Here is a 56,564-nt window from a genome sequence, read left to right as displayed (position 1 = left end):
GCCGTACTGCTGGAAGTTCGGCGTGGTAATCGGGCTCGAACCCTTGAAGGTGTAAGGGTTGAGCGTGTCGAAGGTACCGAATGCCATGGCCCGCAAGGTGCCGCCTTTGGGCGCTTGCGGGTTGACCCAGTCGAAGTGGGTGAATGTGGCTGGGTACTTGAGCATGCCGAACTGCGCGTATCCGTGGCTTTCGCTCACCATCGCGACGGCGGGAAAGCTCAAGGCCAGGCTGAGTGACAGCAGGAGGGGACGTATCAAGTCGGCATCCGATCCAGAGGCGTTGGGCTTTGATCGAGTACAGTAACAGCTTGGTGGGGTTGGAAAAAGAGAGGTTTTGAAGGCGGTTGATCGTTTGAGGAAAGCTAAACCTGCAGGAGCGGCCTTGCGTCGCGAAAGGGCCGCAAAGCGGCCCCTGGCATTACATCAGTGAGAGAGGTAAACGGTCAGCGTCTGCCCTGGCTTGAGCGCATGCCCGCTGCGCGGGTTCCAACGCTTGAGGTGTTTCATTTCGACATTGAAACGCTTGGCCACCAGGTACAGCGAGTCACCCTTGCGTACTTTGTACTGGGTCGAGCGTTTCGAGGACGCCGCCACCCGGTTACCGGCGGCACTCGGCGCATTGCCGCCGCGCAGAGCCAGTACCTGGCCGGCCCGGAGGCTGTTGCCGGACATACGGTTCCAGCGCTTGATGTCCCTGACCGATACGCGGTTCGCCTTGGCAATGCTGCCCAGGTTGTCGCCACGCTTGACCCGGTAGCTGCGCGCTGCCACTGGGGCCTTGGCTTCGGCCACGGCGCGGGCGAACACGGCCTTGTTCGGCTGCAGGCTGATCAACTGCTCAGGCTTGAGGTTGGACAGGCTGGCGGACAGCAGTTGCGCCTTGGCGGTGGGCACCAGCAATTGCTGGGGGCCGTCTACAGTCATGCGCTTCTTGAAGGCCGGGTTGAGCTGGATCAGCTCGTCTTCGTCGATGTCGGCGAACGCCGCAACGCGCGAAAGGTCGAGGCGATCATTGATGGCGACCGCCTCGAAGTAGGGTTCGTTGGCAATCGGGTTCAAGTTGACGCCATAGGCATCCGGAGTGGACACCACCTGCGACAGGGCCAGCAGTTTAGGCACGTAGTCGCGGGTTTCCTGCGGCAGGGGCAGGTTCCAGTAATCGGTTGGCAGGCCGAGCTTTTCGTTGCGTTCGATGGCGCGGCTGACCGTGCCTTCACCGGCATTGTAGGCGGCCAGGGCCAGCAACCAGTCGCCGTTGAACATGTCGTGCAGGCGGCTCAGGTAGTCCAGCGCGGCGTTGGTCGAGGCGGTCACGTCGCGACGGCCGTCATAGAAGTTGGTTTGGCGCAGGTTGAAGTGGCGGCCGGTGGACGGGATGAACTGCCACATGCCTGCCGCATGGGCGCGCGAGTAGGCCATCGGGTTGTAGGCGCTTTCGATGGCTGGCAGCAGCGCCAGCTCCAGCGGCATATCGCGTTCTTCGAGGCGCTCGACGATGTAGTGCAGGTAGAGGCTGCCGCGCTCGCCGGCGCTTTCGATGAAGCGCGGGTTGCTGGCGAACCACAGGCGCTGCTGCTCGATGCGCGGGTTTACGTCGATGCTGTCCTGCAGGGTGAAGCCCTGGCGCATGCGCTCCCACACGTCCTGCGGCACCTGCTCGGCCGGCTTGATCAGTAGCGGGGCCGGCTTGTGCTTGATCCGCGCCTGATAGTTGTGCGCGCGAACGCTATCGGATTCGTCGAGCTGACGGGTGCTCTGGCAGCCCACCAACGTGGCGGCCAGGGCCAGCGCACTGATTTGGGCCAGACGCGTCAGGGCGACGGAATGAGAGGTTCTGCGGCTACGGGAAGACATCGGCTGGGACAGGTATCCGGGCGAAAAATTTCGGCGATTCTAGAAACCGCTACCGGCCTGGTCAACCTTTGACCCTCACATGCGATATATCTTGAGGTTATCAGAAGGTGTCCTTCCAAGACCTCAAGGCAGCAAAAACAGCGACATGCGTGGTGTTTGAATGTCCCTTCCATTCGTCTGCTTTTTGTTTAACGGATGTTTCAGTCGTGCGAATAAAGGGGTTGGTAAGCCGTTCCAGGCCAATCGTTGATGGCAATGTGATGCGATTGTCGGCGCGTAGCCGGGTAACCTCGTCGAAGCGCTGCAGAACGTGCGGGTTTTGTGGCTCCACTGCCTTGGCAAAGCGCAGGTTGCTCAGCGTGTATTCGTGGGCGCAATACACCTCGGTGTGCGCCGGCAGGGCGGCCAGGCGCTGCAGGGAAGGGTGCATCTGTTCGGCAGTGCCTTCGAACATGCGCCCGCAACCGGCGGCGAACAGCGTGTCGCCACTGAACAGCAAGGGTGTGGCTGGTTGCGCTGAGTAAAAGGCGATATGCCCCAGTGTATGGCCAGGTACGCCGATGACCTGGAACGCCAAGCCCAGCACGCTGATTTCATCGCCGTCTGCCAGTGCGGCGTCGCGGGCGGGAATCTGCTCGTTGGCCGGGCCGTAGACCTTGGCGCCGGTCAATTGCTTGAGCCGTTCGACACCGCCGACATGGTCGTTGTGATGGTGGGTCACGAGGATGTCGCTCAATATCCAGTCGGGGTTGGCCGCCAGCCAACGTTCCACTGGGCCGGCGTCGCCGGGGTCGACCACCGCGCAACGGCGTTTGGCAGTATCCTGTAACAACCAGATGTAGTTGTCGGAGAAAGCGGGGAGAGCATCGATCTGTATCATGGTGCGGATCCGTATCGCCAAGCGTGGGACATGAGGGCATCTTAGCCGCGATGGCGTGGCACGAGAACCTTCGAGGGAGAACGCAATGACCGACCAAGCCTTTGCCCAGGCCGACCCCGATTGGGTCGAGCTGATCAGCCTGGCCCGTGAGTGGTTCAATGGCCCGCTCGGCCAGTTGATGCTCAAAGAAGAGGAAAAACTGCTGGAAGAAGAGCTGGGGCGCTTCTTTGGCGGTTACCTGGTGCACTATGGGCCTTGTGCCGAAGCGCCGCCCAGCGCGCCCCAGGTGCAGCGCAACGTGCGCCTCGGGGCACCCTTGCCGGGCGTGGAAATCGTCTGTGAAGAGCAGGCCTGGCCATTGAGCGAGCATGCTGCCGACGTGGTGGTGCTGCAGCATGGCCTGGACTTCAGCCTCACCCCCCATGGCTTGTTGCGCGAGGCCGCCAGCGCCGTTCGCCCGGGTGGGCACCTGCTGATTGTCGGCATCAACCCCTGGAGCAGTTGGGGCATGCGCCACCTGTTCAGCCATGGCGCCTTGCGCAAGGCCCGCTGCATCTCGCCTTCGCGGGTTGGCGACTGGCTCAACCTGCTCGGCTTCGCGCTGGAGAAACGCCGCTTCGGGTGCTATCGTCCGCCGCTTGCCTCGCCGGCCTGGCAGCAACGCCTGGCAGGCTGGGAGCGGGTGGCGGGCGGCTGGCAAATTTCCGGCGGCGGCGTGTACCTGCTGGTGGCGCGCAAGATGGTGGTCGGCCTGCGGCCGTTGCGCCTGGAACGCCGCGAGCCCATGGGCAAACTGCTGCCGCTGCCGCTGGCCAAGGTCAACCGTACGGTGGCCAATCCTGATACTGAAAAGCACTGAACAAGAGTGGTACATGAGCGATAGCGTCGAAATGTTTACCGATGGCGCCTGCAAGGGCAACCCTGGCCCTGGCGGCTGGGGCGTGCTGATGATCTACAAGGGCGTCGAGAAGGAACTGTGGGGCGGCGAACGCGAGACCACCAACAACCGCATGGAGCTGATGGCCGCGATCCAGGGCCTGATGTCGCTCAAACGTGAATGCGAGGTAGTGCTGACCACCGACTCGCAGTACGTGATGAAAGGCATCAACGAATGGATGGTCAACTGGAAGAAACGGGGCTGGAAGACTGCAGCCAAGGAGCCGGTGAAAAACGCCGACCTCTGGCAGTTGCTCGACGAACAGGTCAACCGGCACAAGGTGAGCTGGAAGTGGGTGCGCGGCCACATCGGCCACCCGGGCAACGAACGGGCCGACCAGCTGGCCAACCGCGGGGTCGATGAGGTGCGCGCCCAGCGTTGAGCTGGGGTACAATCGCGTCCTTTGTAACTGATGCAAGTTGGAGCCCCCCGCGTGGAGCAGCAGCAAGATAAACGCCTGGTCATTCTCGATACCGAAACCACCGGCATGCCGGTCAGCGAAGGCCATCGCATCATCGAGATCGGCTGTGTCGAGGTCATGGGCCGTCGCCTGACCGGGCGGCATTTCCACGTCTACCTGCAACCGGATCGCGAGAGTGACGAGGGCGCCATCGGCGTTCACGGCATCACCGACAGCTTCCTGATCGGCAAGCCGCGCTTCGCCGAGGTTGCGGATGAATTCTTCGAGTTCATCCAGGGCGCCACGCTGGTCATCCACAACGCGGCGTTCGACGTTGGCTTCATCAACAACGAGTTCGCCCTGCTGGGCCAGCACGACCGCGCCGACCTTGCGCAGCATTGCACCATCCTCGATACCCTGTTGCTGGCGCGTTCCCGTCACCCGGGGCAGCGCAACAGCCTCGACGCGTTGTGCAAACGCTACGACATCGACAACTCGGGCCGTGAGCTGCACGGCGCACTGCTCGACTCGGAACTGCTGGCCGACGTTTACCTGGCAATGACCGGCGGCCAGACCAGCTTGTCGCTGGCCGGGCAAGGTGCTGACGGCGACAGTGACGGGCAGGGCGGTGGCGGCAGCGAGATCCGCCGTATTACCGGCCGTGCACCTGGGCGGGTGATCATGGCCAGTGCCGAAGAGCTGGAAGCGCATGCCGAACGGCTGGCGGCGATCGCCAAATCGGCGGGGGCGCCGGCGATGTGGCAGGCGTTGAGCGAAGCCCCTGCACCTTGACCATGCGCCCTTTGTAGGAGCGGCCTTGCCGGGGCGCCGGACCGGTCGGAAAGGGGCGCGTAGCGGCCCCGGCAATCTCTGCAGCGACACAGAACCTGGGGCCGCTACGCGACCCTTTCGCGACACAAGGCCGCTCCTACAACTACCCTGAAAAGGACACCCCGTCCTGCAGAGGTAGCTGCCTGATGTACAAGGACCTCAAGTTCCCCATCCTCATCGTCCACCGTGCGATCAAGGCCGACAGTGTTGCCGGTGACCGCATCCGGGGTATCGCCGAGGAGTTGCGCCAGGACGGCTTTGCCATCCTGGCCGCAGCGGACCACGCCGAAGCGCGCCTGGTCGCGGCCACCCACCACGGCCTGGCCTGCATGCTGATCGCCGCCGAGGGCGTGGGCGAGAACACTCACCTGCTACAGAACATGGCCGAGCTGATTCGCCTGGCCCGTTTGCGCGCACCTGACCTGCCGATTTTTGCGTTGGGCGAACAGGTCACCCTGGAGAACGCCCCCGCCGAGGTCATGAGCGAGCTGAACCAGTTGCGCGGCATTCTCTATCTGTTCGAAGACACCGTGCCGTTTCTTGCGCGCCAGGTGGCACGCGCCGCCCACAGCTACCTTGACGGCCTGCTGCCGCCGTTTTTCAAAGCCTTGGTGCAACACACCGCGCAATCCAACTACTCCTGGCACACACCGGGGCACGGCGGCGGTGTGGCCTACCACAAGAGCCCGGTGGGCCAGGCCTTTCACCAGTTTTTTGGCGAAAACACCCTGCGTTCGGACTTGTCCGTTTCAGTGCCGGAGCTGGGTTCGCTGCTCGACCACACCGGCCCCTTGGCCCAGGCAGAGGCCAGGGCTGCACGCAACTTCGGCGCCGACCACACGTTTTTCGTGATCAACGGCACCTCCACTGCCAACAAGATCGTCTGGCACGCCATGGTCGGCCGTGATGACCTGGTGCTGGTGGACCGCAACTGCCACAAATCGGTGGTCCACGCGATCATCATGACCGGGGCCATTCCCATTTACCTGTGCCCCGAGCGCAACGAGCTGGGCATCATCGGCCCGATACCCCTCAGTGAGTTCAGCCCTGCATCGATCCAGGCGAAGGTCCAGGCCAACCCCCTGGCGCGTGATCGCGGGCAGCGGATCAAGCTGGCAGTGGTCACCAATTCCACCTACGACGGCCTGTGCTACCACGCCGGGATGATCAAGCAGACGCTGGGGGCCAGTGTCGAGGTGCTGCACTTTGACGAGGCCTGGTTCGCCTACGCGGCGTTTCACGAGTTCTTCGAAGGGCGCTATGCCATGGGCACGGCCTGCGCTGCTGACAGCCCGCTGGTGTTCAGCACCCACTCCACGCACAAGCTGTTGGCGGCCTTCAGCCAGGCGTCGATGATCCATGTGCAGGAGGGTGCCAGCCGCCAGCTGGACCGTGACCGCTTCAACGAAGCGTTCATGATGCACATCTCGACGTCGCCGCAGTACAGCATCCTAGCGTCACTGGACGTGGCCTCGACCATGATGGAGGGGCCGGCCGGGCGCTCGCTGTTGCAGGAAATGTTCGACGAGGCGTTGAGCTTTCGCCGGGCGCTGGCCAACCTGCGCAAGCATATTGCCGCTGCCGACTGGTGGTTCAGCATCTGGCAACCGCCAGCGGCAGAGGGCATACAGCACCTTGCCGCGCAGGACTGGCAGCTTCAGCCGGGGGCTGAGTGGCATGGTTTTGGTGAAGTGGCGGGCAACTACGTGTTGCTCGACCCGCTGAAGGTGACCTTGGTCATGCCCGGCTTGAGCGCAGGGGGTGTGTTGGGCGAGCAGGGTATTCCGGCGGCGGTGGTCAGCAAGTTTCTATGGGAGCGCGGCCTGGTGGTGGAAAAAACCGGCCTGTACAGCTTCCTGGTGCTGTTCTCCATGGGCATCACCAAGGGCAAGTGGAGCACCTTGCTGACAGAGCTACTGGAGTTCAAACGCCACTATGACGGCAATACCCGGTTGAGCGCTTGCCTGCCGAGTGTGGTGGCAGCGGACACTTCACGTTATCAAGGCATGGGGTTGCGCGAGCTGTGTGACCAGCTTCACGATTGCTACCGCGCCAATGCCACGGCCAAGCAGCTCAAACGGTTGTTCACAAGCTTGCCGGAGGTTGCCGTCAGCCCGGCACGGGCCTATGACCAGATGGTACGCGGCGAAGTGGAGGCGGTGCCGATCGAAGCCCTGCTTGGCCGTGTCGCAGCGGTGATGCTGGTGCCGTATCCGCCCGGCATTCCATTGATAATGCCGGGAGAGCGGTTCACCGAAGCGACCCGCTCGATACTCGACTACCTGGCGTTTGCCCGAGCTTTCAACGATGGCTTCCCGGGTTTCGTTGCCGACGTGCATGGCCTGCAGAACGAAAGCGGTCGCTACACCGTGGACTGCATCAAGGAATGCGAATGATCTCGACGCCGGTCTGTGCCAGCTCGAAACGGTTTTCGCCCAGGTGGTTGACGCGGTCGCCGATTGCCAGGCGGTAGGTGGTGATCGGTGCGCCCAGCGCGCTGCCGTCGACCTGGAGGGTGGACTCCTGGAACTCGTGGACGGGGTAGATGCGGCCTTCGGCGTCACGGGCGTGGAATTGGCCGACCATTACTGCTGCCATTTGGGTGAAAACCTCTGAATTACGTAGGAAATATCTGCAAACATAGACCGTACAAGATACCCGGAAGTTTTCCCCTCGTGGAAAAAAAACCAAAGCGGCGAGAAACGGTCATCTATAACTACAACGTCTCTTAGCCAGCAAAGGTTGGAAATCGCCATGAGCCAGGTGTATTCGGTAGCGGTCGTCGTCGGCAGCTTGCGCAAGGATTCCTACAACCGCAAGGTAGCCCGCGCACTTTCGGAGCTGGCGCCGTCCAGCCTTGCCTTGAAGATCGTCGAGATTGGTGACCTGCCCCTGTATAACGAGGACGTCGAGGCCAACGCACCTGAGCCCTGGCAGCGCTTTCGCGAGCAGATCCGCGGCAGTGATGCGGTGCTGTTCGTCACGCCGGAGTACAACCGTTCGGTGCCGGGTTGCTTGAAAAATGCCATCGACGTCGGCTCGCGGCCCTATGGTCAAAGCGCCTGGAGCGGCAAACCGGCTGCGGTGGTGAGTGTGTCGCCGGGGGCGATTGGCGGTTTTGGCGCCAACCATGCCGTGCGCCAGTCGCTGGTGTTTCTCGACATGCCCTGCATGCAGATGCCTGAGGCGTACCTCGGTGGCGCGGCCAACCTGTTCGAGGATTCGGGCAAGCTCAACGACAAGACCCGGCCGTTTCTGCAGGCCTTTATCGACAAGTTCGCCTCGTGGGTGAAGTTGAACAGGGCGGTTTGAGGGTGACGGCAATGGGCCGCGCAGCGGCCCCGGCCGTTTATCGAAAGCTGTAGGACACCCCTGCATAGACCGCAAACCCTTCGCCCGGCGTCGACCGGGCGATGTCCTGCCCGCCATCGTTGTAGCCCGGCGTCACTGTCGCGGCATAGCGCTTGTTGGTCAGGTTGCGCAGGTCCAGCCAGGTCTGCCAGTCCTGTTTCGGTGAGTCCCAACCCAGGCGTGCCCCCAGCAAGGCATAGGCATCGGCGTGGTAACTGTTGGCATAGTCGACCTGCACCTTGGAGGCCATCTGCGTATTGACCCCGGCATAGAACCCGCTCGGCCAGTCGTAGCGCAACTCGGCCTGGTAGTAATGCATGGGGATGCCAGGCAAGCGATTGTCAGCGAAGGTGTCATCGTCACGGTAGTGGAAGTCACTGAAGGTGTAGGCCTGGCGCAGGCTCAGCTTGCCCCTGCCGGCTTGCTCCCACAAGGTGCTGTCCAGGCCCGCCTCGACACCTTGGTGTACGGTGGCGCTGGCATTGTATTCTTTGGCCGGCAGGCCCTGCACGATTTCCACGGCCAGCAGTTCGTGGCGCACTTGCGAGTAATACCACGCCAGGTCCCAGCGCCCCAGCGCAGAGTCGCCGCGTGCGCCCAGTTCAAGCGTGGTGGCTGTCTGGTTCTGCATTTCGACAGGTTGTGTCGCCGCCGTGGCGCTCCAGATCAGCGACCACGGGTGCGGTGGCTCGACGGACCGGCTCAGGTTGCCATAGACCTGCAGGTGCGGGTTGATGTCATAGCGCAGGCCCAGGCGCGGCGCGTAGTCCCAGTCGTGCTGGCTGACCTTGCCGCCGGTGGCAGGGTAGCTGACGTCACTTTCACGTCGGGTATAGATCATCGCCAGGCCCGTGGTCAGCCACAAATCAGGGATCAGCTCCAGATCGTTGCCGACATGCAGCACGGTATCCGAGCCCTGGTAACTGAAGTCGCGGCTGCGCGCGCCGAAGTTGTCGCCGCTGGTGCGGGCAAATTGCGAGGCACCGCTGTTGGGCAGGTGTTTGGTGGTCCGCCAGCCCACGGTGGTCTTGCTCTCGTGGCCCAGCAGGGTATCGCGGCGCAGGTAGTTCAGGGTGCCGCTGACATCGGTGTAGGCGACCTTGAGGCGCATCGGGCCTTCGCGCAGGTCCATCGGGAAGTCGTGATAGACCAGCCCGGCTTCTACCCGGGCATCGTCCTCAAGGTAGAAGGTGGTCTTGTTGGCCACCCAGGTGCTGCCCGGTTGCGGCCGGCTGTCGTCGCGGGCCAGGTACGCCGCGTTGGCGGCACGCGTGTCGTGCTTGATCTGGTCCTTGGTCAGGCGCCCGGCCAGGTCGTTCTCGGTTTCGCGATAACGCAGGTAAAAACGTGTTTCAAGGTTCGGGTTGAACCGGTAGCCGACATTGGCGGCGATACCCTTGGCGCTGCCACTGCTGTGCGCCTGATAGCCGTCGTATTCCGAGTCGGTCAGCGCCACGTAGTAATCGAGGTTGCCCAGCACCTGGCCAGAACTGATGTGCCGATGTTGGTAGCCGCGGCTACCAACCTCGTAGCGCGCCTGCAGTGGCGCGGCATCGTAACCGGTGTGGGTGACATAGTTGATGGCACCCCCCAGGGCCAGGGCGCCCTGATCGAAACCGTTGGCCCCGCGCAATACCTCGGCGCGGCTCAGCCATAGCGGCTCGAACAGTTCATAAGGGGTGCCGCCGGGGCCGGTCAGCGGCAAGCCGTCGAACATCGTGTAGACCCCGGAGCCGTGCGCCCCCGGAGCGCGGTTGATGCCCGAACCACGGATCGACAGCTTGATGCCATCATTGCCCGCCGACTGGGCGAACACCCCAGGCTGGTAGGCCAGCACATCCTGATTGCTGGCGACCCGGCCTTGCCCCACGCGGTTCATGTCCACCAGATTGCTGGCGCCAGGGATTTCCCGCAGGTGCTCGGCGGCGGCCTCCAGCTCGGTCTGTTGCTGATCTTCGATCAACACTTGGTCGAGTTCGACGCGGCCTGTGGCCTGGGTGGCGCTGGAGGCCAACAGGGCCAGCAAGGAGAGGGGGAGGGTAGGGCGCATGGCAAGGGCTTCCAGATCGATAAGCGGGAATCTGACGCTGCAAGTGTCAGACGAAGCACAGCTTTCGTTCTGTAGCCCTGAAAAAGAACAACCCCGCCGAGGCGGGGTTGTTCAGGATCGCCGGAGGTCAGCCGATCAGTTGCAGGCCCGCCTGCTGAACCATTTCCAGCAGCGGTTGCGGGTACACACCGAGCACGAAGGCCAGGATCGCGATAGCCAGCAGCATGACGCCGCCAGTGCGCTGTTCCCACTTCAGCGGGGCGTCGTGGCGACGCAGGTTCGGCTCGACCAGGTACAGGGTGACCATGACGCGCAGGTAGTAGTAAACGCCGATGGCGCTACCGATCACCAGGGCGCCGACCAGCCACCACAGGTGCGACTCGACGCCGGTGGCGATGATGTAGAACTTGCCGATGAAGCCCGCAGTCAGCGGGATACCGGCCAGCGACAGCATCATCACGGTCAGTACCGCAGTCAGGTACGGGCGGCGCCAGAACAGGCCGCGGTACTCGTACAGGGCATCGGCGTCACGGCCGCCGTAAGGCGAAGACATCAGCGTGATGACGCCGAAGGCGCCAAGGCTGGTGATCACGTAGGTGACCAGGTACACGCCCATGGCTTCCAGGGCCAGGCCCTTGCTGGCGACCAGGGCGATGACCAGGTAGCCGAAGTGGGCGATGGACGAGTAACCGAGCAGGCGCTTGAGGTTGCTCTGGGTCAGTGCCAGCAGGTTACCGACCAGGATCGAGGCAACCGCGATCACCGCCAGTACGGTGCTCAGCACGCCGCTGCTGGCAGCAGGGGAGAGCATGAACAGGCGCACGACCACGGCGAACACCGCCACCTTGCTCGCGGTGGCCAGGAACGCGGCAACCGGCGCCGGGGCGCCTTCGTACACGTCCGGGGTCCACAGGTGGAAGGGGACCAGCGACAGCTTGAAGGCCAGGCCGACCAGCATCATGCCCAGGCCCAGTTGTGCAACCAGGCTTGGCATGTTGGTGGCTGCCAGGGCTTTGCCGATCTGGTCGAAGCTCAGGCTGCCTGCATCGGCGTACAGCAGTGCCATGCCGAACAGCAGGAAGGCCGAACCTGCGGCCGACAGCACCATGTACTTGATGCCGGCTTCCAGCGAGCGCTTGTTGAAGAAGGCGTACGCCACCAGGCCGTAGACCGGTACCGACAGCAGCTCCAGGCCGATGAACAGGCCGGCCAGGTGGTTGGCGCTGACCAGCACCAGGCCACCGAGGGCCGACATCAGCAGCAGCAGGTACAGCTCTTCGCGGTTGCCCGGGAAGCCCTTGGAGCCTTCGCCAAGGTAGGCGTGGGCGAGGGTGACGCAGGCCAGCGTGGCCACCAGGATGATCGCCATGTACAGGCAGGCGAACTTGTCGATGGTGATCAGCGAGGTGACCGCCAGCGGTGCAACCTTGAGGGCCGGCAGGATCGACAGCAGGGCCAGGTTAAGGCCCACGGTGGACAGCAGGAAGGTCTGCGAGTGGTTGCGCTTCCAGGCGATCGCCAGCATCACCACCACCGTGGTGATGGTGGTGATCAGCATCGGCGCCAATGCGATGAAGTGTTGAGTGGTGAATTCCATAGCGCTCTTACCGGGCCGAAGCGAGTTGAGTGAAAGCGGAGCCAAGCCACTGCTGCACACCGCTCATGGTGGCGGCAGAAGTGTCGAGGAACGGCTGCGGGTACACACCAAGCACGATCAGCAGCACCGCCAGGCCCAGCACCATGATCAGCTCGCGGCCGTCCATGCCGGCCAGCACGGTGTCGCTCTTGCTTGGGCCGAAGTAGGCACGGTGGATCATGATCAGCGAGTAGACCGAGCCGAAGACCAGGCCGGTGGTGGCGATCACGGTGATCCATGGCACGCTGGCAAAGCTGCCGATCAGGATCAGGAACTCGCCGACGAAGTTGCCGGTGCCTGGTAGGCCCAGCGATGCGGCGGCGAAGAACAGGCTGATTGCAGGCAGGTAGGCGATGCGGTGCCACAGGCCACCCATTTGACGCATGTCACGGGTGTGCAGGCGCTCGTACAGCTGGCCGGACAGGATGAACAGTGCGGCGGCCGACAGGCCGTGGGCCAGCATCTGGATCACCGCGCCTTGCAGGGCTTGCTGGCTGCCGGAGTAGATACCGATCAGCACGAAGCCCATGTGCGAGACGCTGGAGAAGGCGATCAAGCGCTTGATGTCGGTTTGCGCGAAGGCCAGGAAGGCACCGTAGAAGATACCGATAAGGCCCAGGGTCATGGCGATCGGCGCAAACTCTGCCGAAGCGTTCGGGAACAGCGGCAGGGCGAAGCGCAGCAGGCCGTAGGCCGCAGTCTTCAACAAGATGCCCGCCAGGTCCACGGAACCTGCGGTTGGCGCCTGGGCGTGCGCATCAGGCAGCCAGGAGTGGAAGGGCACCACTGGCAGCTTGACCGCGAAGGCGATGAAGAAGCCCAGCATCAGCACGTACTCGACGCCAGGCGGCAGCTCGGCCTTGAGCAGGTCGCTGTAGTTGAAGGTGAGCACGCCGGTGGTGTTGTAGTTGACCAGCACCAGGCCAAGGATCGCGACCAGCATGATCAGGCCGCTGGCCTGAGTGAAGATGAAGAACTTGGTTGCGGCATAGATCCGGGTCTTCTTGCCGTCCGCCGAGCTGTGACCCCAGAGCGCGATGAGGAAATACATCGGCACCAGCATCATTTCCCAGAAGAAGAAGAACAGGAACAGGTCCAGGGCCAGGAATACACCGACCACGCCGCCGAGGATCCACATCAGGTTGAGGTGGAAGAAGCCGACGTGGCGCTGGATCTCTTTCCAGGAGCACAGTACCGACAGCACACCGAGCAGGCCGGTGAGCAGGATCATCAGCAGCGACAGGCCATCGAGGGCCAGGTGGATGCTGATGCCGAAGCGCTTGATCCACTCGACTTTGTATTCGAGTGCCCAGGCAGGTTCGGCCCCCGGCGCAGGCGCCAGGGTGTAGTCGCCGGTGCCCCACAGGTACAGGCCGATGCCGAGCAACAGGGACATGGTCAGCAGCGCGATCCAGCGCGGCAGGGTGGCGCCGAAGCGCTCACCCAGCCAGCACAGGAAGCCGCCGATGAAGGGGATCAGGATCAGCCAAGGCAAAATCATGACGGGTTGGTTTCCTTTGGCAAAGTCGCAAGATTCATAGTCATACCGCAGCCACTACCACAGCACCGAGCACCAGCACGGCGCCGACGGCGATCGAGGCGGTGTACCAGCGCAGCTGGCCGGTCTCGGTCTTGCTCATGGCGACGTGGCCGCCACGCGCCATCCGAGGGATCAGGCCGATGCTGCGGTCTACCGGGTCCTTGCGCAGGATGTGGCAGATCAGCAGGTAGGGTTTGACGAAGAGCTTGTCGTAGATCCAGTCGAAGCCCCAGGCGGCGAACCACCAGGCCGACAGGACGCGGCCGATGCCGCTGTTGGCGATCGCGCTGACGAAGCGGCGCTTGCCCAGGAACAGCAGGGCTGACAGCAGGATACCGGCGATGGCGATGGCGCCCGAGGCGATCTCCAGCGAGTGCTTGGCGTCACCACCGGCGTGGCCGGCGCTTTCAGGCAGCACGCCTGCCAGCGGTGGGGTGATCCAGGCGCCGACGAAGGTCGACAGCACGATCAGCACGCCCAGTGGCAGCCAGTGGCTGATGCCGTGGCCGGCGTGGGCTTCGGTCTTGGCTTCGCCGTGGAAGGCGATGAAGATCAGGCGGAAGGTGTACAGCGAGGTCATGAACGCACCGACCAGGCCGGCGTACAGCAGGCCGGTATTGCCGCTGGCGAAGGCTTCCCAGAGGATCTCGTCCTTGGAGTAGAAGCCCACGGTCACGATCGGCAGGGCCGCCAGGGCGGCGCCACCGACCACGAAGCTGGCGTAGGCCAGCGGCAGCTTCTTCCACAGGCCGCCCATCTTGAAGATGTTCTGCTCGTGGTGGCAGGCAACGATCACCGCACCGGACGCAAGGAACAGCAGGGCCTTGAAGAAGGCGTGGGTCATCAGGTGGAAGATCGCCGCGTCCCAGGCACCCACGCCCAGGGCCAGGAACATGTAGCCGATCTGGCTCATGGTCGAGTAGGCGAGGATACGCTTGATGTCGGTCTGTACCAGCGCGGCGAAGCCGGCCAGCACCAGGGTCACACCACCGACCACACCCACCAGGTGCAGGATGTCCGGGGCCAGCAGGAACAGGCCGTTGGTACGGGCGATTAGGTACACGCCCGCAGTCACCATGGTTGCCGCGTGGATCAGTGCCGAAACCGGGGTAGGGCCTGCCATCGCGTCGGCCAGCCAGGTCTGCAAGGGCAACTGGGCCGATTTACCGACCGCGCCACCCAACAGCATCAGGGTCGCCAGCACCATCCAGGTGTCACCCGCCTGGAACTTCTGCGGTGCCAGTACCAGCAGTTCCTGCACGTTCAAGGTACCCAGCTGGGCGAACAGGATGAACAGGCCGATGGCCATGAACACGTCGCCGATACGGGTGACGATGAAGGCCTTGAGTGCCGCGTTACCGTTGTTGCGGTTGCTGTAGTAGAAACCGATCAACAGGTACGAACACAGGCCCACGCCTTCCCAGCCGAAGTAGATGAACAGCAGGTTATCGCCCAGGATCAGGAACAGCATGCTGGCGATGAACAGGTTGGTGTACGAGAAGAAGCGCGAGTAACCGGCTTCGCCACGCATGTACCAGGACGCGAACAGGTGGATCAGGAAGCCCACGCCAGTGACCACGCCGAGCATGGTGACCGACAGGCCGTCCAGGTGCAGGGTGAAGGTCGGCGCGAAGCCGTCCACCGACATCCACTGCCACAGCAGCTGGCTGTACGCGCCGCCTTCAGGCGGTGCGACGTTGAATTGCCAGATAACGTAGGCGGCTGTCGCGGCCGAGAGGCCGACCGAGCCGACGCCGATCAGGGCGGACAGGTTCTCCGAGAACCGCCCGCGCGAGAACGACAGCAGCAGGAAGCCGATCAGGGGGAAGACGAAAGTCAGGAAGAGAAGGTTCATCCGCGCATCTCACTGGCAGCATCGATGTCGAGAGTGTGGAAGCGGCGATACAGCTGCAGCAGGATGGCCAGGCCAATGCTGGCCTCGGCGGCTGCCAGGCTGATCACCAGAATGAACATCACCTGACCGTCGGGCTGGACCCAACGGGCACCGGCGACGACGAACGCCAGGGCAGAGGCGTTCATCATGACTTCCAGGCTCATGAGCACGAAGAGGATGTTGCGGCGGACCATCAGGCCAACCAGACCTAAGCAGAACAGGATGCCGGCGACCGCCAGACCATGCTCGAGAGGGATAGCACCCATGATTTACTCCTTCGCCTCGTTGCGGCCCAGGTGGAAGGCGGTGACGGCTGCGGCGAGCAGCAGCATCGAAGCCAGTTCGACCACCAGCAGGTACGGGCCGAACAGGCTGATGCCCACTTCTTTCGGGCCCACGGTGGTGCCGCTGATGCCGGCACCGCTCGGGGTGACGAACAGCACGTACAGCAGTTCCAGCAGCAGCAGGGTGCCCAGTATCACCGGCCCCGCCCATATGCCGGGCTTGAGCCAGCCGCGTTCCTGGGCGACCGAGGCCGGCCCCAGGTTGAGCATCATCACCACGAACACGAACAGCACCATGATGGCGCCAGCGTAGGCGATCACTTCCAGGGCGCCGGCAAACGGCGCACCGAGGGCGAAGAAGATCATTGCCACGGAAATCAGCGAAATGATCAGGTAGAGCAGGGCGTGCACGGGGTTGGTGCCGGTTACCACCCGAAGGGTGGAGACCACGGCGATCCCGGATGCGAAGTAGAAAGCGAATTCCATCTTTCTGTCCTTATGGGAGCAAGCTCTTCACGTTGATCGGCTCGGCCTCGTTCTGCGCAGAGCCCTTCGGCTTGCCAGCGATCGCCATACCCGCAACACGGTAGAAGTTGTAGTCAGGGTTCTTGCCGGGGCCGGAGATCAGCAGATCTTCTTTCTCGTACACCAGGTCCTGACGCTTGAACTCGGCCATTTCGAAATCCGGAGTCAGCTGGATCGCGGTGGTCGGGCACGCTTCCTCGCACAGGCCGCAGAAGATGCAACGCGAGAAGTTGATGCGGAAGAACTCAGGGTACCAACGGCCGTCCTCGGTCTCGGCCTTCTGCAGCGAGATGCAGCCGACCGGGCAGGCCACCGCGCAGAGGTTGCACGCCACGCAGCGCTCCTCGCCGTCGGGGTCGCGGGTGAGGACGATGCGGCCGCGATAGCGCGGCGGCAGGTACACAGCTTCTTCGGGGTACTGCAGGGTGTCGCGCTTGCGGAACCCGTGGGAGAACACCATTGCCAGGCTGCGCAGCTGAGTGCCGGTGCCTTTAACGATGTCGCCGATATATTTGAACATGGGTCAAATCCTCACTGGGCCGCGACGGCTGGCGTGTTGTAAAGCACGATCGCAGCGGTCACCAGCAAATTGATCAGGGTCAGCGGCAGGCAGAACTTCCAGCTGAAGTCCATCACCTGGTCATAGCGTGGGCGCGGGATCGAGGCGCGCAGCAGGATGAACAGCATGATGAAGAACGCGGTTTTCAGCGCGAACCACAGGAACGGCACCTGCGGCAGGATGCCGAACGGGCCGTGCCAGCCGCCGAAGAACAGGGTCACCAGCAGCGCCGAGATGAGGATGATGCCGATGTACTCACCGACGAAGAACATGCCCCATTTCATGCCGGCATACTCGATGTGGTAGCCGTCGGCCAGTTCCTGTTCCGCTTCTGGCTGGTCGAACGGGTGACGGTGAGTCACGGCCACGCCAGCGATGAAGAAGGTGCAGAAGCCGAAGAACTGCGGAATGATGAACCACAGGTTCTGGGCCTGGTATTCAACGATGTCGCGCATGTTGAACGAACCCACCTGCACCACCACGCCCATCAGCGCCAGGCCCAGGAACACCTCGTACGAAACGGTCTGTGCCGACGCCCGCAGGCTGCCCAGCAAGGCGTACTTGTTGTTCGACGACCAACCGGCGAACAGTACGGCGTATACCGACAGGCCAGCCATGGCGAAGAAGAACAGCAGGCCGATGTTCAGGTCGGCAACGCCCCAGCCGGGTGTGATCGGGATGATCGAGAAGCCGATCAGCAGCGCGCTCATGGCCACGACCGGCGCCAGGGTGAAAATCATCTTGTCGACGAAGGGCGGGTTCCAGTCTTCCTTGAAGAACATCTTCAGCATGTCGGCGGCGATCTGGAACATGCCGAACGGGCCGACACGGTTAGGACCGTAGCGATCCTGCCACCAGCCCAGCAGGCGGCGCTCGACGAAGCTGAGCAGGGCGCCGCAGACCACTACGGCCAGCAGCACCACGATAGCCTTGACGACCTGGATGATCACATCGATCACTTCGGGGGTGAACCAGCTCATTGTGCTGCCTCCTGCAGGCCTTCTACGGGTGCACCGAAGATGGCAGGCGGAATGCCAGCCAGGCCTTTCGGCAGCGCGACCAGGCCTGCGCCCAGTTCTTCATTGATACGCAGCGGCAGGCGCAGTGCCACGCCACCCACGTTCAGGCTCAGCAGCGCTCCTTCGTTGACACCCAGGCGGTCGGCTTCGGACTTGGCCAGGCCGACGTAGGCGGCCGGAATACGCGTTTGCACCGGGGCGGCGCGCGAGGAGCTTTCTTCGCTGCCGAACAGGTGGAAGAACGGTACTGCAGTCCAGGTGCCGCGGGCCGGGTTGAAGGCGCCCGGGATGGCGTTGAACCAGTTCAGGCGATCGCCTTGCGATTCGATCAGGCGCACGCCCGGGTCACCGGCACGCAGGTGGCCGCCGACCTCATCCTGGAACTTGTTCCAGGCTTGCGGCGAGTTCCAGCCCGGCGACCAGGCGAACGGCACTTGCTGGCGCGGTTCGGCGGAGCCCGAGTAGCCTTCCATCGAGAAGGCGAACGCGGTGTCCTTGTCTTGCGGGGTGCGTGGCTCGTGCACGCTGATGTTGGCGCGCATGGCGGTACGGCCGGAGTAGCGCAGCGGCTCACGGGCAAGCTTCATGCCCTTGATGCGGAAGGCGGCGCTTGGCGCAGCGTTGACGATGCCGGCCAGTTGCGGGGCGGCTTCGGCGCAGGCGCTGGTGACGTGGTCCAGCTGGGTCCAGTCGACCGGCTTGTTCAGCAGGGTGGCACGCAGGGCGTGCATCCAGCGCCAGCCTTCGTGGACCAGGATGCTGCTGTCCAGGTACTGCGGGTCGAACACCTGGAAGAAGCGCTGGGCACGGCCTTCCTGGCTGACCAGGGTACCGTCGCCTTCGGCGAACGACGCCGCCGGCAGCACCAGGTGGGCACGTTCCAGGGTCGCGGTGTGGGAGTGATCGGCGACGATCACCACCTTGGCTGCGGCCAGGGCAGCATCGACCTTGGCGGCCGCTACGCGGGTGTACAGGTCGTTTTCTACGATCACAATGGCGTCGGCCTTGCCGCTGATGACCGCATCCAGCGCGGCATCGACGGACTCACCGCCAAGCATGGCCAGGCCGAGGCTGTTGGCCTCAGGCACAACCAGGCTCAGCGAACCGTTCTTGTCGCGCAGCTTCAGGGCCTTGGCGATGTTGGCGGCGGCTTCGATCAGGGCAGGGTCGGCCAGCGAAGTACCGGCAACCACCAGCGGGCGCTTGGCCGCGACCAGGGCGTCGGCGATGCGCTGGGCCAGGGCCTTGGCTTCGTCGTCCAGGCCAGCAACGGCCGGAGCGCTCGGGTCGATGGCGTGGGCCACGGCGAAACCGATGCGGGCCAGGTCGGCCGGGGCTGCGTGCACGCATTCTTCGGCAACGTCGTCCAGCTTGGTTTCAGCCAGGGACGCGATGAACAGCGGGTACAGCGCGTGCTGGCCGATGTTCTTCACCGCAGCGTCCAGCCAAGGCTGCACTTTCATCGCCTCGGCCATGGCTTCGGCCTTGCCTTTGGTGGCCTGGCGTACGGCCAGGGCAACGCGGGCGGCGGTCTGGGTCAGGTCTTCACCGAGCACGAACACCGCGTCGTGGTCTTCGATGTCGCGCAGGGTCGGCACGGGCAGCGGGCTGTTGTTCAGCACGTTCAGGGCCAGGCGCACGCGGGCCAGTTCGCCTGCTTCCATGCCGGAGTAGAAGTACTCGGCACCGACCAGCTCGCGCAGGCCGTAGTTGCTTTCGAGGCTGGCGCGCGGCGAGCCGATGCCGACGATGGTGCGGCCGCGCAGCAGGTCGGCGGCCTTGTCCAGGGCGGCGTCCAGGCTCAGCTTGGTGCCATCGGCCAGGCGTGGCTGGCGTGGGCGGTCGGTGCGGTTGACGTAGCCATAGCCGAAGCGGCCACGGTCGCACAGGAAGTACTGGTTGACCGAGCCGTTGAAGCGGTTCTCGATCCGACGCAGTTCACCGTAGCGCTCGCCCGGGCTGATGTTGCAGCCGCTGGAGCAACCGTGGCAGATGCTTGGGGCAAACTGCATGTCCCACTTGCGGTTGTAGCGCTCGGAGTGGGTCTTGTCGGTGAACACACCGGTCGGGCAGACCTCGGTCAGGTTGCCGGAGAATTCGCTCTCCAGCACGCCGTCTTCAACGCGGCCGAAGTACACGTTGTCGTGGGCGCCGTAGACACCCAGGTCGGTGCCGCCTGCGTAGTCCTTGTAGTAACGCACGCAGCGGTAGCAGGCGATGCAGCGGTTCATCTCGTGGGCGATGAACGGGCCGAGGTCCTGGTTCTGGTGGGTACGCTTGGTGAAACGGTAACGGCGCTCGTTGTGGCCGGTCATTACCGTCATGTCCTGCAGGTGGCAGTGACCGCCCTCCTCGCACACGGGGCAGTCGTGCGGGTGGTTGGTCATCAGCCACTCGACGACGCTGGCGCGAAACGCCTTGGACTCGTCATCTTCGATGGAGATCCAGGTGCCGTCGGAGGCAGGGGTCATGCAGGACATGACGATACGACCACGGGTGTCGTTCTCGTCGGTGTACTGCTTGACCGCACATTGCCGGCAGGCGCCAACGCTACCAAGCGCCGGGTGCCAGCAGAAATAAGGGATGTCGAGGCCGAGCGACAGACACGCCTGTAACAGGTTGTCTGCACCGTTGACTTCGAGCGCTTTGCCGTCTACGTGGATAGTGGCCATTGTTCAAAGTTCTTCGTTGGCCCGCGTGAGCGGGCGTGGCTAATGGAAATCTGTATGCCTGCGGCCCGCCTCGAATCGTTCGGGCCGGCCTGCAGGCTGGCGGGTGGCACGGACCACCCGCAGCTCATCTTGTTATGCGCCGACCACGATCGGCCCGCTCGGCACTGGCTTGGCCAGGTTCGGGCGCAGGGTGTCGGCAGCACTGGCTGGGGCGACACCGGCCTCGAATTCGGAGCGGAAGTATTTGATGGCACTGCCCAAGGGCTCGACGGCACCCGGTGCGTGAGCACAGAAGGTGCGGCCTGGGCCGAGGAAGTTGACCAGACCCAGCAGGGTCTCGATGTCTTCGGCGCGGCCCTGGCCGTTTTCCAGCGCGCGCAGCATCTTCACGCTCCACGGCAGGCCGTCACGGCAAGGGGTGCACCAGCCGCACGATTCGCGGGCGAAGAACTCTTCCATGTTGCGCAGCAGCGAGACCATGTTGACGCTGTCGTCGACCGCCATGGCCAGGCCCGTACCCATACGGGTGCCGACCTTGGCGATGCCGCCGGCGTACATCTGGGCGTCGAGGTGCTCGGGCAGCAGGAAGCCGGTACCGGCGCCGCCTGGCTGCCAGCACTTGAGCTTGAAGCCGTCGCGCATGCCACCGGCGTAGTCTTCGAACAGCTCGCGGGCGGTGACGCCGAACGGCAGTTCCCACAGGCCCGGGTTCTTCACCTTGCCGGAGAAGCCCATCAGCTTGGTGCCGTGGTCCTCGCTGCCTTCGCGGGCCAGCGACTTGTACCAGTCGTTGCCGTTGGCGACGATGGCCGGGACGTTGCACAGGGTCTCGACGTTGTTCACGCAGGTCGGCTTGCCCCACACGCCAACGGCGGCAGGGAAGGGTGGCTTGGAGCGTGGGTTGGCGCGGCGGCCTTCGAGCGAGTTGATCAGTGCGGTTTCTTCACCGCAGATGTAGCGACCGGCGCCGGTGTGCACGAACAGCTCGAAGTCGAAGCCCGAACCGAGGATGTTCTTGCCCAACAGGCCTGCGGCCTTGGCTTCGTCGATGGCGCGGTTGAGGTTCTTCGCTGCGGTGGTGTATTCGCCACGCAGGAAGATGTAACCGCGGTAGGCCTTCAGGGCGCGGGCGCTGATCAGCATGCCCTCGACCAGCAGATGGGGCTGTTGCTCCATCAGCATGCGGTCCTTCCAGGTGTTCGGCTCCATTTCATCCGCGTTGCACAGCAGGTAGCGGATGTTCATGGATTCGTCTTTGGGCATCAGGCCCCACTTCACGCCAGTGGGGAAGCCCGCACCGCCACGGCCCTTGAGGCCGGAGTCTTTGACCGCCTGGACGATGTCGTCCTGCGACATCTGCGCCAGTGCCTTGCGGGCAGCGGCGTAGCCGTTCTTGGATTCGTACTCGGCAAGCCATACCGGCTCGCCGTCGTCACGCAGGCGCCAGGTCAGTGGGTGGGTTTCGGCCGAACGCGCGATGCGGTTGGCCGGGCCGAAGGAAGTAATGGTCATACGTAACCCTCCAGCAGTTTGGAAACACCAGTCGGCTGCACGTCGCCAAAGGTGTCGTCGTCGATCATCAGCGCCGGGGCCTTGTCGCAGTTGCCCAGGCAGCACACCGGCAGCAGGGTGAAACGCCCGTCTGCGGTGGTCTGGCCGAGGCCGATGCCCAGTTCGCTCTGGATCTGGCTGACCACGGACTCGTGGCCACCGATGTAGCAGACCATGCTGTCGCACACGCGGATGATGTGGCGGCCGACCGGCTGGCGGAAGATCTGGCTGTAGAAGGTGGCCACGCCTTCGACGTCACTGGCAGGGATGCCCAGCACTTCGCCGATCGCGTGAATGGCGCCGTCCGGCACCCAACCACGTTCCTTCTGGACGATCTTCAAGGCTTCGATGGACGCCGCGCGCGGGTCCTCGTAGTGATGCATCTCGTGCTCGATGGCCGAGCGCTCGGTTTCGCTGAGGGCGAAACGGTCTGTCTGGATAAGCGTGCTGTTCATGCTTAGCGGTCCACGTCAGCCATAACGAAGTCGATACTGCCCAGGTACGCAATGAGGTCGGCGACCATGCTGCCTTTGATCACCGAAGGGATCTGCTGCAGGTGCGGGTAGCTCGGGGTACGGATCCGGGTGCGGTAGCTCATGGTGCCGCCATCGCTCGTCAGGTAGTAACTGTTGATGCCCTTGGTCGCTTCGATCATCTGGAACGACTCGTTGGCCGGCATGACCGGGCCCCACGAGACTTGCAGGAAGTGCGTGATCAAGGTTTCGATGTGCTGCAGGGTGCGCTCTTTCGGCGGCGGCGTGGTCAGCGGGTGATCCGCCTTGTACGGGCCTTCCGGCATGTTGCGCAGGCACTGGTCGATGATGCGGATACTCTGGCGCATCTCTTCGACACGGACCATGCAGCGATCGTAGGCATCGCCATTGTGGGCCAGCGGCACTTCGAACTCGAAGTTCTCGTAGCCGGAGTAAGGGCGCGCTTTACGCAGGTCGAAGTCGCAACCGGTGGAACGCAGGCCGGCACCGGTAGTGCCCCATTCCAGCGCTTCCTTGGTGTTGTACGCGGCAACGCCGACGGTACGGCCCTTGAGGATGCTGTTCTGCAGGGCCGCCTTGGTGTACTCGTCGAGGCGCTTGGGCAGCCAGTCGACGAAGTCCTTGACCAGCTTGTCCCAGCCGCGCGGCAGGTCGTGGGCGACGCCACCGATGCGGTACCAGGCCGGGTGCAGGCGGAAACCGGTGATCGCTTCGATCACGGTGTAGGCGCGCTGGCGGTCGGTGAAGGTGAAGAACACCGGGGTCATGGCGCCGACGTCCTGGATGTAGGTACCCAGGAACAGCAGGTGGCTGGTGATGCGGAAGAACTCGGCGAGCATGATGCGAATCACGTCGACCTTCTGTGGCACCTTGATGCCGGCCAGTTTTTCCACTGCCAGTACGTACGGCAGGTTGTTCATCACCCCGCCGAGGTAGTCGATACGGTCGGTGTAGGGGATGAAGCTGTGCCAGGACTGGCGCTCGGCCATCTTTTCGGCACCACGGTGGTGGTAGCCGATGTCCGGCACGCAGTCGACGATCTCTTCACCGTCCAGCTGCAGCACGATACGGAACGCACCGTGGGCAGACGGGTGGTTGGGGCCCAGGTTGAGGAACATGTAGTCCTCGTTGGCGCCCTGACGCTTCATGCCCCAGGCTTCCGGGTTGAAACGTGCCGATTCCTCTTCAAGCTGCTGCTTGGCCAGGGTCAGGCTGTAGGGGTCGAACTCGGTGGCACGGGCTGGGTAGTCCTTGCGCAGCGGGTGACCTTCCCAGGTGGGCGGCATCATGATGCGGCTCAGGTGTGGGTGGCCGGCAAAGTCGATGCCGAACATGTCCCAGACTTCGCGCTCGTACCAGTTGGCGTTTGGCCAGATGCCGGTCACGGTCGGCAGGTTCAGGTCGCCTTCGCTGAGCGACACCTTGATCATCACGTCGCTGTTACGTTCGACCGACAGCAGGTGGTAGAACACGCTGAAATCGGCGGCGGGCAGGCCACGGCGCTGGGTGCGCAGGCGCTCGTCGACACCGTGCAGGTCGTACAGCATGCTGTAGGGCTTGGCTACGCCGCGCAGGAAGCTGAGCACCTCTTTGAGCTGCGCACGCTTGACCCACAGCACGGGCATGCCGGTGCGGGTCTCCTGGGCGACGAATGCTTCGGCGCCAAAACGGTTGTTCAGTTCGACGACCACATCCTGGTCGTCAGCCTTGTAGGGCGGAATGAAAATAGCGTTGTCCGCTGTCATGGTCTCGGTCGCTTTGGGTCAACGTTAAGAATGAAGCCAGGCCGCCGGCTCCTTGGGGAGCGGGCGGCAGGTCGCTGGATCAGACTTCGTCGGGGCTGCGCAGGTTGGTTACTGCAATGCGCTGCTCACGACGCAGGTCTTTCTGGGCTGGCATCTCGGCACGGTAAATACCTTGATCACCAACAACCCAGGAAAGCGGGCGTCGTTCTTGGCCGATCGACTCCTGCAGCAGCATCAAGCCTTGCAGGAAAGCCTCAGGGCGTGGCGGGCAGCCAGGCACATAGACATCCACGGGGAGGAACTTGTCGACCCCCTGAACGACCGAGTAGATGTCGTACATGCCACCGGAGTTGGCACACGAACCCATGGAGATGACCCACTTCGGCTCGAGCATCTGCTCGTACAGGCGCTGAATGATCGGCGCCATCTTGATGAAGCAGGTACCGGCGATGACCATGAAGTCGGCCTGACGCGGCGAGGCCCGGATGACTTCGGCGCCGAAGCGGGCGATGTCGTGGGGCGCCGTGAAGGCCGTGGTCATTTCCACGTAGCAGCAGGACAGGCCGAAGTTGTACGGCCACAGAGAGTTCTTGCGACCCCAGTTGACCGCGCCACGCAGCACATCTTCGAGTTTCCCCATGTAGATGTTCTTGTGGACCTGGTCCTCTAGCAGCTGATCGGTGACGGTTTCCCGTTCACCGACCGGGTACTGCTCGTTGGGCGCATCCGGATCGATTCTGGTGAGATTGTATTGCATTGCCAAAGCCTCATTGTTTCAGCTTCGCTTGCCGCTTGCGGCGACCTTCGGGAGCCCAATCAAGTGCCCCGACGCGCCAAAGGTAGACAAGACCTGCCAACAGAATTGCTATGAAAACGAGCGCTTCGACGAACCCGGTCCAGCCGCTTTCGCGGACGGACACAGACCATGCAAAGAGAAAGAGGGCTTCGATATCGAAGATCACGAACAGCATCGCGACCAGATAGAATTTGGCGGACAGGCGCAGGCGGGCGCTGCCGACGGGCAGCATGCCGGATTCGAAGGGTTCGTTCTTGGCGCGGCCCCAGGCCTTGCTACCTAGCAGGCTGGACAGGCCGAGCATGAAGGCGCACAGGCCGACGACACCCAAAAGGAAGATGGCAAAGCCCCAGTTGTGGGCGATGAGTCCTGCCGAATCGGACATGCTAGAGATCCTTATACAGAGACCCAGCTCTGCAGTCTGAAATAAGTAGAGCGGCGACTTGGTGTCGCACATGCAGTGACCAAATGTCGCAGCTGAATCAATCGCGCTGATTTTATGGGTAAACCCGGTGCAAGTAAAATTTCTGTGGCAAATTTATTCGTAGGATTAAGAACAAAACTCTTTCGTAACTGGCTGAAAGCCTTGAAATTCGGGCATTGCGTGCGCTTTTGTTAATTATGTTTCTTGCGCGGCGTAACGAATTGGTAAGTTCGTAATGATAATTAATCGCATTAAATTTGATGCGTTGAAATTCTCCTTTAGTGAGCCTTGCAAGTTCATCGGGCTGCCGCGCTACTTGCAAATGAGAAAAACTCTCGTTCTAGCAGCTTCCAAACCCTCGCGCACCGCTCTGGGTCAATACTTTATCGGTTGAGCCATTGTGGGCTGACGAAGTGATTGAGAGGGCATGGGGGTGGCGGGTGGCGGCTGCTACTGGGCTGCCCCAAGCATAGTCCGGATTCTGGGTTTTGCTTTTACCTGCCTTGGCGAAGGGGGTGGGGTTGGCAGGTGCTTGGCGTGAGGGGGTGGTGGCTATGAGATCGAGCGCCGCGCGGGCGGCGCTCGATCTCATAGGCGCTGAAAATGTCGTGGCAAGCCCTTCTACAATAAAAAGCCCGGGGTCCTCACGAACCCCGGGCCTCGCTTCACCAGCCCACTGCTATCAGTGGAACTGCTCTTCCTCGGTCGAACCAGTCAGTGCAGTCACCGACGAAGCCCCACCCTGAATCACGGTGGTCATGTCATCGAAGTAGCCAGTGCCCACTTCCTGCTGGTGCGCCACGAAGGTGTAGCCCTTGCTGGCATCGGCGAATTCCTGCTCCTGCAGCTTCACATAGGCGGTCATGTCGTTGCGGGCGTAGTCGTGCGCCAGGTTGAACATGCCGTGCCACATGTTGTGGATGCCGGCCAGGGTGATGAACTGGTGCTTGTAGCCCATGGCCGACAGCTCGCGCTGGAACTTGGCAATGGTGGCGTCGTCCAGGTTCTTCTTCCAGTTGAAGGAAGGCGAGCAGTTGTACGACAGGATCTGGTCCGGGTACTCCTTCTTGATCGCTTCGGCGAAGCGGCGGGCTTCGTCCAGGTCAGGCTTGGCGGTTTCGCACCAGATCAGGTCGGCGTACGGAGCGTAGGCCAAGCCGCGGGAGATCGCCTGGTCGAGGCCGGCGCGGACCTTGTAGAAGCCTTCACGGGTACGCTCGCCGATCACGAACGGTTGGTCGTACGGGTCGCAGTCGCTGGTCAGCAGGTCGGCGGCGTTGGCGTCGGTACGGGCCAGAATGATGGTCGGCACGCCCGAGACGTCAGCTGCCAGGCGCGCGGCAACCAGCTTCTGTACGGCTTCCTGGGTCGGTACCAGTACCTTGCCACCCATGTGGCCACATTTTTTAACCGAGGCCAGCTGGTCTTCGAAGTGCACGCCGGCGGCGCCCGCTTCGATCATGTTCTTCATCAGCTCGTAGGCGTTCAGTACGCCGCCGAAACCGGCTTCGGCGTCAGCCACGATGGGCGCAAAGTAGTCGATGTAACCGTCGTCGCCTGGGTTCTTGCCGGCTTTCCACTGGATCTGGTCAGCGCGGCGGAACGAGTTGTTGATGCGCTTGACCACGGTCGGTACCGAGTCGACCGGGTACAGCGACTGGTCGGGGTACATGGACTCGGCCGAGTTGTTGTCGGCGGCAACCTGCCAGCCAGACAGATAGATGGCCTGGATGCCGGCCTTGACCTGCTGCACTGCCTGGCCGCCGGTCAGGGCGCCCATGCAGTTGACGAAATCTTTTTCTGGGCGGAAGGACGGGTGGGCACCTTGGGTGACCAGCTTCCACAGTTTTTCTGCGCCCTGGCGAGCCAGGGTGTGCTCCGGCTGCAGGGAGCCACGCAGGCGAACGACATCAGCGGCGGTGTAGGTACGGGTCACGCCTTTCCAGCGCGGGTTCTCGGCCCAGTCTTTCTCGAGGGCTGCAATTTGCTGTTCGCGTGTCAGTGCCATGGAAATAAACCTCGTCGCATCGATCTTGGGGTAATTGTGCTGATGCTCGGGTGCAGATCAGAGGCCTGACGGCTGTCCTGTCCGGGGGGAGTGCGGCGGCGAACGCGAAGGCTCGAAGGGGAAGGAGGGGCAGGCCAGGCGAAGGTGTGCCCTGCAGGTCGGCTCGTGGTTGCCTTGCTGCGGTGCGACGCGATTGCCAGAACTGCGGTGATGCGCTTCCGTCCCTCGGGACAACTTCTTCGTTGCAGTCGCAATCCCGTCGAACCGCCTTGTGGGCCGTATAGACACGAGGCGCCTCCAAGGGTAGGAGGAGCACGCCTCGAAGGCCCTTGCCAGGGCCCCTGATTAGCGGGAGCGAGGCCATCATGCCCTTGGGAAAAAGTGCCTGTCAAATGTTTTGTAGTGACTTTTTTAAGTTACTACATCTTTGGTCTAATACGACTCGGCAGTCAGTTTCAAGGCCTTTGGTCGAGGCCTTGAATTGCCTGGGATCAGTCCAGAAGGTCGACTTTTACCCGTAAAGTCATGTTTTCGCCGCGCTGTGTGCTGTAGGTGTGGCTGGATGCGCTTCGATCGGCTTGGCTCTGCTGATTGAACCCCGCCAGGGTAATCCACTCGCCGAGCTTGCCGGTGACGGTCGTGTCGGTGCTTTGTACTTTCACTACATCGGCACGTTCCTGGCTGATGCGGTCATTATTGGTGCTTATTTGCAGACGAACCGTCTCGCCGCTCAAGCTTGGGGTGACGTAGAAACCTTGGGTCACATTGCGGTATTCGGTGTTGCTCTGGATGCGCCCGTAACCGTCGGTGCTGGTACTGGTCACCGGTATGCTCTGGCCCACCTGGATCAGCGCCGCCTGGCCTTCGCTGGCCTGCACCTGTTGCAGGCCGCCTTCACGGTTGCTGGTGCCGTAGCGGATGACATGGGCATTGCCGCGGTTGTCCTGGAAGTTGCTGTCGTTGTTGTCGACGCTGATCAGCAGGCGCTTGGGCGCGGTGTCCAGCTGTTGCAGCAGGCTGCGCAGGTCGTCGATGCGCTCGGGGCTGGCATTGACGATCAGCTTGTTCTCGAAGGCGCTGACGGTGCCGTCCTTGCCGATGAACGATTGCGCGGCGGGCAGCAACTCGGCACTGCTGCGGTACTGCAGCGGCATGACTTCGGTGGCGGCTTGAGCGCTCAGGCTCGCCGCCAGCAGCAGCGAGGCGAAAAAGGGGCGTAGCGGCATGTCCATGATCTCCGCAGGGGGAATCAACATGATGGCAAATTTGCTCAGGTTGTGCAGGCTGCGCATCAACGACTGACATCGGGCTGCGGCTGAACCTTTGATTTGCCCCGGCAGTCGCAACCTCAGACGCCGTCGGGAGTGACCGCATGAAGCACTGTGCCACGTTGTTGTTGTGCCTGTTCGCCAGCGTTGCCGGTGCGGCCGGGGACACGCTGCGCATCAAGCAACTTCAGCGTTGCGGTGACCTGCCTGATGCCAGGCGCCCGCAATGGTGCTTGCGCAGCGAAGGGCTGGGGCCGCAGATGCCTGCGGTCTGGCTCGGCGACGCGCAATTGCCGCAGGCCGATATCGAGCGGCAAGGCGATAACCTCAAGCTGACCTTGCACAGTACCGCCCAGCGCAGCGCGCCGCTGTGGATCGAGGCCGCTGGGCGCAAGAGCAACCCCGTCTGGCTCAGCCGCCAGGGCAGCCATGTGCTCGCCGCTGGCCCCGGGGAAGTGGCGAAGAACATGGATGGGCTGACCACGTACCTCGACCTGGTAAGCCTGTTGATCGAAGAAAAACACGACGGCCGCAAAGAAGCACAGCGTATCGCCGACAAGTTTGGCGCCAAGGTGGTCGGCGCCATCCCACCACTCAATGTCTATCAACTGCGCTTGCCGGTGCACGACCTGGTGCAGCGCGACGCGATGATCCTGCGCATGGGCAGTGAAGTCAGCGTCGATGCCGTGATTGTCGAAGAGTCCGCCCCCGAACGTGCAGAGGAAGGTGACGGTCTCAGCCGCCAGGCCATGGACCAGGCGGACGAGTGGGCGGCCAACCGCTTCATGGATGCGCTGTATTTCTACCAGCGGCGCATCCCTGCTTCCAAGGTGGCGGTACAGAGCATTCGCGTCGGGGTGATCGAGCGCGATGTGGATTTCGACGCACCGGGATTCATCGGCTATCGCGGTGCCTGTGCGAAGGGCAATACCTGCCTGTATGGCCGGGATGGCAACCGTGCCGACAGCCACGGCAGCCATGTCGCCGGCATTCTCGCGGCTCAGGGCAAAGGCGTGGAAGGCGGGTTTCTGCCGGGGTTGGGCAATTCCAGCCCGGGCTTCGAGGTCATTGTCGAACGCAATTCGGATGCCGGTATCACCGCCAACATCGCGGCTTCGGTCAACCTTGTCGAAGACGGCGTGCGCGTTCTGAACTGGAGCTGGGGCATCCATCGGGTGGGCGCGAAGAATGTCGCGGGTGATGAAGTCGATTCGTTGGTCCGCTCGGGCCTGGCGATGAGCGGGTATGAGGAGCTGCTGGAAGAATTCTTCCTCTGGTTGCGGGCCGAGCACCCAGACGTGGTGGTCATCAACTCGGCGGGCAACGGCGCCTCGTGGTCCGGCACTGACGAATACCGTTTGCCATCGTCGTTCATTACCGAGCAATTGCTGGTGGTGGGCGGCCACCAGCGCAGCGACAAGGCGGTGCCGGTCGAGGACCCGCAGCATGTGCGCAAGCGCCGCAGCTCGAACATCGACATGCGCGTCGATGTCAGCGCCGCGGCCTGCATCCGCCCCGCGGGTGCCAAGAAGCCACACTGCGGCACCTCGTATGCCACGCCGCTGGTGAGCGCGACGGTGGCGGCGATGTTGTCGATCAACCCGGCACTGACACCCGAGCAGGTCCGCATGTTGTTGCGGCGCAGTGCATTGACCTTAGGTACCGAGCAGGACTTCGAAGCCATGGATGCCGAAGACCTGACTGCGCCGATTTTGCCGTCTGAGCGGGGCGGCCGGCTGAACCACCCGGACCTGGGCCGCTCGGCGCGCCTGGACATGCAGCGTGCGCTGGACCTGGCGGTACAGAGCCTTGACCGGGTGCGTTGAGCGGTGGCCGCTGTTAGACAAATTCCGTAACATTGCGCCCCTTGCTTGCCAGCCCGTCCGCCTGGACCGCCTCACAGGAACGCCATGAAACCCGCCCGACTCCGCGCCGACGTGCTCGCCGGCCTCACCACTTCGTTCGCCTTGGTGCCCGAGTGCATCGCCTTTGCCCTGGTGGCGCACCTCAACCCGTTGATGGGCCTGTATGGCGCCTTCATCATCTGCACCCTGACCGCGCTGTTTGGCGGCCGCCCCGGCATGATCTCTGGCGCTGCCGGCTCGATGGCGGTGGTGATCGTCGCGCTGGTGGTGCAACACGGCGTGCAGTACTTGCTGGCAACGGTGCTGCTGGGCGGGGTGGTGATGATTCTGTTTGGCGTGCTGCGCCTGGGCAAACTGGTGCGCCTGGTGCCGTACCCGGTGATGCTCGGCTTCGTCAACGGCCTGGCGATCGTCATCGCCCTGGCCCAGCTGGAGCACTTCAAGCAGGGCGATCACTGGCTCAGTGGTGCACCGCTGTACCTGATGATCGGCCTGGTGGCGTTGACCATGCTGGTGGTCTACGTACTGCCTAAGCTGACCCGCGCCGTGCCGCCCGCGCTGGTGGCCATCCTCGGGGTAGGCCTGCTGGTGTACCTGCTCGGTTTACCGACCCGTACCCTCGGCGACATGGCGCATATCGCCGGCGGCTTGCCGGAACTGGCACTGCCGAGTGTGCCATGGAACCTTGAAACGCTTCAGATCATTGCCCCGTACGCAGTGCTGATGGCCATGGTCGGCTTGCTGGAAACCCTGCTGACACTCAACCTCACCGACGAGATCACCGAGAGCCGTGGCTTCCCGGACCGCGAGTGCGTGGCCCTGGGGGCGGCCAACATGGTCTCCGGGCTATGTGGCGGCATGGGCGGCTGCGCGATGATCGGGCAGACGGTGATCAACCTCAGCTCCAACGGCCGTGGTCGGCTGTCTGGGGTGGTCGCTGGGGTGATGATCTTGCTGTTCGTGCTGTTCCTGTCGCCGCTGATCGAGCGCATCCCGCTGGCGGCCCTGGTAGGGGTGATGTTCGTGGTTGCCCAGCAGACCTTTGCCTGGGCCTCGTTGCGCGTGTTGCACAAGGTGCCGGTCAGCGATGTGTTGGCGATCATTGCGGTGACCGTCGTCACGGTGTTCACCGACCTGGCCATGGCCGTGCTGTTCGGTATCGTCATCGCGGCGGTGAACTTTGCCTGGCAGCATGCCCGGGAGTTGTATGCCGACAGCTATGAGGACGGCGAGGGGGGCAAGCGCTACCAGGTGCATGGCACGCTGTTCTTTGCCTCGGTCACGCCGTTTCTCAACCAGTTCGATGCGGCGGGCGACCCGGCCAAGGTCACCCTGGATTGTCAGCACCTGAGCTTTGTCGACTACTCGGCAATTGCGGCGTTGAAGACCTTGCGCGAGCGCTATGCCAAGGCGGGCAAGCAGTTGCGGGTGGTGCACCTGTCCGAGCGCTGCAAGAAGCTGCTGAAACGGGCCGGCGAACAGCACTGAGCGTTGTCATGATCCCTGGTGGGAGCGGGCTCGCCCCGCGAACACCGGCGAAGCCGGTGCCAGGCAGTGGCAGTGTCTGGGCCGGCCTCTTCGCGGGGCAAGCCCGCTCCCACTGAGATCACGCCGGCTTTGGGCATATGAGCCAGGCAGTTGCTGGCACTGGGCGCACGATCATTCGCCGCGGTTTTTCTTCACAATGCCATCGGCGATGCTGGCCGGCGCCTCGGCATAGCGGGTGAACTCCATCGAATAGCTGGCCCGCCCCTGGGTCATCGAGCGCATCGACGTGGCATAGCCGAACATCTCACCCAGCGGCACCTCGGCACGAATCACCTTGCCGGCTGGCGTCTCGTCGCCATCCTGAATCATCCCACGGCGTCGGCTCAGGTCGCCCATGATGTCGCCCTGGTATTCCTCCGGCGTCACCACCTCAACCTTCATGACCGGCTCCAGCAGCACCGCCCCGCCTTTTTGCGAGAGTTGCTTGGTGGCCATGGAGGCGGCGATCTTGTAGGCCATCTCATTGGAATCGACGTCGTGGTAGGAGCCGTCGAACACCGCCGCCTTCAGGCTGATCAGCGGATAACCGGCGAGCACGCCGTTCTTCATCTGCTCCTCGATGCCCTTCTGGATGGCCGGGATGTACTCGCGTGGCACCACGCCGCCGACGATCTCGTTGATAAACTCCAAGCCCTCCTGGCCTTCGTCGCCAGGGGCGAAGCGGATCCAGCAGTGGCCATACTGGCCGCGCCCGCCGGACTGGCGGACGAAGCGGCCTTCGATCTCGCAGGTGTTGCGGATCTTCTCGCGGTACGCCACCTGCGGCTTGCCGATGTTGGCCTCGACGTTGAACTCGCGGCGCATGCGGTCGACGATGATGTCCAGGTGCAACTCACCCATGCCAGAGATGATCGTCTGGCCGGTCTCTTCGTCGGTGCGTACCCGGAATGACGGGTCTTCCTGGGCCAGCTTGCCCAGGGCAACGCCCATTTTCTCCTGGTCGGCCTTGGTCTTGGGCTCTACCGCCACGGAGATGACCGGGTCGGGGAAGTCCATGCGTTCGAGGATGATCGGCTTGTCCATGTCACACAAGGTGTCGCCGGTGGTCACGTCCTTCATGCCGATCAGCGCGGCGATGTCGCCGGCGCAGACGTCCTTGATCTCGGCGCGTTGGTTGGCATGCATCTGCACCATGCGGCCGATGCGCTCCTTCTTGCCCTTGACCGAATTGAGCACTGCATGGCCAGAACTGAGTACGCCGGAGTACACCCGGGCGAAGGTCAGGGTGCCGACGAACGGGTCGGTGGCAATCTTGAAGGCCAGGGCCGAGAACGGCTCGTTGTCGTCGGCGTGGCGTTCCAGGTGTTTTTCTTCATCGTCTGGGTCGGTGCCCTTGATGGCAGGGATCTCGGAGGGCGCGGGCAGGTAGTCGATCACCGCATCGAGCATCAGCGGCACGCCCTTGTTCTTGAACGAGGAGCCCAGAATGGTCGGCACGATCTGGTTGGCGATGGTGCGTTGACGCAAGGCGGCCTTGATCTCGTCGATGGTCAGTTCTTCGCCGTCGAGATATTTCTGGGTCAGTTCATCATTGGCATCGGCGGCCGCCTCGACCAGGTGTGCGCGCCATTCGTCGGCAAGCGGCCGAAGCTCGGCAGGGATCTCTTCTTCCCGATAGGTGGTGCCCTGGTCGGCGTCGTTCCAGTAGATGGCCTTCATCTTCACCAAGTCGATCTGGCCGATAAAGTGCTCTTCGCTGCCGATCGCCAGCTGGATCGGTACCGGGTGATGCCCCAGGCGCTGGTCGATCTGCTTGACCACGCGCAGGAAGTCGGCGCCCTGGCGGTCCATCTTGTTGATGTAGGCCAGGCGCGGTACATGGTACTTGTTGGCCTGGCGCCAGACGGTTTCCGATTGCGGCTCGACCCCGTCGGCACCGCTGAACACCACCACGGCGCCATCGAGCACGCGCAGCGAGCGCTCCACTTCAATGGTGAAGTCGACGTGGCCTGGGGTATCGATGATGTTGAAGCGGTACTTGTCGGCAAACTGCTTGGTCGAGCCTTGCCAGAAGGCTGTGGTCGCCGCCGAGGTGATGGTGATGCCGCGCTCCTGTTCCTGGGCCATCCAGTCCATGGTCGCGGCACCATCGTGCACCTCGCCCATCTTGTGGTTGACCCCGGTGTAGAACAGGATGCGTTCGGTGGTGGTGGTCTTGCCGGCATCCACGTGGGCGACGATGCCGATATTGCGATACAGCTCGATGGGCGTTGTACGGGCCATGGCGGACTACCTGCGGGGATGCGGATTCTCCCAAGGTAGCAGACCGGAAGAATCCTGCTTTACCGCCGGGCCGTCAGTCGGCCTGGGCTTGCAGCAACCATTGGCCGTCCACTTCGCGGGCCAGGCCGCTGGCGGGCAGCAGGGCCAGCAGGCGCTCGTGCAGGGCGGCGTCGGTGAAGGTCTTGAGCTTGGCCAGGTCCAGTGCGCCGACCAGGTTCAGGTCTTCCTTGTGGTACGACAACCAGGCTTTTTTCAGCACCAGCAGCACGTCGCTGCCTGCGGTGGTGGCGAAGCGGCGGTTGAGCGCTCGGCCTTCGAGGGTGAAGTTGTGCTGATGGCTGTAGCTATTCTGGTCGCCACCGTCACGGCAGCGGTGGCACTGGCACGGGCCTTCGGCGAACGCGTTGCGCAGGTAGTTGTTGAAGTCCACGACGGGCTTGAGGGACAGGCGTTTGTCGACCTCGAACAGGTCGGCGATCAGGGGTTCTTCGGCGCTCACTCGGGATCCTCGTGTGGTGTGGCGTGCATCGGCGGGCACCCTAACAGATCGGGGCATTCAGATCACCTGTTGGCGGCGGTGCGGCGATCCGAGTTGCCCGCGATCAGGCCAGTAGAGACAACAACGAAAGGCTGCCGTACTCTACGCGCCCACACGCCTACCTATCCTATTGAGGTAACCCGCTTGAGCAGCAAGTACCCGTACATCGCCACCGTGACCGTCAGCACCGAAGACCGTGGGGGCGATGTCGAGGCATCGGAGAACGCCAACATCCGTGTTGGCCTTGAAGCGGTGACTGAAACCCTGAAAAAGGTGCATTTCGTCGGCGCGCTCGCGGCCCCCGAAAAGCCCGCCACGCACATCTGCGTCACCCTGGAAAACGGCCTGACCTACTACGGCCCGATCGTCAACGGCCACGCCGAACTCGAAGGCGGCTGGATCGCCTTCGAGTCCGACATGCTCACCCCCGAAGAACTGGGCCTGTAACCCTCAGTTCAGCTCGGCCAGGCATTGCTCGAGGATATCCAGCCCTTCTTCGAGCACATTGGCTTCGATGGTCAGTGGTGCCAGCAGGCGAATGATGTGCCGCGCCTTGCCGCTGGGCATCAGCAGCAAACCCTTGGCCCGCGCCGCTTCCATCACCTTGGCCAGTTGCGCGGGGGCTGGGCTGCCGTCGGCATTGACGAACTCGATGCCGCGCATTGCTCCGACGCCGGTCAGGCGGCCGATGAAGGGGTGCTGTTTTTTCCAGCGCTCCACGCGGCTGACGATGGCCTGCTCCTGGCGCTCGCCCCAGGTGGCGACGTTTTCGTCGGTCATCTGCGCCAAGCTTGCCAGCGCCGCCGCGCAGGCAATCGGGTTGCCCGAGTAAGTGCCGCCCAGGCCGCCCTTGGGCAGCGCCGCCATCAAGGGCTGACGCCCGACTACCGCACCCAGTGGCATGCCGCCAGCGATACTTTTGGCCAGCAGCAGCAGGTCTGGCTCGATACCCAGGCGAGGGAAGGCGAAACGCTGGCCGGTACGGCCAAAGCCCGACTGGATCTCGTCGATGATGATCAAAATCCCGTGTTGGTCGCAGAAGCGGCGCAGTGCCTGGGCGAATGCCGGGTCGAGGGCGAGGAAGCCACCTTCGCCTTGCACCGGTTCAAGGATGAACGCTGCCACGTCTTCGACCGCCAGCTCGACGCTGAACAGCCGGTCCATGGCCTTGAGCGCCTGCTCGCAGGTGACGCCGGTGTCGGCGCTGGGGTAAGGCAGGTGGTAGACCGGGCCGGGTAGCTCGCCGACCCGTTGTTTGTAGGGGGCGACCTTGCCGTTGAGGTTCAGGGTGGCCAGGGTGCGGCCATGGAACCCCCCGTCGAAGGCAATGATGGCGCGTTTGCCGGTGGCACCGCGGGCTACTTTCAGGGCGTTTTCCGCCGCTTCCGCGCCGCTGTTGGTCAGCATGCCGGCCAGCGGGTAGCTGACGGGGACGAACTGGCTGAGGCGTTCCATCAGCTCAAGGTACGGGCCATGGGGCGCGGCGTTGAAGGCATAGTGGGTCAGGCGGGTGGCCTGGGTTTGGATCGCCTCGACCACGGCAGGGTTGCAATGCCCCAGGTTGAGTACGCCGATGCCGCCGACGAAGTCGATATAACGTTTACCGTCGGTGTCCCAGACTTCCGCATTCTTGCCATGGGAAAGTGTGATGGGGTGAACGATGGCAATGGACTGGCTGATACTTTCCTGATTCATGGGGCACGCGGACCTTGTTCGAGTTTCTTATTATCCAAGCGTGCCGGCGGGTTATTCCGCAAACGAATTATTCGATTGCGGTCATTCCCTGGATTCATGATCTGGCCAGTTTTTAGGGTTTGGACGGGCAACCTCAATCGCCCTCGGCCACCCGCTCGCGAATCCACTGCACGAACGCTCTGATCTTCGGCACCTCGGCCGCATGTTCGGCATGGGCAATGAAGTGCCGGCCGTTGCTCGGCACCGGGTGGTCCCAGGCCACCACCAGCTTGCCTTCGCTCAGCTCTTCGGCCACCAGGTAGCGAGGGATCAGGGCAATGCCGCAACCGGCGATGGCGGCGCGGATACACAGGTAGAACGTGTCAAAGCGCGGCCCGTGGTAGCTGTTCTGGCTGTGCAGCCCCAGCCCCAGAAACCATTCATGCCAGGCCTCCGGGCGGGACACGCACTGCAGCAGGCGGTGTTCGGTCAGCGCCTCGGCGCTGCTGAAGTGGTGGCTGGCCAGTAGCTCCGGGGCGCACACCGGCAGCACTTCTTCGCTGAACAGTTCGATGCAGGTCGCCCCGGGCCAAGTGCCCTGGCCGAAGAAAAAGGCGATGTCGGCCTTGGCCTGCACCAGGTCGAAGGGTTCCAGTTCGTTGCGAATATCCAGGTGGATGCGCGGGTGGCGATCGCCAAAACCCTTGAGCCTGGGCACCAGCCAGCGGGCGCCGAAGGTCGGCTGGGTGGCGATGCGCAGCACTTCGGTCTCGTCGCCATAGCTGAGGATGTAGCGGCTGGAAATGTCGATCTGGGTGAGAATCTTGTTCACCTCGGTCAGGTACAGCGCACCGGCCGGGGTCAGGTGCAGGCGCCGGCGAATGCGCTGGAACAACGAGTGCGACAGCATCTCTTCAAGTTGCGCGACCTGTTTGCTGACCGCGCTTTGGGTCAGGTGCAGCTCTTGCGCCGCGCGGGTGAAGCTGAGGTGGCGGGCAGCCGCTTCGAAGCACTGGAGGGCGGTGGTCGAGGGCATCAGGCGTTTGGACATGACAGGCGCGTACCGAGCAAAAAAAGGATGAAGTTCATTCCAAATCGGAATCATGTGCTTCGAAAAGGTCGTTTGTTGACCCAGACCTATAGATTAATACTGACCTGGATCAACGATTACAACCGGTCGTGCGAAGAGGAGGGAAGTAGCCAGTACCGGCATCTTCAGAACAACAAAAAAACCAACATCAGAAATTGATAAGAATTCTGCTCCAATTTTTAGCCGCCCCCGCGCGGCGACCCATTCGAGGGTTCTCCATGGCTTCGCTAGACAACAAGAAACAGCGTTCCTTGCAGCACGGCCTGACGTCCCGTCAGGTGTCCATGATCTCCATCGCCGGCATCATCGGTGCCGGCCTGTTCATCGGCTCCTCCAACGCGATTGCCACCGCGGGCCCGGCCATTCTCATTTCCTATGCCATGACCGGCCTGCTGGTGCTGCTGGTGATGCGCATGCTGGGCGAAATGGCCATCGCCAACCCCAACAGCGGGTCGTTCTCCACCTACGCCTCCGAGGCCATCGGCCCATGGGCAGGCTTCACCATCGGGTGGTTGTACTGGTGGTTCTGGGTACTGATCATCCCGGTCGAGGCCATCGCTGGCGCAGACATCCTGCATACCTACTTCCCCGCTGTGCCATCGTGGCTGTTCGCCTTCCTGATCATGGTCTTGCTGTCGGGTACCAACCTGATCAGCGTGAAGAACTTCGGTGCCTTCGAGTACTGGTTCGCACTGGTCAAGGTGATTGCCATCATTGCTTTCATCGTTGTCTGCAGCCTGGCCGTATTCGGCTTCTGGCCGCTGGCCGAGGTGTCGGGTGTGAGCCGGCTGTGGGACAACGGCGGCTTCATGCCCAATGGCTTCGGCACCGTGCTGGGCGGCGTGCTGATCACCATCTTCTCGTTCTTCGGCGCCGAGATCGTCACCATTGCCGCTGACGAAACGGCAAACCCGAAAGACAAGATCCGCCGCGCCACCAACCTGGTGGTGTACCGCATCGCCATCTTCTACCTGGCCTCGATCTTCCTGGTGGTGTCGCTGGTGGCCTGGAACGACCCGGCCCTGAAAGCCGTGGGCTCGTTCCAGCGGGTACTGGAAGTACTGAACGTGCCGGGCGCCAAGCTGCTGGTCGACCTGGTGGTGCTGGTGGCGGTGACCAGTTGCATGAACTCCGGCCTCTACACCGCGTCGCGGATGCTCTACTCCCTGGGTGCCCGTGGCCAGGCGCTGAACATGACCAAGCGTATCTCCGGTGCAGGCGTGCCGACGGTCGCGGTCATCTTCTCGACCCTGGCAGGCTTTGCCGGTTGCCTGGTCAACTATGTGTTCCCTGGCAAGGTGTTCGGGTTCCTGCTGTCCACCACCGGTGCCATCGCCTTGCTGGTGTACCTGGTGATCGCCGTGTCCCAGCTGCGCATGCGGGCACGTGCCGAACGTGAAGGCACACCGCTGGAGCTGAAGATGTGGCTGTTCCCCTGGCTGACCTGGCTGGTGATCGGCACCATCGTCATGGTGTTGGGCTACATGCTGTTCAGCGATGCCTACCGTTACGAGACGCTGATGACGGCGGGGGTGACGCTGTTCATCCTGCTGGTGTCGCTGACCCAGCGGCGCGGCAAGGTGGTTGCGCAGACTGCGTGATCCTTGGGGGCGCTTTGCGCCCCATTCGCGGCACAAGGCCGCTCCCACAGGTACTGTGCTGTCGTGTACAGACTGCTGGGAGCGGCCTTATGCCGCGATGGGCTGCAACGCAGCCCCGGCATTCTCATTGGCGCTGACAAAATGCGGCGCTACCATCGACGCTTGCATCCCTTCCCATTCCAACAAGCACAGGAAGCGTATGAACGAGCAAATCCTTTCCCTCCAGCAACTCGCCGCGCCAGAAGGCAGCTGCTACGGCTGTGGCTGTGCCCACCCCAGCGGCCTGCACCTGCAAAGCCACTGGGATGCCGATGGCATCCACCTGTTGTGCCGACACTCGCCCGACAGCAGCTTCATTGGCTGGCCCGGCCTGGTCTACGGCGGCTTGCTGGCGATGCTGGTCGACTGCCATTCCAACTGGACCGCCATGGCCTACCACTACCGCAACGAAGGCCGCGAAGCGGGTAGCCTGCCGCGCATCGATTGCGTCACCGGCACGCTCAACCTCAGCTACCTGAAACCGACGCCCATGGGGGTCGAGCTGCTGCTCAAGGCGCACGTAGAAGGCGAAGTAGGGCGCAAGAGCCGGGTCATCTGCGAGGTCTGGGCGGACGATGTGCTGACGGTGACCGCCGACTCGGTATTCGTGCGGGTCGACACCGAAAAGCTCAAGCTCAAGGCCCATGGCCAGGCGTGATCGGCCAGTGCCGATGAGTGGTCGGTGATGGTCAGCGGGCGGGGATGTCACTAGAGTGACAAGCCCATCCCGCAGGCAAGGTAGACCATGACCGATCTGAGTGCATTCCCCATCACCCGCAAATGGCCCGCCCAACACCCCGAGCGCCTGCAGCTGTATTCGCTGCCCACGCCCAACGGCGTCAAGGTGTCGATCATGCTGGAAGAGATCGGCCTGGCGTACGAGCCGCACAAGGTTAGCTTCGATACCGATGACCAGATGAGCCCTGAGTTCATCTCCCTCAGCGCCAACAACAAGATCCCCGCCATCCTCGACCCGAACGGCCCCGGCGGCCAGCCGCTGGGGCTGTTCGAGTCGGGCGCGATCCTGCAGTACCTGGCCGAGAAAAGTGGCCAGTTGCTCAGCCAGGACCCTGCCGTCCGTTACCAGACCCTGCAGTGGTTGATGTTCCAGATGGGCGGCATCGGCCCGATGTTTGGCCAGGTCGGGTTCTTCCACTTCTTTGCAGGCAAGGAATACGAAGACAAGCGCCCGCGCGATCGCTATGTCAACGAATCGAAGCGCCTGCTGGGCGTGCTGGATCGGCACCTTCAAGGGCGGGAGTGGATGGTCGACACGTACAGCATCGCCGATATCGCCATCTTCCCCTGGGTGCGCAACCTGGTGGAACGCTACAACGCCCGTGAGCTGGTTGGCTTCGATGCGTTCAAGGAAGTGCAACGGGGGCTGGCCAACTTCCTCGAACGCCCTGCCGTTCAACGGGGCCTGAAGATCCCGGGCTGAACGCCAGGTACTTAACCTGTGGGGCTTGTTCCCACAGGCTCATCTTGCAGCCTAGAAAACCTGATTCAGCACCCAGTACAGGCTACCCGCCAGCAGCATCGCCGCCGGCAAAGTCAGCACCCACGCCATCAGCAGATTGATCAGCGTGCGCTTCTGGATCCCCGAGCCATTGGCGACCATGGTCCCGGCCACACCAGAGCTCAGCACATGGGTGGTCGACACAGGCAGCCCGAACATGTCCGCCGCGCCGATGGTGCACATCGCCACCACCTCGGCCGAGGCGCCCTGGGCGTAGCTCAGGTGGGTCTTGCCAATCTTCTCGCCCACCGTCACCACGATGCGCCGCCAGCCGACCAGGGTGCCCAGCCCCAGGGCGATGGCCACGGCCACCTTGACCCATAGCGGGATGTAGCGCGTGGCGTCGTCCAATTGGGTCTTGAACAGTTGCACATGGCTGCGGGTGTCGGCATCAAAGGTTACCAGCTGGTTTTTCTCGATCAGGCGGATGGCTTCGCTGGTCAGGTACATGTCGTTGCGCACATTGGCCATGGCCTCGGCCGGCACGCGCTTGAGCGAGCCATAGCCTTTGACTTCTTCGCCGATCATGCCGGTCAGTGCGGCGAGTGCGGGCACCAGTTGCGGGGTGGGCTTGGGCTCGGTGATGAACAGGGTCAGCACCTGGCGAGGGTCTGCCGGCACCGGTTGCGGATCGCTGCGCACCAGCGCCTGGCGCGTCACCTCGGCAACGGCCGAAAACTGCAAGGACTGTTCGCTGGGCATGGTCTTGTTCAGGGCATACGCCATCGGCAGCGTGCCGACCAGAATCAGCATGATCAGCCCCATGCCTTTCTGGCCATCGTTGGACCCATGGGCAAAGGACACCCCGGTGCAGGTCAGGATCAGCACGCCGCGGATCCACCACGGCGGCGGTGTCTGGCCTTCGGGTGCCTGGTACAGCGCCTTGCGCTTGACCAGTGCGCGCAGGGCTAGCAGCAACAGGGCGGCGCAGGCAAAGCCGATCAGCGGCGAAAACAGCAGGGCATAGCCCACCTTGCTGGCCTGGCCCCAGTCCACTCCGCTGGTGCCGTCGCGCCCGTGCATCAGCGCATTGGCCACCCCTACGCCGATGATCGAGCCGATCAGCGTGTGCGAAGACGAGGCCGGCAGGCCCAGCCACCAGGTGCCCAGGTTCCAGATGATCGCGGCTAGCAGCAGGGCAAAGACCATGGCGAAACCGGCCGAAGAGCCGACTTGCAAAATCAGCTCTACCGGCAGCAAGGCGATGATGCCGAACGCCACTGCACCGCTGGAGAACAGCACGCCGAGGAAGTTGCACAAACCCGACCAGACCACGGCAACCGGTGCCGGCAACGAGTGGGTATAGATGACTGTGGCCACGGCGTTGGCGGTGTCGTGGAAGCCGTTGACGAATTCGAAACCCAGGGCAATCAGCAACGCCAGGCCCAGCAGCAGGAACGGCGTGACGGTGGTGATTACCGTGCCGCTGGCGCTGACGTCCTGTTTCAGGCTCCAGGCGGTATAGGCGAGGCCGGCCAACAGCAGGCCGAAGAACAGAACCACGGTGGCGCGGCCGGGCTTGTGAGCCAGCTGCGGGCGCGCATCGCGTTGGGCCAGGTGCGGCTGGCTGGCCAGGGACGGGGTTGCCATGGGGGCTCCGATTGGCGTCGGGCGAAGGTGCCGAAGGCTGTGAGCATAGAAACAATTCGTTACTGGCCCGTGACCTCGGTCAATGAATTATCTAGGCTCAAGACAGACGGCAATGGCCGGAGAAGCCCATGATCCGTTGCAAACGTGTCTACGAAGCGCTCGCCGAGGAAGACGGCCAGCGTGTGCTGGTCGACCGCCTGTGGCCGCGTAACAAGCGCAAGGATGACCTGCATGGCCAATGGCTGCGCGAGGTGGCGCCCTCGCAGGGTTTGCGCAAGGCATTTCACCAGGGCGAGGTGGATTTTGCCGGTTTCACCCAACGCTACCGGCAGGAGCTGACCGCACACCCCGAGTACTGGTACCCGCTGCTGGGCCTGGCCGCCAAGGGCACGCTGACCTTGCTCTATGCCGCCAAGGACACCGAGCACAACAACGCCCGGGTACTCGCCCAATGGCTGGAAGATGAGTTGGAGCGCCATGGCCCGGGCAGTTCGCCCGTGTGCTATGCCACCTGAGCGGTGCACAATAACGGCATGAAGCTCATACCCGCCTCCGATGCCCACCGCAGTTTCGCCCGCGACCTCACGCGCCGGGCCATGCTGCCGTACTACCGCGAATTCAACCTGCTGTGGATCGAAGAAGCCTTTGACCAGGCCTGGGCCTGGCGCGAGCAGTGGCTGGTGATGGAGGGTGAACAGGTGCTGGGCTACTGCAGCCTCAGCCAGGACCGTCAGGCACTGTTCATTCGAGAACTGCACCTGCTGCCTGAGCACCGCGGGCGCGGCATCGGCGGCCGGGTGCTGGAGGCCCTTGCCGGCTGGGCGAAACAGCGGCATCTGCCACTGCTGCGCTTGATGGCGTTTCGCAGCAACCCGGCTCGGTTGTTGTATCAACGCAGGGGCTTTGCGGAGGTGGGCGAGGATGAATGCTTCGTGCGCATGCAGCGCGTCATCGACTGATAGCGCAGTGATGGCTTGTCGCGGCAGGTGACCATGGGCATAGTGGGGTCTGAAATTTACCGCTGCTTACAGGACGGTGGGCGGCGTTGGATGATGTTCAAGGACAAAGGAGAAACGTGAGATGAATGGATTCGGTCCGCGGCTGCGCGAAGAGCGCGAACGGCTGGGCATGACCCAACGGGTGTTTGGTGACATCGGTGGGGTCGAGCCCAATGCCCAAGGTAAGTACGAGAGCGGTGAGCGCACGCCCCGCGCCGATTACCTCGCAGCACTGGCCGCCCAGGGCATGGACGCGCTCTATGTGCTCAGCGGTGTGCGCACCCCGGCACCGCTGGGCAACCTGACCCAGGACGAGGCCGATTTGCTGGGCGCTTTTCGGCAACTGCCGGTCGACGATCAAGCCGCGCTCTGGCACTTGCTTGGGCGTTTGTCCGGTGAGGTTAAAAGCCGTGAAACAGTGAGGCCTTTCACACTTGGCCGTCAGGCGTATCTGACAGAAGTTTTGCGTTAGGCCCGCCATGAAAAATTTTGTTAAGGTGGCGGGATCCAATCGCCCTGCAGACGAGGTGTGTGCTTGATTAGGGTCTTAGTGGTCGATGATCACGATCTGGTACGAACCGGTATTACCCGCATGCTGGCCGACATCGACGGCCTGCAAGTGGTGGGTGAGGGGGATTCGGGGGAGTCGGCGCTCAAGCTGGCGCGGGAACTCAAACCCGACGTCGTCCTGATGGATGTGAAAATGCCCGGCATTGGCGGCCTGGAGGCCACCCGCAAACTGTTGCGCAGCCATCCCGACATCAAAGTGGTCGCGGTCACCGTGTGCGAGGAAGACCCGTTCCCCACGCGCCTGCTGCAAGCCGGTGCTGCCGGTTACCTGACCAAGGGCGCCGGGCTCGACGAAATGGTCCAGGCCATCCGCCTGGCCTTTGCCGGCCAGCGCTACATCAGCCCGCAGATCGCCCAGCAACTGGCACTCAAGTCGTTCCAGCCACAAGGCTCGCCGTTCGATGCGTTGTCAGAGCGCGAAATCCAGATCGCCTTGATGATCGTCGGCTGCCAGAAAGTGCAGATCATCTCCGACAAGTTGTGTCTCTCGCCCAAGACCGTCAATACTTACCGTTATCGGATCTTTGAAAAACTCTCGGTCACCAGCGACGTCGAACTGACCTTGCTGGCCGTTCGCCACGGTATGGTTGACGCAAGCCTGTAAACCTCATGTCCCAAGCTTTTGATGCCAGCGCGTTCCTGGCGACCTGCAGCGGTCGCCCGGGCGTTTATCGTATGTTCGACGCCGAGGCGCGGCTGCTCTATGTGGGCAAGGCCAAAAACCTCAAGAAGCGCTTGGCCAGCTATTTCCGCAAAACCGGCCTGGCGCCCAAGACCGCTGCGCTGGTGGGCCGCATCGCCCAGGTCGAGACCACCATCACCGCCAACGAGACCGAGGCGCTGCTGCTGGAGCAGAACCTGATCAAGGAATGGCGGCCGCCGTACAACATCCTGCTGCGCGACGATAAATCCTACCCCTACGTGTTTATGTCTGACGGCGACTTCCCGCGCCTGGGCATCCACCGCGGTGCGAAAAAGGCCAAGGGCCGATACTTCGGCCCATACCCCAGCGCCGGTGCCATTCGCGAAAGCCTCAGCCTGTTGCAAAAGGCCTTTTCGGTGCGCCAGTGCGAAGACAGCTACTACGCCAACCGCACCCGGCCCTGCCTGCAGTACCAGATCAAGCGCTGCAAGGGGCCGTGCGTCGGCCTGGTCGACAAAGACGAGTACGCCGACGATATTCGCCACTCGGTGATGTTCCTCGAAGGCCGCAGCCAGCAGTTGGGCAACGAGCTCAATGCCGAGATGGAAAAGGCCGCCATGGCCCTCAATTTCGAGAAGGCCGCCGAGCTGCGCGACCAGATCGCCCTGCTGCGCCGCGTGCAGGACCAGCAGTACATCGAGGGCGGTACCGGTGACGTCGATGTGATCGCCGCCTTCGTCAACCCCGGTGGCGCCTGCGTGCACCTGATCAGCGTGCGCGGCGGGCGGGTGCTGGGCAGCAAGAACTTCTTCCCCCAGGTGGGCATCGAGGAGGAGGTGGCCGAGGTCATGGCTGCGTTCCTGTCTCAGTACTACGTGGGCAATGCCGAACGCGAACTGCCCGGTGAGCTCATCGTCAACGTGGTGCACGAAGACTTCGAAGCCATCCGTGAAGCCCTGCAAACCCTGCGCGGCCGCGAGCTGACCATCACCCACCGGGTGCGCGGCACCCGGGCCCGCTGGCAGCAGTTGGCAGTGACCAACGCCGAGCAGGCCCTCAACGCCCGCCTGGCCAACCGCCAGCACATGGCCGCCCGTTTCGAGGCCCTGGCCCAGGTGCTTGGCCTGGACGAAGTACCGCAGCGCCTGGAGTGCTACGACATCAGCCACTCCAGCGGCGAGGCCACCGTGGCCAGCTGCGTGGTGTTCGGCCCGGAAGGCCCGATCAAGTCCGATTACCGCCGTTTCAACATCGAAGGCGTGACCGCCGGCGACGACTATGCGGCCATGCACCAGGCCCTGACCCGCCGCTACGGGCGCATCAAGGACGGCGAGGGCAAGCTGCCCGACGTGTTGCTGGTGGACGGCGGCAAGGGCCAGTTGAACATGGCCCGCGACGTCATGCAGGAGCTGGCCTTCACTGACCTGACCCTGCTGGGCGTTGCCAAGGGCGTGACCCGCAAGGCCGGTTTCGAGACCCTGTACCTCAACGACGTGCACCACGAGTTCACCCTCAAGGGCGACTCACCGGCCCTGCACCTGATCCAGCAGATCCGCGACGAAGCCCACCGTTTCGCCATCACTGGCCACCGCGCCCGGCGCGGCAAAGCCCGTCGCGTGTCCAGCCTGGAAGACGTAGCCGGGGTCGGCCCCAAGCGCCGGCGCGACCTGCTGAAACACTTCGGCGGCCTGCAAGAGCTCAACCGCGCCAGTGTCGATGAAATCGCCAAAGCCCCCGGCATCAGTAAAAAGCTTGCCGAGTCGATTTATGCCAGCCTGCATAGCGAGTAGAATGCCTGGCTCAACCCGCAGCCAGTCGTACCGATGAATATTCCAAACCTGCTCACCGTTCTACGCGTCCTGCTCATCCCGATCTTCATCCTGCTGTTCTATGTGCCCTATCACTGGAGCTACATGGCCGCCAGCAGCGTGTTCGCCGTCGCCGCCGCCACTGACTGGCTGGACGGCTACCTGGCGCGCCGCCTTCAGCAGAGCACACCGTTCGGTGCCTTCCTGGACCCGGTGGCCGACAAGCTGATGGTCGCCGTGGCCCTGGTGTTGCTGGTGCAGGTGCACGCGAACTTCTGGCTGACCTTGCCGGCGGCGGTGATCATCGGCCGCGAGATCGTGGTGTCGGCGCTGCGCGAGTGGATGGCCGAACTGGGGGCGAGGGCGCATGTGGCAGTGTCCAACCTTGGCAAGTGGAAAACTGCGGCGCAAATGCTTGCGCTGGTGATCCTGCTGGCCAACCCGCCGGGTGTGACCTTCTGGGTCATACTGGGTTACGGGCTGCTGCTGGTGGCAGCGGGCTTGACCCTGTGGTCGATGGCGCATTATCTGCTGGCCGCCTGGCCACACCTGCGCGAAGGCTCGGAGCAGAAATAAAAACTTTTTTGAATCAAGGGGTTGACGCCGTTTTAGATATTGCTAGAATGGCATCCATCACGACGCGGGAATAGCTCAGTTGGTAGAGCACGACCTTGCCAAGGTCGGGGTCGCGAGTTCGAGTCTCGTTTCCCGCTCCAAATTCGATCCTCAGTGCGTCGCTGGGATCACAAAAAAGAGGCCTTAGGGCCTCTTTTTTTGTGCCTGGAATTTGGTGTGTGCCGAACTTTGGTATTCGCGCTGTACCTGTAGGTGCTGGCGCGTCGAAGCGCCGAACCGCTGTGATCGGCTGCAAAGTTGCCGTGTCGGTCTCGAATGTGAGGTGCTTCATTCTCGCGAAGCGTCGCTCGCCGCAAGTGAGATGGATATCCGTCCTCGGTGTCACTTGTTCAGCAGTTCCTTGAGCAAAGGGCTGTGGGAATTGATTGTTCTCTCTAGGTGAGTGACTGCCGGCGTTTTTCAAGGTAGTTGTCGCGTCAACCGTCTAACTATGCCGCTCTCTTCTCGACCTGTTGCTCTCGATCCGGGTTCAACAGCACGGTGCCGATCGGCTCCCAGTTACGCGTTCGACCCGACCACCGTTCTGGCTTTTTCCCTTTGGCTCGTTCGTACAGCTCATGTCGCCGGGCCAAGACCTGATGGTCCAGCCCTCGATGCCGCTCAGCCGGTGTGACGAACCGGATACGGCTATGCCGGTGCTCGTTGTTGTACCAACGCATGAAGTCCCTCACCCATGCTCGTGCGGCGTCCAGACTGGCAAAACCATTCTGCGGCCATTGCGGGCAGTATTTCAGCGTTCTAAACAGCGACTCCGAGTAGGGATTGTCGTTGCTGACCCGCGGTCGGTCTCGCGAGGGCGTGATCCCCAGTTCGTACATCTTGCTCAACAGCGTCACCGATTTCATCGGCGCTCCGTTGTCCGAGTGCAGTACCAGCGGTTCGCGTAAACATTGCTCACCGATCACGCTGCGTTGCAGCAGCGCGGCGGCTTTCACGCCGCTTTCCACGTCGTAGACCTCCCAGCCCACGGCCTTGCGACTGTAGATATCCTCGATCAGATAGAGGCAGTAATACTTGCCGCGTATCGGCGACGGTAGATACGTGATGTCCCATGACCACACCTGATTCGGCCCTTTTGCCACATGTGTCGTCGGCGCCGCCTGCCGCCTGGGGCGCTGACTGCGACCTCGATGATGCTGTTGACCCGTCATGCGCAAGACGCGATAAAACGTCGCCTCCGACGCCAGATAACGCCCTTGATCGGCCAGGCGCGGTACGATCTGGCTGGGTGGCAAGTGAGCATAATCAGTGCTGTTGCACAGCGTCACAATCACCTGTCGCTCGACCTCACTCAGCGCATTACGCGGCGCTGGTCGCGCGATAGTCGTTCGCCCATCGGCCTGAACGATCTCGGGGCCAGTCCAGCGTTGCAGGGTACGCAGCGACAGGCCAACCTCCCGGCAGGCCTTGATTTTTCTGGCTCCCGCCGCGACGGCTTCGCTCAGCCAGTCAATGAACAACTGCCGTTGCGGCAAAGAAGTCAGTTGCCCCCCAGTAGTCGTTGAGCTTTTTTCGCAGCACCAACAACGCGGCTGTTTCAGCGAGCGCTTTGTCTTTGCGGCGCAGTTCGCGCTCAAGTTCATGGATACATTTCTTGTCTTTGTGCGACTGCTCCCGATCTTCTTTTTGCTGAGCCTTCTCCGACTTCTGGCCGGCGATGAAGGCTTGCCGCCAAGCCGTGATTTGCTCGGGGTAAAGGCCTTTACGACGGCCATACTCGCCCAGGTCGATCTCGGACAAGCCGGCCGCTTCGAGAACGACAGCAAATTTGGTTTCGGCTGGTCAGCTCTCGGCCGATGACTTGTTTTCGGTATTCGATCATGCGGATCCCTCAAATTACCTATGCTCCGATCCGGAATCGTAAGCGGTTTATCAGTCGTCCTTAGCTCGCCTTTCTTGATGTGTCTAGTGGAATTGGGTGAGTAAATATAACTCAAAATTCCCTTTAGGTTTTGCGCGTCAATTCCAGTGTTTTTGGAACTTGTAAACTGCCGCGCAGCCACTTTATTGATTTGCTCTGTCGATTGTAGGATTCGTTCAATGTCGCTGAGGCATTCAGCAATCAAAAGGGAGCGATGAATATGTCAGATCAATCAGGTAAATTTGAACATGTAAAAACAAGCGATCTGCTAAAGGAAAATCCATTTGCTGGGCGTGACTTTTTTTGGGAACAGCACCGTTTTGAGCGTGATGGATATCTTAAGATAAATCACTTGATAGACAGTGAGGTCAATCAAGAAATCACCAGCGATGTTAAGTATCTCCTCTCAAACTTCGCAAAGCGGAGAGATTTTCTTATTGAATCAACCGGGAATACCCCTCGATATTTGAGTAATGTCCCCCAAGAGACCATAGAGCAGGAGGGTAGATATATTCCGAGGGCGTATAGGTCCAATTATTTAGCGGGTTTGATCAGTGGTATAGTTAAGGAGGATGTGATTCCGACTCCCTGGAAATGGGATAACTATATCATCAATAGCCAGCATAAAGCCGGTGATACTCACGGTTGGCACTGGGGCGACTACCCGTACACTATTATTTGGGTGGTAGAAGCGCCCGATATCGAGTGTGGAGGACTATTGGAATGTGTGCCGCACACTCGCTGGGATAAAAGTAATCCACGAGTGGAAAATCTCTTGCTCGAAAATAAAATAGACTCGTATTTTCATTCCTCAGGAGATGTCTATCTACTGAAAGCTGATACAACATTGCATCGAGTGAAGCCCCTTACTAAAAATGTACGAAGGATTATTCTGAATACGACATGGGAGCGTGCACGAGATAAGGATCGTCACGTAGAACATGAAACGTTCGTTTTTCGAGATTGATAGGTGAGTGAGCATGAGTGCCATTAAGTTCTCACACACAAATCTGATTACGCCAGACTGGAAGAGGCTATCTCAGTTCTATATTGACGTATTCCACTGTGTGCCTTCTGGTCCAGTTAGGCAGCTATCGGGGTGCTCCGTTGCTGAAGGCACTGGAGTTTCCAGGCCACAGATCGAAGGATTGCATTTACGCTTACCAGGATTTGCGAGCGATGGACCTACACTGGAAATATTCCAATACAGCAGGCATATTCGGCAACCCTTAAAGCACGCAAATACCCGTGGCATCACGCATCTGGCATTTGAAGTCACAGATCTTGATTCTGTGTGCGCAAATGTAATTCGTTATGGTGGGAAGATGCTGGGGCGGTTGGCAAAGCTCCCGGTTGAGGGGGTCGGAGTATGTACTTTTGTGTATGTTCGGGATCCTGATAGAAATATCATCGAAATCCAAAGCTGGGGGGATTGATGAGTAAGGTATTGGCGCAATTTGATTTGGTGAAGCCGAGATTTCCAAAAGAATCAGTGGAGATGGCAGGGTTTTATGCGAATGTTGATCGCATCAATAGCATTGCAGAGAGTTCAGATGGTTTTATTTGGAGAGAAACTAACGAGGATCAGGAAGGGCTTCAAGCTTTATGGGGCGAAGGATATCTATATACGCTTTCAGTTTGGGATGATGTTGCGTCTCTGAAGAAGTTTCTCTATCACACGCCACATGCTCAAATGCTAAGTAAAGGCCATGAATGGTTCCACAAAATTATGCATCCTAGGATGGTCTTGTGGTGGGTGAAGAGGGGGCATGTCCCTAGTCTATTGGAGGCACATGAACGATTGACTTGGTTGTTTGAAAAAGGTGCTTCTTACCAAGCATTCGATCTGAAGAATTCTTATGGGCCAATTTCCATTTATTGAGAGGAAACTATGGGTGCTCTGGTTTATGAGGAACAAAAACAGCTTGCTGTATATTACAAAAAGGCATTTGGTGCGCCCGAAAGCATAATCGGTTTTGGCAGGGATGCTGAAACGCTGAGGCGTTCAGTATATTCATTAGAAAATAATTGGAATGCGGTTGAAGAGGGTTGTATTGACTTGGCTGGACTGCCTAAGGTCAAAGCAGAGTTCATAAGCTGGTATTTGGTTATGGAGCGGAGGATGAATTCCGATATCCGATTCTTCATCGAGTTTTTGAGGCGGCAAGCAAGTTTAGAGCAAATAGCCTATTACATATGCATGGAAGAGCTAGTGGATGGGGCATTCGATGATTTAATGGCTATGGTGCAGCTGGGGATGCCACTAAAGCCGAAGATGGTGGCGGCGGAGAACTATTGGGATGAAATGGGGAATGGCAATGCCGCTGCGGTCCACACTATGATGTTCAAAGATTCCTCTATCTTCATGCGAGATATCCTGCGGCAGGCAAACATAACAGCAGAGCAACCAACGTTAGAGTGCCTTATGAATGGTAATGTTCTGTTGATGTGGGCGCTGAGGCGGGAATACAATGTAAGACTGATCGGTGCTATAGGAATCATTGAAGGTTCGGCCCCTGTCCGTTTTCGGGCAACTACAGAAGCTCTTGAACGACTACAGGTACCGAAAAAAGTAATAGCGTATCACCAGTCTCATATTAGTATCGATACCCGGCATAGTAATGCGTGGCTAGAGGTTGTTCTGGATTATTATGCCGGTAGTGGGGAGGAGGTTGTCCGAGAACTAGCGCTGGGTGTTAGCATTCGTTATAACGTGGCGCTGCGTTATTATCATCACATGTACCAGATGATGCGGAGTATCTCTCAATGACTAAGCTTTCAGCTGTGGTTGTTGTGGATCCGATAAGTTCTGCGTGTTATTACGGTGCGGAGATTCAAAAACACGGCTACTTGAGTATAGCTTTAATCAGCGTTAAGCGGTTGTCTGAAGCGGTTCGTCGTCTACAAAACCTAAATGAGTTTGAATCTATTGTTTATGCAGATGACCTTGATGAAGCAATGCAAGCGCTTTCTCGGTACAGTATTCGTGCAGTTATCCCGGGTTCTGACGTGGGTATTAAGTTTTCCGATGCCCTCAGTAGTATGTATGGTTTGCTCGGTAATCCCGTTGAAAGCTCCCAGGCCCGAGTAAATAAATTAGAGTTGAAAGAAAAGTTAATTGCTGCAGGCGTATCGGCTACTTGGGCTCGTGGAGTCAGGCTAGAGGAGCTTAAGATTGATACATTCAAGAAAAATGACTACCCGTTAGTCGTGAAGCCGGCTCAGGGCACGGGTAGCCGCAATGTAAAGGTTTGCCGTAATCATCGAGAGTTGTACGCGGCAGTTCAGGCTGTCGAAAAAGATAGAGAAATCCAATCTGATGGCGAGTTTTATACGCTGGTCGAAAAGTACTTGGCGGGTGATGAGTATTTTGTTGTGACTGCGAATTGCGGTCTGAGTGGGCATAAGGTAATGCTGTGCTTTGCTAAGTACGAGAAGGTCGAGGCAGATGGCAATCCAAGTATCTATAAAAATATACGCTCACTTTCTCTTAATGATAGTCGGGCGCTTCTCGCATTCTCATATGCGTCAGAGGTTAATAGTGCTCTTGAATTTTTCTGGGGTATTAATGATATCGAGTTAAAGATCGGCTCGAATGGGCCGCTGATTATTGAGCAGAATGGCCGATTGCCAGGGGCGAATGTTCCGAGGTTAATAGAGGCTTGTTCTGGTGTGAATTGCTATGAGCTAAACATAGATGTCTATCTGGGTGGATTTTCGAGGGCGTTTGAATCGGTTGAGTTTAGCAGGCACTTTTGTATTTGCTGCTTGATTTGCAATGTGTCTGGAGTGGTAAAAAATATATCCGGATTGGAGAAGGTGGAAGGCCTTGACTCATTTTATATGTTGGAATTATCAGTAGTGGAGGGCGAAATTGTAGGGCGGACGCGAGATTTTCTATCATCTTGGGGCATGGTTTACCTTGTTCATGAAAGTCAGGAGGTATTGGCTAGAGACTCTGACTTTGTACATAAAACACTTGCGCTGATTTGCGACTGAGTTAACGAGGTTTGATTTTTTGGAGGTGATCGGCACGGTGTTATCATGTCTAAGTTGATAGTTGTAATTTTGGTTTTAGTGTTTGTATGCGTGGTCTGTAGAAGGGCGGTAGTAGCGCTCGGGCAACCTAGAGTGCTGGGTGATATAGTTACAGGTATGCTTATGGGACCGGCTATATTTGACGCCTATCTACCAAGCATCGCATTCCACATTGGGTTACCTGAGTTTAGGGGTTTGTTGAATGCCCTTGGTGAGCTCGGGTTGATAATAATCTTAGTAGAGGTATGCTGGCACGGTATTTCTCGAAGAGAAGGAGATCTCAGTAATAGTAAAATTGCTTTGGTTGCATTCTTTGGTGTTGTAACGTCTTTTGCTGTTGGTGGGGTTTTAGCCTTCTATTCTAGTGAAGATATGGGGTTGCAGCATACCCTGCTTGGTTATATTTTGTTTTGTGGTGTTGCATTCTCAGTTACTGCGCTCCCTGTTCTGGTTTTGCTTCTGGATGATATTGCGATAGTTGAGGCTAAAGCAGGGCGCGTTGCTGTTGTTGCAGCAGTGTATACAGATATTTTTGTCTGGTGTGCGTTGGCTGTTATTTTAATTGTGTGGGGCGCTGGGACAGGAGGCGGCATTGCATTAAATTTAGGGGTTGGGCTTATTTATGTCGCGACTATGCTGCTTGTAGTGAGGCCGAAAATAATGAAGTCACAGTTAGTGGCTGGGCTTGGTGATGGTGTGAAGGTGGTGGTGACATTTATAATTGTGCTTAGCTCCTCGCAGTTGACAGAATTTTTTGGGGTTCATAGCTCAGTTGGCGCTTTATTAGCTGCTTATGTGGTGGGTGATGTAGCTGGGGTCAAAGGTGCTTGGGATAAGTACCTACTTGGTATCAGGCAGCTTGTTATTCCTATGTTTTTTATAGCTTCTGGGGGAATGATTTCTGTAAGTGGCCTTTCACAGATGCATATTTGGTTCTGGTTGTTCGTATTTTTATTAGGGGCCACAATTAGCAAAATTATCAGCTGCTATATTGCGGGATTACTTGTAGGCATGAGGCAGCGTGCGTCAATGCAGCTCGGGATATTAATGAGTACGAAAGGTACTGCTGAGTTGGTTGTACTGGCTGTAGGATATCGAGAGGGGCTCTTGTCAGACGATTCCTATACTGTGCTATTGATCCTTTCTGTCGCATCCATGATGTTGACAGTTCCAATGTTGGTCTTCTTAAATAGTTATTTTGGGCAGGATAGCGGATGTCCAAAGGGGTGACGATCATTCGCCTTTTGGCGCAACTTAAGAAGGTCGAAAAATGGATGTGATAATGGGGCTTGTGGCCGCTTTGTGTTGGGGGGTTACTGATTATTTAGTAGGAGTGAATGCGCGAACCTTTGGTGTGAAATATTCTGTATTCTTCAGTCAGTTGATAGGGTTTCTCATGCTGAGTGGTTTCGTATTCGTATCCAGCAGTGGGTTCTCATTCATCATTAGATTGCCTGGGGATGTTGTCCTTATATGTGCGTCGGCCGCAATTCTAACCTTAATTGGTGCCGTTTCACTTACTAGAGCCTTCGAGCATGGAAGAATCGCAATAATTGCTCCGTTGGTAACGTCGTACGGTATTTTTACGACATTATTGGCGTGGATGAGTGGTGATATTCTGACCTCTTACCAGATTCTTGGGTTAGGAGTGTGCGCGTTCGGTGTAATGCTTGTAGGGTTGGGGCATAAGTCTCATGGGTTTATGGGCAATAGGAAGGAGGGAGGTGCAATCTGCTTTGCTCTGATAGCTGCCATCCTTTATGGGAGCAGTTTCTGGGTTCAAGGAAATTACGCGTTGCCTGCTGTCGGTGCCGTGAATATGTTGTGGATGAGTTACTTGGTTGGGACTTTGCTTCTGATGCCACTGGTTTTCAGTGTGAAAACTAAAAAAAGAATTGGGTTGAGTTCTTATGGGGCGCTAGGTGGCGCTAGTCTATTTAATTTAGGGGGGTTTACAGCTTTTTCATATGGAGCGCTCAGTGGGTCTGTTGCGATTGTGACGGTAATTAGTACACTTTCAGGAGGGGTGGCTGCTGTTCTTGGTTACATATTTTATAGGGATAGATTAACTTTGTTGCAATGGCTGGGTATTGTCTTGGTCTTAGCTGGTGCGGTAGTGTTGCATTTGGTTTGATGGCTGGGTCTTGGGATTTGTAAATTAGAGGTGAAGGCGGTGCGATGCAGTAGCGCCACATTTACATAAAAGTGAGTGGTCAAGAAATGGAATCTAAAGGCTACCTACCAAAAAGTCATGTTGATATATTGCCCTGCATGGCGACATTTGCTGTGGTTGTTGAAAGTGGGAGTTTTGTCGAAGCTTCCGTCAGGCTGGGTGTCACTGCCTCTTCAATTAGTAAGCAAATTACAAAGTTGGAGAGCGTATTATCTTTGAGGCTGCTAGAGCGAACGACGCGAAACTTGAAATTAAACCCGGAGGGAGAGGAGGTTTATGGGTACTGCAAAAGTGTGCTTGAATCGTCAGCTAATGTTTTTAGATTAAAAGATAAGCTTACAGAAAATCCCCAGGGCTTGCTACGCATTGCAGTGACAAAATCATTGTATGCGGCGTGTAGTAAGTTGATTCCTGCTTTTTTGTCTCGATACAGAGAAGTGGATGTCCAAATGCTGTGTGGTGAAAGGTTTGACTTTATATCAGATGGCATTGATCTGGGAATAATAATAACTGATAGACCTCCGGAGGGCATGATCGCGCGCAGGCTCTGCGAGATTGACTTTGTGATTTGTGCGGCTGAAAATTATTTCAGGGAATCTAGTAGGCCTAATCATCCTTCAGACTTGACCTCGCATAGCTGTATACCTTTCGTGGGGGACCCTGATAAACAATGTTGGAGATTCTCATCGGTCTCAGAAAGCTGTGATGTAGTAATTCCAGGTAGATATTTGTCAGAGTGTCCTGAGGCTACGTTAACTGCCACACTTTCGGGTGTTGGTATCTCTTGTTTGCCTGTGTGCTTGGCTGCAGAAGCAATTGGAGACAATAGGTTGCAGGTTTTGCTGCCTGATTGGGTTTTTAAAGGGGAACCACAGGGTACTGCATGGGTCGTTTATCAATCTGGAAGGTTTTTGTCGAAACGAGTTAAAGTCATGGTTTCATATCTTTTGAGTGAGCTCGCAGCCGCTAGTCAGGGTTGGAAAAAAACACGCTTATGAATCTTTCTTCTTTAGCGGGGTTGTGAGAATATGAATGAAGGTCGATATATTTGTCACAAGTGTTGGTATGAATATGATGGGGTTCAGGTGTGCCAAGAGTCAGGCGTTTTGGTTGAAATAGATTTTATTGATCTCCCTGGTGACTGGGTGTGTCCGGATTGCGGAGTAAACAAAGCGTACTTTTCTAAATGTATGGTTGATACAAGTGGAGAGAGCGGATAGACCAAGCTCTATTTAACGTATGGTTAGAGATGCCTGGTCAATCTGTTGCTGTGGCTACCTTGCTTCTCGGTTTTCTTTCTAATATGTTGCAGGTTGAAACTCGAAGTTATTGGATGTTTTAGGGGGGTGAGATCTGTAGTGAGTTTTTTGTTCCCAGCATCACCTTGGCAAACGCCTCGCGAACCGCTGTATGTCCTATTCATCTCCAACGC

51 protein-coding genes, 1 tRNA gene and 1 pseudogene (1 of these 53 running past the window's edge) are annotated in these 56,564 nt (G+C 60.4%); 27 read left to right on the top strand and 26 right to left on the bottom strand.

Annotation, left to right across the window (positions count from 1 at the left end; all coding sequences use genetic code 11):
* The 3 genes from CKW22_RS01905 to gloB all read right to left on the bottom strand — a co-directional run.
* Positions 1-258: the 5' end (the start) of an extracellular solute-binding protein gene (locus tag CKW22_RS01905; protein ID WP_218192453.1), read on the bottom strand. Its footprint begins 1,572 nt before the window's first position; the window shows 258 of its 1,830 coding nt (coding positions 1-258); its start codon is at positions 256-258; its stop codon lies off the left edge, out of view.
* A gap of 165 nt (positions 259-423) precedes the next feature.
* Positions 424-1,854, bottom strand: coding sequence for a lytic transglycosylase domain-containing protein (locus CKW22_RS01900; RefSeq protein WP_033699211.1), 1,431 nt, complete (start codon positions 1,852-1,854; stop codon positions 424-426).
* Between the two features lie 100 nt (positions 1,855-1,954).
* Positions 1,955-2,734 (bottom strand): hydroxyacylglutathione hydrolase, encoded by a 780-nt coding sequence (gloB, locus tag CKW22_RS01895; protein ID WP_033699209.1) that lies wholly within the window; start codon positions 2,732-2,734, stop codon positions 1,955-1,957.
* 85 nt (positions 2,735-2,819) lie between these two features.
* On the opposite strand from gloB, the gene CKW22_RS01890 reads away from it, so the two are divergent.
* The 4 genes from CKW22_RS01890 (at position 2,820) to CKW22_RS01875 (ending at position 7,298) form a co-directional block, all read left to right on the top strand.
* Entirely contained in the window at positions 2,820-3,593 is a 774-nt protein-coding gene (locus CKW22_RS01890; RefSeq protein ID WP_033699207.1) for a class I SAM-dependent methyltransferase, read from the top strand.
* Between the two features lie 13 nt (positions 3,594-3,606).
* Positions 3,607-4,053: a ribonuclease HI gene (gene rnhA, locus CKW22_RS01885; protein WP_033699205.1), complete on the top strand. Its 447-nt coding sequence runs from the start codon at positions 3,607-3,609 to the stop codon at positions 4,051-4,053.
* A gap of 51 nt (positions 4,054-4,104) precedes the next feature.
* Positions 4,105-4,863, top strand: coding sequence for a DNA polymerase III subunit epsilon (gene dnaQ / locus CKW22_RS01880; protein WP_033699203.1), 759 nt, complete (start codon positions 4,105-4,107; stop codon positions 4,861-4,863).
* A 185-nt stretch (positions 4,864-5,048) separates the two neighbouring features.
* On the top strand, positions 5,049-7,298 hold the full coding sequence (locus CKW22_RS01875) for an Orn/Lys/Arg decarboxylase N-terminal domain-containing protein (RefSeq protein WP_095063679.1): 2,250 nt from the start codon (positions 5,049-5,051) through the stop codon (positions 7,296-7,298).
* On the opposite strand, the gene CKW22_RS01870 is transcribed toward CKW22_RS01875, so the two are convergent.
* On the bottom strand, positions 7,282-7,500 hold the full coding sequence (locus tag CKW22_RS01870) for a hypothetical protein (protein ID WP_033699199.1): 219 nt from the start codon (positions 7,498-7,500) through the stop codon (positions 7,282-7,284). The two genes, CKW22_RS01875 and CKW22_RS01870, sit on opposite strands and share 17 nt — an antisense overlap.
* A 156-nt stretch (positions 7,501-7,656) precedes the next feature.
* On the opposite strand from CKW22_RS01870, the gene CKW22_RS01865 reads away from it, so the two are divergent.
* The gene (locus CKW22_RS01865) at positions 7,657-8,214 is read left to right on the top strand and encodes an NADPH-dependent FMN reductase (RefSeq protein ID WP_033699197.1); all 558 of its coding nucleotides are present in this window, start codon (positions 7,657-7,659) and stop codon (positions 8,212-8,214) included.
* Positions 8,215-8,251: 37 nt separating this feature from the next.
* On the opposite strand, the gene CKW22_RS01860 is transcribed toward CKW22_RS01865, so the two are convergent.
* From CKW22_RS01860 to CKW22_RS01785, 16 genes are all read right to left on the bottom strand, one after another.
* Entirely contained in the window at positions 8,252-10,303 is a 2,052-nt protein-coding gene (locus tag CKW22_RS01860; RefSeq protein ID WP_095063678.1) for a TonB-dependent receptor domain-containing protein, read from the bottom strand.
* Between the two features lie 127 nt (positions 10,304-10,430).
* On the bottom strand, positions 10,431-11,900 hold the full coding sequence (gene nuoN, locus CKW22_RS01855; RefSeq protein WP_033699194.1) for an NADH-quinone oxidoreductase subunit NuoN: 1,470 nt from the start codon (positions 11,898-11,900) through the stop codon (positions 10,431-10,433).
* A 7-nt stretch (positions 11,901-11,907) separates the two neighbouring features.
* The gene (gene nuoM / locus CKW22_RS01850) at positions 11,908-13,440 is read right to left on the bottom strand and encodes an NADH-quinone oxidoreductase subunit M (protein ID WP_033699192.1); all 1,533 of its coding nucleotides are present in this window, start codon (positions 13,438-13,440) and stop codon (positions 11,908-11,910) included.
* 40 nt (positions 13,441-13,480) lie between these two features.
* On the bottom strand, positions 13,481-15,334 hold the full coding sequence (nuoL, locus tag CKW22_RS01845; RefSeq protein WP_033699189.1) for an NADH-quinone oxidoreductase subunit L: 1,854 nt from the start codon (positions 15,332-15,334) through the stop codon (positions 13,481-13,483).
* Positions 15,331-15,639, bottom strand: a complete 309-nt coding sequence (gene nuoK / locus CKW22_RS01840) for an NADH-quinone oxidoreductase subunit NuoK (RefSeq protein ID WP_003251446.1) — start codon at positions 15,637-15,639, stop codon at positions 15,331-15,333. Before nuoK ends, nuoL begins: the two co-directional genes overlap by 4 nt.
* A 3-nt stretch (positions 15,640-15,642) precedes the next feature.
* Positions 15,643-16,143, bottom strand: a complete 501-nt coding sequence (nuoJ, locus tag CKW22_RS01835; protein ID WP_012313764.1) for an NADH-quinone oxidoreductase subunit J — start codon at positions 16,141-16,143, stop codon at positions 15,643-15,645.
* Between the two features lie 10 nt (positions 16,144-16,153).
* The gene (gene nuoI, locus CKW22_RS01830; RefSeq protein WP_027592814.1) at positions 16,154-16,702 is read right to left on the bottom strand and encodes an NADH-quinone oxidoreductase subunit NuoI; all 549 of its coding nucleotides are present in this window, start codon (positions 16,700-16,702) and stop codon (positions 16,154-16,156) included.
* 11 nt (positions 16,703-16,713) lie between these two features.
* Positions 16,714-17,721, bottom strand: a complete 1,008-nt coding sequence (gene nuoH / locus CKW22_RS01825) for an NADH-quinone oxidoreductase subunit NuoH (RefSeq protein ID WP_012273297.1) — start codon at positions 17,719-17,721, stop codon at positions 16,714-16,716.
* Positions 17,718-20,432, bottom strand: coding sequence for an NADH-quinone oxidoreductase subunit NuoG (nuoG, locus tag CKW22_RS01820; protein ID WP_047581224.1), 2,715 nt, complete (start codon positions 20,430-20,432; stop codon positions 17,718-17,720). The genes nuoH and nuoG overlap by 4 nt, the downstream gene beginning before the upstream one ends.
* A gap of 132 nt (positions 20,433-20,564) precedes the next feature.
* Positions 20,565-21,944, bottom strand: coding sequence for an NADH-quinone oxidoreductase subunit NuoF (gene nuoF, locus CKW22_RS01815; protein WP_033699184.1), 1,380 nt, complete (start codon positions 21,942-21,944; stop codon positions 20,565-20,567).
* The gene (gene nuoE / locus CKW22_RS01810; protein WP_027592810.1) at positions 21,941-22,438 is read right to left on the bottom strand and encodes an NADH-quinone oxidoreductase subunit NuoE; all 498 of its coding nucleotides are present in this window, start codon (positions 22,436-22,438) and stop codon (positions 21,941-21,943) included. Before nuoE ends, nuoF begins: the two co-directional genes overlap by 4 nt.
* Before the next feature lie 2 nt (positions 22,439-22,440).
* Positions 22,441-24,222: an NADH-quinone oxidoreductase subunit C/D gene (nuoC, locus tag CKW22_RS01805; RefSeq protein ID WP_033699182.1), complete on the bottom strand. Its 1,782-nt coding sequence runs from the start codon at positions 24,220-24,222 to the stop codon at positions 22,441-22,443.
* 79 nt (positions 24,223-24,301) lie between these two features.
* Entirely contained in the window at positions 24,302-24,979 is a 678-nt protein-coding gene (locus tag CKW22_RS01800) for an NADH-quinone oxidoreductase subunit B family protein (protein ID WP_012313769.1), read from the bottom strand.
* Between the two features lie 10 nt (positions 24,980-24,989).
* A complete protein-coding gene (locus tag CKW22_RS01795; protein ID WP_003251427.1) occupies positions 24,990-25,403 on the bottom strand; it encodes an NADH-quinone oxidoreductase subunit A in 414 nt (137 codons plus the stop codon).
* Between the two features lie 721 nt (positions 25,404-26,124).
* Positions 26,125-27,450 (bottom strand): isocitrate lyase, encoded by a 1,326-nt coding sequence (gene aceA, locus CKW22_RS01790; RefSeq protein ID WP_033699180.1) that lies wholly within the window; start codon positions 27,448-27,450, stop codon positions 26,125-26,127.
* A 491-nt stretch (positions 27,451-27,941) separates the two neighbouring features.
* Positions 27,942-28,676, bottom strand: coding sequence for a secretin N-terminal domain-containing protein (locus CKW22_RS01785; protein WP_033700171.1), 735 nt, complete (start codon positions 28,674-28,676; stop codon positions 27,942-27,944).
* Positions 28,677-28,822: 146 nt separating this feature from the next.
* On the opposite strand from CKW22_RS01785, the gene CKW22_RS01780 reads away from it, so the two are divergent.
* Positions 28,823-30,544, top strand: coding sequence for a S8/S53 family peptidase (locus tag CKW22_RS01780; protein ID WP_047581221.1), 1,722 nt, complete (start codon positions 28,823-28,825; stop codon positions 30,542-30,544).
* Between the two features lie 84 nt (positions 30,545-30,628).
* On the top strand, positions 30,629-32,071 hold the full coding sequence (locus tag CKW22_RS01775) for a SulP family inorganic anion transporter (RefSeq protein WP_033699176.1): 1,443 nt from the start codon (positions 30,629-30,631) through the stop codon (positions 32,069-32,071).
* 171 nt (positions 32,072-32,242) lie between these two features.
* Here the strand turns inward: CKW22_RS01775 and fusA are convergent, their stop codons facing one another.
* Both fusA and CKW22_RS01765 read right to left on the bottom strand, forming a co-directional pair.
* Positions 32,243-34,354 (bottom strand): elongation factor G, encoded by a 2,112-nt coding sequence (gene fusA, locus CKW22_RS01770; RefSeq protein WP_033699174.1) that lies wholly within the window; start codon positions 34,352-34,354, stop codon positions 32,243-32,245.
* A 73-nt stretch (positions 34,355-34,427) separates the two neighbouring features.
* Positions 34,428-34,853, bottom strand: coding sequence for a hypothetical protein (locus CKW22_RS01765; protein ID WP_033699172.1), 426 nt, complete (start codon positions 34,851-34,853; stop codon positions 34,428-34,430).
* Between the two features lie 183 nt (positions 34,854-35,036).
* Here CKW22_RS01765 and CKW22_RS01760 point away from each other — a divergent pair, with 183 nt between their 5' ends.
* Positions 35,037-35,339: a hypothetical protein gene (locus CKW22_RS01760; protein ID WP_033699169.1), complete on the top strand. Its 303-nt coding sequence runs from the start codon at positions 35,037-35,039 to the stop codon at positions 35,337-35,339.
* Between the two features lie 3 nt (positions 35,340-35,342).
* On the opposite strand, the gene CKW22_RS01755 is transcribed toward CKW22_RS01760, so the two are convergent.
* Together CKW22_RS01755 and gcvA are read right to left on the bottom strand one after the other, a co-directional pair.
* On the bottom strand, positions 35,343-36,587 hold the full coding sequence (locus CKW22_RS01755; RefSeq protein ID WP_047581219.1) for an aspartate aminotransferase family protein: 1,245 nt from the start codon (positions 36,585-36,587) through the stop codon (positions 35,343-35,345).
* Positions 36,588-36,720: 133 nt separating this feature from the next.
* Positions 36,721-37,617 (bottom strand): transcriptional regulator GcvA, encoded by an 897-nt coding sequence (gcvA, locus tag CKW22_RS01750; RefSeq protein WP_095063677.1) that lies wholly within the window; start codon positions 37,615-37,617, stop codon positions 36,721-36,723.
* Between the two features lie 257 nt (positions 37,618-37,874).
* On the opposite strand from gcvA, the gene CKW22_RS01745 reads away from it, so the two are divergent.
* The 3 genes from CKW22_RS01745 (at position 37,875) to CKW22_RS01735 (ending at position 40,737) form a co-directional block, all read left to right on the top strand.
* A complete protein-coding gene (locus tag CKW22_RS01745; protein ID WP_095063676.1) occupies positions 37,875-39,257 on the top strand; it encodes an amino acid permease in 1,383 nt (460 codons plus the stop codon).
* Positions 39,258-39,456: 199 nt separating this feature from the next.
* The gene (locus CKW22_RS01740) at positions 39,457-39,954 is read left to right on the top strand and encodes a PaaI family thioesterase (protein ID WP_095063675.1); all 498 of its coding nucleotides are present in this window, start codon (positions 39,457-39,459) and stop codon (positions 39,952-39,954) included.
* 87 nt (positions 39,955-40,041) lie between these two features.
* The gene (locus CKW22_RS01735; RefSeq protein ID WP_095063674.1) at positions 40,042-40,737 is read left to right on the top strand and encodes a glutathione S-transferase N-terminal domain-containing protein; all 696 of its coding nucleotides are present in this window, start codon (positions 40,042-40,044) and stop codon (positions 40,735-40,737) included.
* 51 nt (positions 40,738-40,788) lie between these two features.
* Here CKW22_RS01735 and CKW22_RS01730 read toward each other — a convergent pair whose 3' ends face one another.
* Complete coding sequence (locus CKW22_RS01730) at positions 40,789-42,405, bottom strand: inorganic phosphate transporter (RefSeq protein ID WP_095063673.1); 1,617 nt, start codon at positions 42,403-42,405, stop codon at positions 40,789-40,791.
* A 128-nt stretch (positions 42,406-42,533) separates the two neighbouring features.
* Here CKW22_RS01730 and CKW22_RS01725 point away from each other — a divergent pair, with 128 nt between their 5' ends.
* From CKW22_RS01725 to CKW22_RS01695, 7 genes are all read left to right on the top strand, one after another.
* A complete protein-coding gene (locus CKW22_RS01725; RefSeq protein ID WP_033699157.1) occupies positions 42,534-42,920 on the top strand; it encodes a DUF488 domain-containing protein in 387 nt (128 codons plus the stop codon).
* Between the two features lie 18 nt (positions 42,921-42,938).
* Entirely contained in the window at positions 42,939-43,364 is a 426-nt protein-coding gene (locus CKW22_RS01720; RefSeq protein ID WP_095063672.1) for a GNAT family N-acetyltransferase, read from the top strand.
* 121 nt (positions 43,365-43,485) lie between these two features.
* Entirely contained in the window at positions 43,486-43,875 is a 390-nt protein-coding gene (locus tag CKW22_RS01715) for a helix-turn-helix domain-containing protein (protein ID WP_033699153.1), read from the top strand.
* A 63-nt stretch (positions 43,876-43,938) separates the two neighbouring features.
* Positions 43,939-44,577, top strand: a complete 639-nt coding sequence (gene uvrY / locus CKW22_RS01710; protein ID WP_027916239.1) for a UvrY/SirA/GacA family response regulator transcription factor — start codon at positions 43,939-43,941, stop codon at positions 44,575-44,577.
* A 5-nt stretch (positions 44,578-44,582) separates the two neighbouring features.
* Positions 44,583-46,406 carry an excinuclease ABC subunit UvrC gene (gene uvrC / locus CKW22_RS01705; protein ID WP_047581216.1) on the top strand — a complete coding sequence of 608 codons (1,824 nt, stop codon included), beginning with the start codon at positions 44,583-44,585 and terminating at the stop codon, positions 46,404-46,406.
* Between the two features lie 33 nt (positions 46,407-46,439).
* On the top strand, positions 46,440-47,000 hold the full coding sequence (gene pgsA / locus CKW22_RS01700) for a CDP-diacylglycerol--glycerol-3-phosphate 3-phosphatidyltransferase (RefSeq protein WP_033699146.1): 561 nt from the start codon (positions 46,440-46,442) through the stop codon (positions 46,998-47,000).
* Between the two features lie 64 nt (positions 47,001-47,064).
* Positions 47,065-47,140 (top strand) — tRNA-Gly (locus CKW22_RS01695).
* Between the two features lie 348 nt (positions 47,141-47,488).
* Here CKW22_RS01695 and CKW22_RS01690 read toward each other — a convergent pair.
* A pseudogene (locus CKW22_RS01690) lies at positions 47,489-48,839 on the bottom strand (IS3 family transposase); the annotation flags it as partial.
* Between the two features lie 302 nt (positions 48,840-49,141).
* On the opposite strand from CKW22_RS01690, the gene CKW22_RS27195 reads away from it, so the two are divergent.
* From CKW22_RS27195 to CKW22_RS28065, 9 genes are all read left to right on the top strand, one after another.
* Entirely contained in the window at positions 49,142-49,888 is a 747-nt protein-coding gene (locus CKW22_RS27195) for a hypothetical protein (protein WP_077068484.1), read from the top strand.
* Between the two features lie 13 nt (positions 49,889-49,901).
* Positions 49,902-50,357: a VOC family protein gene (locus tag CKW22_RS01685; RefSeq protein WP_077068483.1), complete on the top strand. Its 456-nt coding sequence runs from the start codon at positions 49,902-49,904 to the stop codon at positions 50,355-50,357.
* Positions 50,357-50,803 (top strand): DUF3291 domain-containing protein, encoded by a 447-nt coding sequence (locus CKW22_RS01680; protein WP_081874730.1) that lies wholly within the window; start codon positions 50,357-50,359, stop codon positions 50,801-50,803. Before CKW22_RS01685 ends, CKW22_RS01680 begins: the two co-directional genes overlap by 1 nt.
* A 9-nt stretch (positions 50,804-50,812) precedes the next feature.
* Positions 50,813-51,691: an iron-containing redox enzyme family protein gene (locus CKW22_RS01675; RefSeq protein WP_050506085.1), complete on the top strand. Its 879-nt coding sequence runs from the start codon at positions 50,813-50,815 to the stop codon at positions 51,689-51,691.
* Positions 51,688-52,920, top strand: a complete 1,233-nt coding sequence (locus tag CKW22_RS01670) for an ATP-grasp domain-containing protein (RefSeq protein ID WP_081874729.1) — start codon at positions 51,688-51,690, stop codon at positions 52,918-52,920. The genes CKW22_RS01675 and CKW22_RS01670 overlap by 4 nt, the downstream gene beginning before the upstream one ends.
* A gap of 45 nt (positions 52,921-52,965) precedes the next feature.
* Positions 52,966-54,189 (top strand): cation:proton antiporter, encoded by a 1,224-nt coding sequence (locus CKW22_RS01665; protein ID WP_095063671.1) that lies wholly within the window; start codon positions 52,966-52,968, stop codon positions 54,187-54,189.
* 40 nt (positions 54,190-54,229) lie between these two features.
* A complete protein-coding gene (locus CKW22_RS01660; RefSeq protein WP_095063670.1) occupies positions 54,230-55,093 on the top strand; it encodes a DMT family transporter in 864 nt (287 codons plus the stop codon).
* 86 nt (positions 55,094-55,179) lie between these two features.
* Positions 55,180-56,130, top strand: a complete 951-nt coding sequence (locus CKW22_RS01655) for a LysR family transcriptional regulator (protein WP_095063669.1) — start codon at positions 55,180-55,182, stop codon at positions 56,128-56,130.
* Between the two features lie 30 nt (positions 56,131-56,160).
* Positions 56,161-56,352 carry a rubredoxin gene (locus CKW22_RS28065; RefSeq protein WP_077068477.1) on the top strand — a complete coding sequence of 64 codons (192 nt, stop codon included), beginning with the start codon at positions 56,161-56,163 and terminating at the stop codon, positions 56,350-56,352.
* Positions 56,353-56,564: the final 212 nt, after the last annotated feature.

It is taken from the genome of Pseudomonas sp. Irchel s3f19 (genome assembly GCF_900187555.1).
In the GTDB taxonomy this organism is placed as follows: domain Bacteria; phylum Pseudomonadota; class Gammaproteobacteria; order Pseudomonadales; family Pseudomonadaceae; genus Aquipseudomonas; species Aquipseudomonas capeferrum.
The sequence above is the reverse complement of the archived record's forward strand: the minus strand, read 5'-3'. Positions and strand labels throughout refer to the sequence as shown.

What these genes read in the sequence shown, in the direction of transcription:
- CKW22_RS01675 (WP_050506085.1), top strand. Translation starts at nt 50,813, where the DNA reads ATGGGTGCTCTGGTTTATGAGGAACAAAAACAGCTTGCTGTATATTAC.
- nuoM (WP_033699192.1), bottom strand. Translation starts at nt 13,440, where the DNA reads ATGATTTTGCCTTGGCTGATCCTGATCCCCTTCATCGGCGGCTTCCTG.
- CKW22_RS01795 (WP_003251427.1), bottom strand. Translation starts at nt 25,403, where the DNA reads ATGTCCGATTCGGCAGGACTCATCGCCCACAACTGGGGCTTTGCCATC.
- nuoN (WP_033699194.1), bottom strand. Translation starts at nt 11,900, where the DNA reads ATGGAATTCACCACTCAACACTTCATCGCATTGGCGCCGATGCTGATC.
- aceA (WP_033699180.1), bottom strand. Translation starts at nt 27,450, where the DNA reads ATGGCACTGACACGCGAACAGCAAATTGCAGCCCTCGAGAAAGACTGG.
- CKW22_RS01725 (WP_033699157.1), top strand. Translation starts at nt 42,534, where the DNA reads ATGATCCGTTGCAAACGTGTCTACGAAGCGCTCGCCGAGGAAGACGGC.
- nuoF (WP_033699184.1), bottom strand. Translation starts at nt 21,944, where the DNA reads ATGACCATTACTTCCTTCGGCCCGGCCAACCGCATCGCGCGTTCGGCC.
- uvrC (WP_047581216.1), top strand. Translation starts at nt 44,583, where the DNA reads ATGTCCCAAGCTTTTGATGCCAGCGCGTTCCTGGCGACCTGCAGCGGT.
- nuoG (WP_047581224.1), bottom strand. Translation starts at nt 20,432, where the DNA reads ATGGCCACTATCCACGTAGACGGCAAAGCGCTCGAAGTCAACGGTGCA.
- CKW22_RS01860 (WP_095063678.1), bottom strand. Translation starts at nt 10,303, where the DNA reads ATGCGCCCTACCCTCCCCCTCTCCTTGCTGGCCCTGTTGGCCTCCAGC.
- CKW22_RS01730 (WP_095063673.1), bottom strand. Translation starts at nt 42,405, where the DNA reads ATGGCAACCCCGTCCCTGGCCAGCCAGCCGCACCTGGCCCAACGCGAT.
- CKW22_RS01870 (WP_033699199.1), bottom strand. Translation starts at nt 7,500, where the DNA reads ATGGCAGCAGTAATGGTCGGCCAATTCCACGCCCGTGACGCCGAAGGC.
- fusA (WP_033699174.1), bottom strand. Translation starts at nt 34,354, where the DNA reads ATGGCCCGTACAACGCCCATCGAGCTGTATCGCAATATCGGCATCGTC.
- CKW22_RS01660 (WP_095063670.1), top strand. Translation starts at nt 54,230, where the DNA reads ATGGATGTGATAATGGGGCTTGTGGCCGCTTTGTGTTGGGGGGTTACT.
- CKW22_RS01670 (WP_081874729.1), top strand. Translation starts at nt 51,688, where the DNA reads ATGACTAAGCTTTCAGCTGTGGTTGTTGTGGATCCGATAAGTTCTGCG.
- CKW22_RS01665 (WP_095063671.1), top strand. Translation starts at nt 52,966, where the DNA reads ATGTCTAAGTTGATAGTTGTAATTTTGGTTTTAGTGTTTGTATGCGTG.
- gcvA (WP_095063677.1), bottom strand. Translation starts at nt 37,617, where the DNA reads ATGTCCAAACGCCTGATGCCCTCGACCACCGCCCTCCAGTGCTTCGAA.
- CKW22_RS01720 (WP_095063672.1), top strand. Translation starts at nt 42,939, where the DNA reads ATGAAGCTCATACCCGCCTCCGATGCCCACCGCAGTTTCGCCCGCGAC.
- CKW22_RS01685 (WP_077068483.1), top strand. Translation starts at nt 49,902, where the DNA reads ATGAGTGCCATTAAGTTCTCACACACAAATCTGATTACGCCAGACTGG.
- nuoI (WP_027592814.1), bottom strand. Translation starts at nt 16,702, where the DNA reads ATGTTCAAATATATCGGCGACATCGTTAAAGGCACCGGCACTCAGCTG.
- CKW22_RS01875 (WP_095063679.1), top strand. Translation starts at nt 5,049, where the DNA reads ATGTACAAGGACCTCAAGTTCCCCATCCTCATCGTCCACCGTGCGATC.
- CKW22_RS01680 (WP_081874730.1), top strand. Translation starts at nt 50,357, where the DNA reads ATGAGTAAGGTATTGGCGCAATTTGATTTGGTGAAGCCGAGATTTCCA.
- nuoL (WP_033699189.1), bottom strand. Translation starts at nt 15,334, where the DNA reads ATGAACCTTCTCTTCCTGACTTTCGTCTTCCCCCTGATCGGCTTCCTG.
- CKW22_RS01900 (WP_033699211.1), bottom strand. Translation starts at nt 1,854, where the DNA reads ATGTCTTCCCGTAGCCGCAGAACCTCTCATTCCGTCGCCCTGACGCGT.
- nuoH (WP_012273297.1), bottom strand. Translation starts at nt 17,721, where the DNA reads ATGAGCTGGTTCACCCCCGAAGTGATCGATGTGATCATCCAGGTCGTC.
- CKW22_RS01775 (WP_033699176.1), top strand. Translation starts at nt 30,629, where the DNA reads ATGAAACCCGCCCGACTCCGCGCCGACGTGCTCGCCGGCCTCACCACT.
- CKW22_RS01715 (WP_033699153.1), top strand. Translation starts at nt 43,486, where the DNA reads ATGAATGGATTCGGTCCGCGGCTGCGCGAAGAGCGCGAACGGCTGGGC.
- CKW22_RS01735 (WP_095063674.1), top strand. Translation starts at nt 40,042, where the DNA reads ATGACCGATCTGAGTGCATTCCCCATCACCCGCAAATGGCCCGCCCAA.
- nuoE (WP_027592810.1), bottom strand. Translation starts at nt 22,438, where the DNA reads ATGAACAGCACGCTTATCCAGACAGACCGTTTCGCCCTCAGCGAAACC.
- pgsA (WP_033699146.1), top strand. Translation starts at nt 46,440, where the DNA reads ATGAATATTCCAAACCTGCTCACCGTTCTACGCGTCCTGCTCATCCCG.
- nuoC (WP_033699182.1), bottom strand. Translation starts at nt 24,222, where the DNA reads ATGACAGCGGACAACGCTATTTTCATTCCGCCCTACAAGGCTGACGAC.
- CKW22_RS01740 (WP_095063675.1), top strand. Translation starts at nt 39,457, where the DNA reads ATGAACGAGCAAATCCTTTCCCTCCAGCAACTCGCCGCGCCAGAAGGC.
- gloB (WP_033699209.1), bottom strand. Translation starts at nt 2,734, where the DNA reads ATGATACAGATCGATGCTCTCCCCGCTTTCTCCGACAACTACATCTGG.
- rnhA (WP_033699205.1), top strand. Translation starts at nt 3,607, where the DNA reads ATGAGCGATAGCGTCGAAATGTTTACCGATGGCGCCTGCAAGGGCAAC.
- nuoJ (WP_012313764.1), bottom strand. Translation starts at nt 16,143, where the DNA reads ATGGAATTCGCTTTCTACTTCGCATCCGGGATCGCCGTGGTCTCCACC.
- CKW22_RS01755 (WP_047581219.1), bottom strand. Translation starts at nt 36,587, where the DNA reads ATGAATCAGGAAAGTATCAGCCAGTCCATTGCCATCGTTCACCCCATC.
- CKW22_RS27195 (WP_077068484.1), top strand. Translation starts at nt 49,142, where the DNA reads ATGTCAGATCAATCAGGTAAATTTGAACATGTAAAAACAAGCGATCTG.
- CKW22_RS01655 (WP_095063669.1), top strand. Translation starts at nt 55,180, where the DNA reads ATGGAATCTAAAGGCTACCTACCAAAAAGTCATGTTGATATATTGCCC.
- CKW22_RS01865 (WP_033699197.1), top strand. Translation starts at nt 7,657, where the DNA reads ATGAGCCAGGTGTATTCGGTAGCGGTCGTCGTCGGCAGCTTGCGCAAG.
- CKW22_RS28065 (WP_077068477.1), top strand. Translation starts at nt 56,161, where the DNA reads ATGAATGAAGGTCGATATATTTGTCACAAGTGTTGGTATGAATATGAT.
- CKW22_RS01785 (WP_033700171.1), bottom strand. Translation starts at nt 28,676, where the DNA reads ATGCCGCTACGCCCCTTTTTCGCCTCGCTGCTGCTGGCGGCGAGCCTG.
- CKW22_RS01800 (WP_012313769.1), bottom strand. Translation starts at nt 24,979, where the DNA reads ATGCAATACAATCTCACCAGAATCGATCCGGATGCGCCCAACGAGCAG.
- CKW22_RS01780 (WP_047581221.1), top strand. Translation starts at nt 28,823, where the DNA reads ATGAAGCACTGTGCCACGTTGTTGTTGTGCCTGTTCGCCAGCGTTGCC.
- CKW22_RS01890 (WP_033699207.1), top strand. Translation starts at nt 2,820, where the DNA reads ATGACCGACCAAGCCTTTGCCCAGGCCGACCCCGATTGGGTCGAGCTG.
- CKW22_RS01745 (WP_095063676.1), top strand. Translation starts at nt 37,875, where the DNA reads ATGGCTTCGCTAGACAACAAGAAACAGCGTTCCTTGCAGCACGGCCTG.
- nuoK (WP_003251446.1), bottom strand. Translation starts at nt 15,639, where the DNA reads ATGGGTGCTATCCCTCTCGAGCATGGTCTGGCGGTCGCCGGCATCCTG.